The following is a 57,671-nucleotide window of genomic DNA, read 5'->3' as shown; positions in this document are numbered from 1 at the left end:
GACGGCAACCGCCTGATCCAGAGCATGATCGACAAGAACGCCTTCGGCCTGAAAGACGCAGGTTTCAAGGTGGTCGAGTCCAGCGAGGCCGGCATGCTGTCGCAGGTGGATCGTGCGACCCGCCGCGACACCGACGTGGTCTTCCTGGGCTGGGAGCCGCACCCGATGAACAAGCGCTTCAAGATGAAGTACCTGACCGGTGGCGATGAGTTCTTCGGCCCCAACTTCGGTCAGGCGACCATCTACACCAACACGCGCAAGGGCTACACCCAGGAATGCAGCAACGTAGGCCAGTTGCTCAAGAACCTGTCGTTCACACTGGACATGGAAAGCACGCTGATGGGCAACGTTCTGGAAGACAAGATGAAGCCGGATGCGGCCGCTAAGGCGTGGATCAAGAAGAACCCTCAAGTGCTCGACACCTGGCTTGCCGGTGTGACCACTGTTGACGGCAAACCGGGGCTGGAGGCTGCCAAGGCCAAGCTGACCCAGTAAGCCGGCGGCAGGCGGGCATGTCCCGCCTGTTGCTTTCATTTTTCTCCGCAAGCGGACAATCACTATCATGCTGACTGATCATAAAATCCCTCTGGGCGAGTACATCGCGGCGTTCGTCGACTGGCTGACGCGTAACGGCGCCGACTACTTCGATGCGATTGCCTCGACACTGGAAATGATGATCCACGGGCTGACCTTCGCCCTCACCTGGTTCAACCCGTTCGTACTGATTGGCCTGATCGCTGCACTCGCACACTTTATCCAGCGCAAATGGGGCCTGACGGTGTTCGTTATCCTCTCGTTCCTGCTGATCCTGAACCTGCATTACTGGCAGGAAACCATGGAAACCCTGGCGCAGGTGCTGTTCGCCACGATGGTCTGTGTCGTGATCGGCGTGCCGCTGGGCATCATTGCCGCGCACAAGCCGATGTTCTACACCGTCATCCGCCCGCTGCTCGACCTGATGCAGACGGTGCCCACTTTCGTTTATCTGATTCCGACGCTGACGCTGTTCGGTCTGGGCGTGGTGCCCGGTCTGATTTCGACGGTGGTGTTCGCCATCGCCGCGCCGATCCGCCTGACGTACCTGGGTATCCGCGACGTGCCGCAGGAACTGCTCGACGCGGGCAAGGCATTCGGCTCCTCGCGCCGCCAGTTGCTGACACGAATCGAACTGCCCTACGCCATGCCAAGCATCGCGGCCGGTATCACCCAGTGCATCATGCTGTCGCTGTCGATGGTGGTGATTGCGGCGCTGGTCGGTGCCGACGGTCTGGGCAAACCTGTGGTCAACGCATTGAACACCGCTGATATCGCCCTGGGCTTCGAAGCCGGTCTGGCGATCGTACTGCTGGCCATCATGCTCGACCGCATCTGCAAACAACCCGAAGGCAAGGTAGGGTCCGACGCATGAGTATCATCAAATTCGACAAGGTAGACGTCATCTTCTCCAGGGACCCGCGTGAGGCCCTGAAGCTGCTGGACGAAGGCCTGACGCGTGACCAGATCCTCAAGAAAACCGGGCAGATCGTAGGGGTGGAAAACGCCACTCTGGAAATCGAGAAAGGCGAAATCTGCGTACTGATGGGCCTGTCCGGCTCCGGCAAATCCAGCCTGCTGCGCTGCATCAACGGTCTGAATACCGTGAGCCGCGGCTCGCTGTTCGTCGAGCATGAAGGCTCGCAGATCAATATTGCCAGTTGCTCGGCGGCAGAGCTGAAGATGATGCGCACCAAGCGCATCGCCATGGTCTTTCAGAAGTTCGCCCTGATGCCTTGGCTGACGGTACGTGAAAACATCAGTTTCGGTTTGGAAATGCAGGGTCGCCCTGAGAAGGAACGACGCAAGCTGGTGGACGAGAAGCTGGAACTGGTCGGCCTGACGCAATGGCGCAACAAGAAGCCGGACGAGCTTTCCGGTGGCATGCAGCAACGCGTGGGCCTGGCCCGTGCGCTGGCCATGGACGCGGACATCCTGCTGATGGACGAACCGTTCTCGGCGCTCGACCCGTTGATCCGCCAAGGTCTGCAGGACGAACTGCTGGCGCTGCAAAGCAAGCTGAGCAAGACCATTGTGTTCGTCAGCCATGACCTGGATGAGGCGCTGAAACTGGGCAGCCGCATCGCGATCATGAAAGACGGCCGCATCGTTCAGTACAGCGTGCCGGAGCAGATCGTGCTCAACCCGGCGGATGAATACGTGCGCACCTTCGTCGCGCATACCAATCCGCTGAACGTGCTGTGCGGCCGCAGCCTGATGCGCACGGTGGACCAGTGCACCCGAGTCAACGGCTCGGTATGCCTGGATCCGGGTGGTGATTCCTGGCTGGATCTGGCCGACGGCAATGTCATCAAAGGCGCACGTCAGGGCACCGGCACGCTGGACCTGCAGAACTGGACCCCGGGCCAGGACGTCAACACCCTCGACCGCCGCCCGACCCTCGTGCACTCCAACATCGGCATGCGCGACGCCTTGCAGATCCGCTACCAGACCGGCAACAAACTGGTGCTGCAGGATGGCAATCAGGTCGTCGGCATCCTTGGCGATACCGAGCTGTATCACGCGCTGCTGGGCAAGAATCACGGCTGAACGATCAGCGATCTCCAGCACACCGATCGTGCCCATGCTCCGCGCTCAGCGTTATACATAAATCCTCCTGGAGGAATACGATGTTGATCGTTCCCACGCTCTGCGTGGGAATGCCTCCCAGGACGCTCCGCGTCCGCTCTCGAATGTGGCGCAGATGCGCGCCCAGGCTCCAGCGTTTCCACGTCATGCGCTCGGCTCACTTAATCCGCAATCTGTGCCATTTGTGACGCGGAGCGTCACGGGAGGCATGCCCACGCGGAGCGATGGGCACGATCAGTGGACACGCCTGTCATTTTTTATTGATTGATCGTTCAATTAAAAATCTTTAGACTGTGCCAGCCATTTCGGTATAACGATCACTTCAGCCACTCGGGAGAATCGCGTTTATGCCAAAGGTCGGCATGCAACCCATCCGCCGCCAACAGTTGATCCAGGCCACGCTTACCGCGGTCGATCAGGTCGGCATGGGCGACGCCAGTATTGCGTTGATCGCCCGTCTTGCAGGCGTTTCGAACGGCATCATCAGTCACTACTTTCAGGACAAGAACGGCCTGATCGCAGCCACCATGCGCCATCTGATGAATGCACTGATACAGACCGTCAGGGACCGCCGTCAGGCCCTGACCGACGACAGCCCGCGTGCGCATCTGCAAGTGATCATCGAAGGCAACTTCGACGCCAGCCAGGTCAACGGCCCGGCCATGAAAACCTGGCTCGCCTTCTGGGCAACCAGCATGCATCACCCGTCGCTGCACCGTTTGCAGCGCATCAACGACCATCGTCTGTATTCGAACCTGTGTTGTCAGTTCCGCCGCGCGTTGCCGCTGGAACAGGCACGCAATGCGGCCCGCGGGCTCGCAGCCCTGATTGATGGGCTGTGGCTGAGAGGCGCGCTGTCAGGCGATGCATTCGACACCGAGCAAGCGCAACGGATCGCTTACGAATACATGGATTTTCAATTGGCGAAATCGGCGAACTGAGCGCTTTCGAAGCGCCATCACCGAACGACTGAAACGCCGTGTTGCCCAATGTTTCCGGCACACAGAATCAGTCATCGCCTCCCCCACTGAATTTGCGAGGACTTTATGGCCCGTTTTGAATTGCAAAAACTCTACATCGACGGCGGTTATGTCGATGCCAGCAACACCGAGACCTTCGACTCCATCAACCCGGCGAACGGCGAAGTACTGGCCAAGATCCAGCGCGCCAGCAAGGAAGATGTCGAGCGCGCCGTGGTCGCCGCCGAAAAGGGCCAGAAAATCTGGGCCGCCATGACCCCAGTCGAGCGTTCGCGCATCCTGCGTCGTGCCGTGGACATCCTGCGTGAGCGCAACGATGAACTGGCCGCTCTGGAAACCCTGGACACCGGCAAGGCCATCTCGGAAACCCGTTACGTCGACATCGTCACCGGCGCTGACGTGCTGGAATATTACGCAGGTCTGGTGCCCGCCATCGAAGGCGAACAGATCCCGCTGCGCGACTCCTCCTTTGTCTACACCCGCCGCGAGCCGCTGGGTGTGGTGGCCGGGATCGGCGCGTGGAACTACCCGATCCAGATCGCCCTGTGGAAATCCGCACCGGCGCTGGCGGCAGGCAACGCGATGATCTTCAAGCCAAGTGAAGTCACCTCGCTGACCACCTTGAAACTGGCTGAAATCTACACCGAAGCGGGCGTCCCGAATGGCGTGTTCAACGTGCTGACCGGCAGCGGCCGTGAAGTCGGCACCTGGATCACCGAGCACCCGCGCATCGAGAAAGTCTCCTTTACCGGCGGCACCGACACCGGCAAGAAAGTCATGGCCAGTGCCTCGAGCTCGTCGCTCAAGGAAGTGACCATGGAGCTGGGCGGCAAGTCGCCGCTGATCGTGTTCGACGACGCCGATCTGGATCGTGCTGCCGACATCGCCATGATGGCCAACTTCTACAGCTCGGGTCAGGTCTGCACCAACGGCACCCGCGTGTTCGTGCCGAACGCACTGAAAGCCGAGTTCGAAGCAAAGATCCTCGAGCGCGTGAAGCGTATTCGTGCCGGTAACCCGGAAGACGAAAACATCAACTTCGGCCCGCTGGTCAGCTTCGAGCATATGGAAAGCGTGCTGGGCTACATCGCCAAGGGCAAGGAACAGGGCGCACGCCTGCTGTGTGGCGGCGAGCGGCTGACTGGCGGTGAGTTCGCCAAAGGCGCCTATGTCGCGCCGACCGTGTTCACCGACTGCACCGACGAGATGACCATCGTGCGCGAAGAGATCTTCGGCCCGGTGATGAGCATCCTCGGCTACGACACCGAAGACGAAGTGGTCCGTCGCGCCAACGACACCGATTTCGGCCTGGCAGCCGGCATCGTGACCCGCGACCTCAACCGCGCACACCGTGTGATCCATCTGCTGGAAGCCGGTATCTGCTGGATCAACGCCTGGGGCGAGTCGGCAGCGCAAATGCCGGTCGGCGGTTACAAGCAGTCGGGCGTGGGCCGTGAAAACGGTATCAGCTCGCTGGCCCAGTACACCCGGATCAAGTCGGTACAGATCGAGCTGGGTGACTACGCGTCGGTTTTCTGAGGTTCGTTGAGTTGAATTTCGTCTGAGGCGAGGCCTTCGCGAGCGAGCTCGTGAATGGCCCGCCTCAAGTAGCGCACTGGCATGGGGTGCCAGGGGTCGAGCCACAAGCTGCTTGACCCGCGCTGATTTGCATTTGCCCCACCTACCTTGAAGAGGGCGCATTTATGTCCCGGGAATTCGATTACATCATCATTGGTGCCGGTTCGGCCGGTAATACTCTGGCAGCCCGTCTGACCGAAGACGAAGGCGTCACCGTTCTGCTGCTGGAAGCCGGCGGCCCGGACTATCGTCTGGACTTCCGTACCCAGATGCCTGCCGCACTGGCGTTCCCGCTGCAGGGCCGCCGCTACAACTGGGCCTACGAGACCGAGCCAGAGCCGCACATGAACAACCGCCGTATGGAATGCGGTCGCGGCAAGGGCCTTGGCGGCTCGTCGTTGATCAACGGCATGTGCTACATCCGTGGCAACGCAATGGACTATGACGGCTGGGCGAAAGAACCGGGTCTGGAAGACTGGAGCTACCTCGATTGCCTGCCGTATTTCCGCAAGGCAGAGACCCGCGACATCGGCGCCAACGATTATCACGGCGGCGAAGGTCCGGTCAGTGTGACCACGCCCAAGGCAGGCAACAACCCGTTGTTCCATGCCATGGTCGAGGCCGGTGTACAGGCTGGTTATCCGCGCACCGATGACCTGAACGGCTATCAGCAGGAAGGCTTCGGTCCGATGGACCGTACCGTGACGCCCAAGGGCCGTCGCGCCAGCACGGCGCGCGGCTATCTGGACGAAGCGAAAAAGCGCTCGACGCTGAACATCGTCACTCACGCGCTGACTGACCGCATCCTGTTCGAAGGCAAGCGTGCCGTCGGCGTCGCATATCTGGTCGGCGACAGCGACACCCGCCATGAAGCTCGTGCACGCAAGGAAGTCCTGCTGTGCGGTGGCGCGATTGCCTCGCCGCAGATCCTGCAACGCTCCGGCGTCGGCCCTGCCGAATTGCTGAACAAGCTGGACATTCCAGTGGTTCACGACCTGCCGGGCGTCGGCCAGAACCTTCAGGATCACCTGGAGATGTACCTGCAGTACGCCTGCACTCAGCCGGTGTCGCTCTACCCTTCCCTGATGTGGTGGAACCAGCCTGCAATTGGTGCGGAGTGGATGTTCCTCGGCACCGGCATCGGCGCCAGCAACCAGTTCGAAGCCGGTGGTTTCATCCGTTCGAGCGAAGCGTTCGAGTGGCCGAACATTCAGTATCACTTCCTGCCGGTAGCCATTAACTACAACGGTACGAAGGGTGTGCAGGAGCATGGTTTCCAGGCACACGTCGGTTCGATGCGTTCGCCAAGCCGTGGCCGTGTGCACGTCAAGTCCAAGGACCCCCGCGAGTACCCGAGCATCCTGTTCAATTACATGGCGTCCGATCAGGACTGGCAGGAATTTCGCGACGGCATCCGCCTGACCCGCGAAATCATGCAGCAGCCTGCGCTGGATCCGTACCGTGGCCGCGAAATCAGCCCGGGTATTGATGTGCAGTCGGACGAGGCGCTGGACCAGTTCGTGCGTGAACACGCCGAGACGGCCTATCACCCTTCGTGCTCCTGCAAGATGGGCACCGACGAAATGGCCGTGGTCGATGGCCAGGGCCGTGTGCATGGCATGCAGAGCCTGCGTGTGGTGGATGCGTCGATCATGCCGATCATCACAACCGGCAACCTGAACGCCCCCACGATCATGATCGCCGAGAAAATCGCCGACAAGATCCGCGGCCGCCAGCCCCTGCCGCGCAGCACTGCAGACTACTTCGTGGCGGGCGACAAGCCAGCACGTGGCAAGCCGCTGCGCGAAATCAGCCATCAGGCCTGAACCACTGATGATCGTGCTCCGCGTCGTACTCAAGACCGGACGCAGAGCGTCCTGAGAGGCGTTAGGGAACGATCTTCTGACCGTTCATGATAGTGCCCATGCTCCGCGTGGGCATGCAGCCCGGGACGCTCCGCGTCCCATTCGGGAACAGACGCAGAGCTCCACACCAGGATCACGCAAGCGTCTATCTCAACCCAACGGGTGCAGCACGGCCCGTCCTCGGGTTAATCTCAGTCTTCAAGGCAATCGGTCCACAAGACCGTCCGGACTTCACCGACCGCCCTCAAGAAGGAGCTTGTCTGCATGTTCGATTTCTCCGCTCAGCTCAAGCAGCGGTTTGCTGCCCTCAAGAGCGATGCACAATTCTTTTCCGTGCGTTATGTCCGTCGAAACGGCCAGCGTCTGTCTGTGCGCAAGAACGTGGCCGAGCCGCCTTCGCTGTTCACCGATGAAGGCGCGATGCTGACGGTTCGCCTCAATGGCGTTGAAACCTACGCCGCGACCCATGACATATCTCAGAACGGCCTGCAGGCTGCCCTGCATCAGGCCGAGGCCATGGCCCGCCGTCTGGCGCCGCATGCGCTGCTGGACCTGAGTGCACAACCCGTGTCCACCGCAAAGGCCGACTACTTCTCGCCAAACTTCAACCAGGCGTTCCCGCCGCTGAGCGACTGCATCGGTCTGCTGATGAGCGAGTCCACGGCCGTCCCGAAAGACGAACGGTTGGTCAACTGGCAGGCCGAGTTGGGGCTGGAGACCGTCGAGCAGATCTACTTCAACACCGCCGGTGCCGAGCTGCGCCAGGCGCAGCGCTTTGTCTTTCCGGGCATGAGCGTCACGGCCTACGACGGAAGCGACAGCCAGACCCGCAGCCTGGGCGGTCAGAATTTCGGCCAGCAGGGCGGCGTTGAAGTGCTGAGCAACTGCGGTTTGATCGGCGCGGCAGCGACAGTCGCCGATCAGGCGTTGCAGTTGATTCTGGCCCCCAACACACCGTCCGGCCCGCGCGACCTACTGTTGATGCCGGACCAGATGGTGCTGCAGATTCACGAGTCCATCGGCCACCCGCTGGAGCTGGACCGGATCCTGGGCGATGAGCGCAATTACGCAGGCACCAGCTTCGTCAAAATGTCGGACTTCGGCACCCTGCAGTACGGCTCCAACCTGCTCAACGTGACGTTCGACCCGGACATCCCCGAGCAGCTCGCCAGTTACGGCCATGACGACGAAGGCACGGCGGCCAGCAAGCAATTCCTGATCCGCGACGGCCTGCTGCAACGCCCGCTGGGTGGCGCACTGTCGCAATACCGCAGCGGCCTGGACGGCGTGGCCAACAGCCGCGCCAGCAACTGGAACCGTCCGCCCATCGATCGCATGGCCAACCTGAACATCGAGCCGGGCGATCAATCGATGGACAGCCTGATCGGCAACATCGAGCACGGCATTCTGATGTCGAGCAACCGTTCGTGGTCCATCGACGACGCGCGCAACAAATTCCAGTTCGGCTGCGAATGGGGCCAATTGATCGAGAACGGCGAACTCAAGAGCGTGGTGAAGAACCCCAACTATCGGGCGATCTCTGCACGCTTCTGGAAAAGCCTCAGCGCCGTGGGCGATGCCAGCACCTTCAAAGTGCTGGGCACGCCAAACTGCGGCAAGGGTGAGCCTAACCAGGTGATCCGGGTCGGCCACGCGACGCCCGCGTGTGTCTTCAGCCAGGTGGATGTGTTTGGAGGAGATGCCTGATGGCTCAGCAACAGCAATTCGAAGCACTGGTCGCCTTGCTCAAGGCGGCCATCCGCCCGACCGAACAGTTCACCCTGGCCTATGACGCCGAGGCGTCGGACTTCATCCGCTTCAACCACGGCCAGGTGCGCCAGGCAGGGCAAGTGCAGCAAGCCATTTTGAGCTTGAAGCTGATCGATGACGGCCGCCACGCCAATCTGGAAGTCACGTTGTCCGGCGATACAGACACCGATGCGCAACGTTTGACCGATGCTCTGCAGCAACTGCGCGAAACGCTGCCACTGCTGTCGAAGGACCCGTATCTGTTGCCCAACACGCAGCCGTGGCAGAGCAATAACGTTCAGGAAAATCCGCTGCCTGACAGCGGGCAGGTCGTGGAACGGATCAGCGAACTGGCTCAAGGGCTGGATCTGGTCGGTTTCTACGCCTCAGGCCCGCTGTACCGAGGGTTCGCCAGTTCATGGGGTGCGCTGGGCTGGCATCAGGCCAACAGCTTCAACTTCGACTGGAGCCTGTTTCACGAAAACGGTCAGGCCGTGAAAGCCAACTATGCCGGTCACGACTGGGACAACGAGGCGTTCACGCGCCGCTTCGAGCAGGCCCGCGAGCAGCTGGATTATCTGAGTCGCCCGCTGCATACCCTCGAACCCGGACAGTACCGCGCCTATCTCGCTCCGGCGGCGCTGGACGAAGTCATCGGCATGCTGAGCTGGGGCGGGTTTTCCGCGCAGGCGATTGCCAGCAAGCGCAGCCCGTTGCAGCGCCTGTACAACGGCGACGCGCAGTTCAGTCCCTTGGTCAGCATCGAGGAGAAGGTCAGCGGTTCTTTGTCGCCTGCGTTCTCCCGTGAGGGCTATCCGCGCAAGGATCTGACCCTCGTCGCGGGCGGCAAGGCGGGCGAGCAACTGGTGGATTCCAGCAGCGCCGCCGAATACGACTTGCAGGCCAACGGTGCCGACTACGGCGAATGGCCCAGCGCCCTGGCCATTGCCGGCGGTTCGCTGGAGCTGGATCAGGTGCTGCAAAAGCTGGGCACCGGGCTGTACATCAGCAACCTCTGGTACCTGAATTTTTCCGATCAGGCTGCAGGCCGTCTGACCGGCATGACGCGTTTTGCGACCTTCTGGGTCGAGGATGGCAAAATCGTCGCGCCGGTCAGCACCATGCGTTTCGACGACAGTGCTTACAGCCTGCTGGGCAGCGCACTGGAAGATCTGACGCATGAAAGGGAACTCATTCTGCAATCGAGCACCTACAGTCAGCGCCAGACAGGATCCATTCAATTGCCGGGTGCTTTGATCAGCCGACTGACCCTCACGTTGTAAAAAGGAGCTTATGGCCAACTCTGCCACGCACGTCATGGACGACAAGACCCTGCGCTGGATGCCCTGGGTCATCGCCATCGCGTTCTTCATGCAAAGCCTGGACGGCACGATTCTCAACACTGCCCTGCCGTCCATGGCCAACTCACTGGCCGAAGATCCACTGCGCATGCAGTCGGTGGTCATCGCCTACATGCTGACCATTGCGCTGCTGATCCCGGCGTCGGGCTGGATTGCCGACCGATTCGGGATCAAGCGGATCTTCTTCAGCGCCATCCTGCTGTTCAGCTTCGGATCGCTGTTGTGTGCGCTGTCCAACTCGCTGAGCATGCTGGTGGGTGCGCGGGTGATCCAGGGGCTGGGCGGCGCGCTGATGGTGCCCATCGGGCGGCTGATCGTGCTGCGGGTTTACCCACGCTCGGAGCTGGTAAGGATCATGGGGTTCATCACGGTGCCGGGGCTCATCGGTCCGTTGCTCGGTCCGACGATGGGCGGCTGGATGGTCGAATACCTGAGCTGGCACTGGATCTTCCTGCTGAACATTCCGGTCGGAATCATCGGCTGCTATGCGGTCAAGCACTTCATTCCAGACATTCCCGGCGGCGGTCGCACCCGCTTCGACGGGGTCGGGTTCATGCTGTTCGGCGCGGCCATGGTGCTGATCACTATTGCCTTGGAAGGTCTGGGCGAATTGCACCTGCCGCACATGCGCGTGGTGCTGTTGCTGTTCGCCGGCATGGGCTGTCTGGCGGCGTACTGGCTGCGGGCCGGGCATATCGACGCGCCGCTGTTCGCGCCCTCCCTGTTTCGTACGCGCACGTTCGCGGTCGGCATCATGGGCAACCTGTTCGCGCGACTCGGCAGCGGCGCACTGCCGTTTCTGGTGCCGTTGCTGCTTCAGGTCGCACTGGGCTACTCGCCGTCCGAGGCGGGCATGAGCATGCTGCCGCTGGCCGCTGCCGGGATGTTCGCCAAGACCGTGGCGCGCTGGCTGATCGAGCACCTGGGCTATCGCACCCTTCTGACCAGCAACACGCTGCTGCTGGGCTTGCTGCTGGCGAGTTTCGCACTGGTCGAGGTGGACACGCCTTACTGGGTGTTGCTGGTGCATCTGGGGCTTCTGGGCGCGGTGAACTCGCTGCAATTCACAGCGATGAACACCGTGACCCTGATCGATCTGGATGACGCCAGCGCCGCCAGCGGCAACAGCCTGCTATCGGTGGTGGCGCAACTGGCGCTGAGCCTGGGGGTGGCGAGCGCTGCCGCCTTGCTGGGCGGATTCAGTGACGAGGTGGCGACAGGCGAAGTCAGCGACGTGCTGGGCGCGTTCCACATGACCTTCCTGAGCGTCGGCATCCTGGCGATGTTCGCGGCGGGGATCTTCCTGCAACTGCCTGCTAACGAGGGGCGCAAGAAGGTGGTGTGAGTGGATCCGCGCCGCGTCCTGAGAGGCGTTACCACGCAGAGCGCTTGGCGTTATACACAAGTCCGCCTCAACACTGATCGTGCCCATCGCTCCGCGTGGGCATGCATCCCGTGACGCTCCGCGTCACAAATGGCACAGATTGCGGATTCAGTGAGCCGAGCGCATGACGTGGATAACGCTGGAGCTTGTCCGTGCATCTGCGCCACATTCAAGAGCGGACGCGGAGCGTCCTGGGAGGCATTCCCACGCGGAGCGTAGGAACGATCAGCGTGATCTCAAGCACGCCGATCATGCCCATGCTTGTGCTCAGCGTTATACCCGAGTCTTGCCACGACCACGGACGGTGGGAACGATCATCACCGGGCACTGAACAGCACGCCAATAAGCCATTTATCGACATCGCCATCTGAGCCGCCCCCCGGACCTGATACACTGCGCGACATTTTTGTTTTGCAGGTCCATCGTCGTGACAAACACCGCTTTCAATACTCTGCCTCTGTCCGCTGCCATGCTGGCTAACCTGGAGTCGCTTGGTTATGCCGAAATGACACCGATTCAGGCGCAGAGCCTGCCGGTGATCCTCAAGGGCATGGACCTGATCGCTCAGGCCAAGACCGGTAGCGGCAAGACCGCCGCCTTCGGCATCGGGCTGCTGAACCCGATCAACCCGCGCTTCTTCGGCTGTCAGGCACTGGTCATGTGCCCGACCCGCGAGCTGGCCGATCAGGTGGCCAAGGAAATCCGTCGTCTGGCGCGTTCGGAAGACAACATCAAGGTGCTGACCCTGTGTGGCGGCGTGTCGTTCGGCCCGCAGATCGGTTCGCTGGAGCACGGCGCGCACATCATCGTCGGCACGCCGGGCCGCATCCAGCAGCACTTGCGCAAAGGCTCACTGGTGCTGGACGGCCTGAACACGCTGATCCTCGATGAAGCCGACCGCATGCTGGACATGGGTTTCTACGACGCCATCGCCGACATCATCGAACAGACCCCACAGCGTCGTCAGACGCTGTTGTTCTCGGCCACCTACCCGGTCGGGATCAAGCAGCTGTCCTCGAAGTTCATGCGCGACCCGCAAACCGTGAAGGTCGAGGCGCTGCACGCTGACAGCCAGATTGAGCAGATTTTCTACGAAATCTCCCCCGAGCAGCGTCTGGAAGCGGTGGTCAAGGTGCTGGGTCATTTCCGCCCGACCTCCTGCGTCGCGTTCTGCTTCACCAAGCAGCAGGTTCAGGAAGTCGTTGATCACCTGACCGCCAAGGGCATGTCCGCCGTCGGCCTGCACGGCGATCTGGAGCAGCGCGACCGTGATCAGGTGCTGGCGATGTTCGCCAACCGCAGCACCTCGGTGCTGGTCGCAACGGACGTGGCGGCACGCGGTCTGGACATCGATGCGCTGGACATGGTGGTCAACGTCGAACTGGCACGCGATTCGGAAATCCATATCCACCGCGTAGGCCGGACCGGTCGTGCAGGCGAGAAAGGCATCGCGGTCAGCCTCGTGGCGCCGTCGGAAAGCCAGCGCGCCCGTGCCATCGAAGAGCTGCAGAAAGCACCCTTGAACTGGCAGCAATACGACCAGCTGAGCATCAAGGAAGGCGGCAAGCTGCTGCCCGCCATGACCACGCTGTGCATCGGCTCGGGTCGCAAGGACAAACTGCGTCCAGGCGACATCCTCGGCGCGCTGACAGGCGAAGCCGGCATTCCGGGCACCCAGGTCGGCAAGATCGCGATCTTCGATTTCCAGGCCTATGTGGCGGTCGAGCGCAGCATGGCCAAACAGGCGCTGGAGCGCCTGAACAACGGCAAGATCAAAGGCAAGTCGCTGCGCGTACGGATTCTGTAACCTTTACCGACGATGATCGTGCCCACGGCAAGCGTGGGCACGCAGCCCGTGACGCTCTGCGTCATTTCAAGAAGCGGACGCGCAGCGTCCATGCAGGCGATTCCCGAGGACCATGCTGTGCCCGTTACTGACGTTGTAATCATCGGCGCTGGCGCCGCAGGTTTGATGTGTGCGTTTACCGCTGCCAGTCGCGGGCGCAAGGTGATGCTGATTGATCACGCCAACAAACCCGGCAAGAAGATCCTCATGTCCGGTGGCGGGCGCTGCAACTTCACTAACCTGTACACCGAGCCTGCCAACTTCCTCTCGCAGAATGCGCACTTCTGCAAGTCGGCGCTGGCACGCTATACCCAGTGGGATTTCATCGAGATGGTCGCCAGACATGGCGTGCCCTATCACGAGAAAAAGCTCGGCCAACTTTTCTGCGACAACAAGTCCAGCGACATTCTGGAAATGCTGCTGGAGGAATGCCGACAGGCAGGTGCCAGCCTGCACATGGACACCTCGGTGCAGCAGATCGAAAAGACCGATTCGGGCTACCGTCTGCAAACCACGCTCGGCACGCTGGATTGCCAATCACTGGTGATCGCCACCGGCGGGCTGTCGATTCCGACACTGGGCGCGACCGGCTTCGGCTATCAGGTCGGCAAGCAATTCGGTCACACGCTGCTGCCGACGCGCGCAGGCCTCGTGCCGTTCACCATCACCGATCAGCTCAAGGCGCTGTGCACCGAGTTGTCGGGCACCTCGGTGGATTGTCTGGTGAGCTGCAACGACACCAGCTTCCGCGAGAACATTCTGTTCACCCATCGCGGCCTCAGTGGTCCGGCAATTCTGCAGATTTCGTCGTTCTGGCAGCCCGGCGATACCGTGGAAATCAACCTGCTGCCCGATCACGACGTGCCAGCCTGGCTGGCGCAGCAACAGGCCGAACGCCCCAACAGTGAGCTGAAAACACTGCTGGGCGAGATCTTCACCAAGAAGATGGCCAACCTGATCGCCGAGCACTGGTTCGTCTCCAAACCGATGAAGCAGTACACCCACGCCGAACTTGCCGACATCGCCGAGAAACTGGCGAGCTGGCAGGTCATTCCGGCGGGGACCGAAGGTTACCGCACCGCCGAGGTCACGCTGGGTGGGATCGACACACGTGAAGTGTCTTCCAAGACCATGGAGTCGCTGAAATCGCCCGGCCTGTATTTTGTCGGCGAAGTGCTGGACGTCAGCGGCCACCTGGGCGGCTTCAATTTCCAATGGGCGTGGGCATCGGCCTACGCTGCAGCGCAATACGTGTGACGCAACACTGAATGCCGGTATAAATTTTGCGAGTCGGATGTACAGCCAGCCGTTTGGTCTGTACATATCCTCCTGCAGGATCGATTAATTGAGCACAAGGCCTTCAGCTAATTCATGGCATCGAAATCGCTTCGTCATACGTTCCGCCGTTTGTGGGCGCTGGATAAATTCAGTTATAGCGTTCGAGTCTTCATTGCCCTGACCGGCAGCATGGCGCTGTGCTGGTATCAGAACGAAATGGGTCTGCTGATCCCGCTGTTCCTGGGGATTATCGCCAGCGCCCTGGCCGAGACCGACGACAGCTGGCAGGGCCGCCTCAACGCGCTGGCCGTGACGCTGGTGTGTTTCAGCATTGCCGCCCTCGCCGTCGAATTACTGTTCCCCTACCCATGGCTGTTCGTCTGCTCGCTGGCGCTGGCCAGCTTCTGCCTGACCATGCTCGGCGCGCTGGGCGAACGCTACGGCGCGATTGCCTATGGCACACTGATTCTGTCGGTCTATACCATGATCGGCGTGGATCAGCGCGGCGGTGAGGTACTGGATTTCTGGCATGAACCGATGCTGCTGGTCGCCGGTGCCGCGTGGTACGGCCTGCTGTCGGTGGTGTGGCAGATGCTGTTTTCCAACCAGCCCGTGCAGCAGGCGCTTGCCCGCCTGTTTCGCGAACTGGGGCAGTACCTGAAGCTCAAATCGACGCTGTTCGAGCCCATCCGTACCCTGAACGTGGAAGCCCGGCGTCTTGAACTGGCGCAGCAGAATGGCAAGGTGGTCGCCGCACTGAACGCGACCAAGGAAATCATTCTGCACCGGGTCGGCAGCGGTCGGCCCGGCTCGAAAGTCAGCCGCTACCTGAAGCTGTATTTCATCGCTCAGGACATCCATGAGCGCGCCAGCTCGTCGCACTACCCCTACAACTCCTTGACCGACGCGTTTTTCCACAGCGACGTGCTGTTCCGCTGCCAGCGCCTGCTGCGCCAGCAAGGCAGTGCGTGCCAGGCGCTGTCGGAATCCATCCAGTTGCGTCAGCCGTTCGTCTACGACCCCAATTTTGCCGAGGCCATGGAAGACCTGCACGCCTCACTCGAACACCTGCGCATCCAGAGCAACCCGGCCTGGCGAGGACTGTTGCGCTCGTTGCGCGCCCTGGCCGCCAACCTCACCACCCTGGACCGGTTGATCAGCGACGCCAGCAACCCGGATGCCTTGGCCGACGCGACCGACAGCAGTCTGTTGGACCGCTCGCCGCGCAACCTGAAGGATGTCTGGACGCGCCTGCGCCTGCAGATGACCCCGACTTCGCTGCTGTTTCGACACGCACTGCGCCTGCCACTGGCCCTGACGATCGGCTACGCGATGGTGCATCTGATTCACCCTTCGCAGGGCTACTGGATCATTCTGACCACGGTCTTCGTCTGCCAGCCAAGCTACGGCGCGACCCGGCGCAAACTCGGGCAGCGGATCATCGGCACGGCCATCGGCCTGACCGTCGGTTGGGTGTTGTTCGATCTGGTCACCAGCCCGATTCTGCAATCGATGTGCGCAGTGCTGGCCGGCGTGGTGTTCTTCGTCAACCGGACCACGCGCTACACGCTGTCGACGGCAGCGATCACGGTCATGGTGCTGTTCTGCTTCAATCAGGTGGGCGACGGCTACGGCCTTTTCCTGCCACGCCTGTTCGATACGCTGCTGGGCAGCCTGATCGCAGGCCTTGCCGTGTTCCTGTTCCTGCCGGACTGGCAGGGACGACGCCTGAACAAGGTGCTGGCCAATACCCTGACATGCAACAGTACCTACCTGCGTCAGATCATGCAGCAGTACGCCAAGGGCAAGAGCGACGATCTCGCGTACCGACTGGCACGGCGTAACGCCCACAACGCCGATGCAGCGCTGTCGACGACGCTGGCCAACATGCTCATGGAACCGGGACACTTCCGCAAGGAAGCCGACGTCGGATTCCGTTTTCTGGTGCTGTCGCACACGCTATTGAGCTATCTGTCAGGCCTGGGTGCGCACCGGGATACACAGTTGCCCAGCGATGTTCACGAACACTTGATTGACGGTGCAGGTGCCAGACTGGCCGCCAGCATCGACGAAATTGCCCGCGGTCTCGCCGAGAAACAAAGCGTCGCCGTGCAGAGCGATGAAGAAGAGGCGTTGGCCGCGCAGCTTGAGCAGATCCCGGAAGAGATGGATGAAAGCCAGCGACTGGTGCAGACCCAGCTCGCGTTGATCTGTCGCCAGCTCGCACCACTGCGCACCCTCGCTGCTCACTTGATCAAAGCGCCGCAGGCTGTCCCAGACCATGCCGTCTGAACAGCTCGTCGTAACTGCCGTCAGCTTTCATGGCGGCAATTTCCCGGTCGAAATCCGCAACGATTTCGGCATGCCTGGGGTTCTTCAGGCTGACCAGAATATGCAGGCCGTTCTCGCTCACTGAGCCGGGCAGAAATTCTACCCTGTCACGTACGTCCTCTGCTTCCAGCGACAGGTTGTAGCGGGCCACGTATTCGTCCTCAATCGCCAGGTCCACACGCTCGGCCGCCAGCATGCGAATCGCCATGGAGAAACTCTGCACCGGTATCTTTTGCAGAAGCGAGTCGTTGTCGAACTCAGGCGAGTAGGCATAGCCGCGTACGATGGCGATCATGTAGGCATGCAGTTGCTGATGAGTCTGCGGCGCGATGGGCGAATCCTTGCGCTTGAGCAGGCGTATGCGATTGACCAGATAAGGCTGGGAAAACTGCCCGATCAAATTTCTGTCCTCGCTGAACCAGGCATTCACCAGCACATCCTGACGCCCCTCGCTCAGGGCCAGCAGGGCTCTTGCCCAAGGCACCTGCTGATACTCGACCGTGTAACCGGCACGCTTGAGTGCGGTGCTGACAATGTCGGTCGCAAGCCCGCCATTTTGCAGCAGGGCGTCGGTGAAAGGTGGCCATGGGTCGGCAACGATGCGCAGTCTTTCGGCAGCGCCCGCTGATGCCATCGCCAACACCACCAGCAACCCCAACACTTGAAGCAGGTACGGCATGCTTTGATTCCTGAAAGGACGGCTTGCCGGGTCAAGACCTGACTACGGCGAGTCCACCCTTTATAAGGATGACTCTGAGCCTGAGTGAAGACCCAAAACAGTCATTAAACAAGTCAAAAGCGGGCAGCGACGCTCACTTCGTCGCGGCGCAGGATCAGCGTGTCTGCAGGCAATCAGGCGGGCCGCTGTTGCGATGCCCCCGGGAACGATATTCATCTCAGTGTCAGCGTTTATTGGGAATGACGCCAGATGCGTTTAGACTTCGCTTCTGGTTTCTCTGCGAGTCGGCAACATGTCTATCAAATGGATCTGCAAACACCACACCGAGCTGAACGTACAGCAGCTTTACGCCGTGCTGAAACTGCGCGCCGAGGTGTTCGTGGTGGAACAGCAATGTGTGTACCTGGACGTCGACGGACAGGACCTGACAGGTGACACCTGCCACCTGATGGCATGGCAGGAAGACCAACTGGTCGCGTACCTGCGCTTGCTCGACCCCATCCAGCAGGGCGGCGACGTGACCATCGGCCGAGTGGTCACGGCACCCTCGATTCGCAGCAAAGGCATCGGCCACGAACTGATGGTTCAGGCACTGGAACACGCCGAACGCAAATGGCCCGACCAGCCCATCTACCTGTCGGCGCAGGCGCACCTGCAGGGCTACTACAGCCGTTATGGCTTCGACCCGGTGGGCGAGGTCTATCTCGAAGACGACATCCCGCACATCGGCATGCGTCGGGATCTGGAGTGAGGGCAGTTGGTCTGCGTCGGTTACAAATCTGGCGATCCAGTGAGACAGCGGCACTGCCGTACTTTTTTGCGCGATAGTGCGGACACCGCCGATTCCGACGTGGGTGAAGGCTGAGTCCTGGCGCTGATTCGGGGGGCAATCGGCATGGATGCCGATTGAGCTGCACTGGGCCATGGATGGCCCATTTGCAGCGACCCCCGAATCAGTGTCAGGACGAAGGAATCCCGGCGAAGCCGGGGCCGGAACCGGAGCGAAGGACTTTGGCTACTTTGGTCCCTCAAAGTAGCGCGCCGTAAGGGCGCAAAGGTGACCTGAGCCGGGCGCTCGGCTCACTGAATCCACAGTCTGTGCCATGTGTGACGCGGAGCGTCACGGGAGGCATGCCCACGCGGAGCGATGGGCACGATCAGTGTTGAGGCGGACCTGTGTATCACGCTGAGCGCTCTGGTTGTAACGATCATCAACGCACGCCTCTTTACGGATAACCCAAAACCGCCTTGATCGTGGTCAGGTGATGGGTGATCCAGTCGCGGTCGATGGCGCCCCAGTCGATGATGCGGTATCGCCCGGTAAGGTTGCGGGCACCGTCCTGTTGTTCGAACTCGCACTGAATGTCCAGATCGGCCAAAGCGGCGATGGTGTCCTGGGCGGTGCGGCGAGGCATGCCGGTGACTTTCTCCAGTTCCGGGACGCTGCTGGCGAGCTGGCAGTCGATCAGGTACGCCACGTACAGGCGGCGGTAGAAACTGCTTTTGGTCTTGCTGACCTCCATCGTCGTATCCTTCAATGCATTGTTCAGGTGATCGATCCAGAGACGGATTGCAGGTCGCGGTACGTCAGGTAGACGCGCAAATCGAATTCCAGCTGGTGGTAACCGGGCAGCATGTGTTCACACAACTTGTAGAACGCCTTGTTGTGATCCGACTCACGAAAGTGCGCCAGCTCATGCACCACGATCATTTGCAGAAATTCAGGTGGCGCTTCCTTGAACAGCGACGCCACGCGAATCTCGTTCTTGGCCTTGAGCTTGCCGCCCTGCACTCTTGAAATTTTAGTATGCAAGCCAAGCGCTCGATGGGTCAGGTCAAGACGATTATCGAATAGGACCTTGTCGATACTGGGCGCATTGCGCAGATGATCCTGCTTCAACGCCAGCGCGTAGGCATACAGGGCCTTGTCGCTCTGCACCTGATGACGCGCCGGGTAACGTTGCTGCAGGTAGTCGGCAAGCCGTCCCTGCGCAATCAATTGATGCACTTGATCCTGCAGCGCCTGAGGGTAGGCCTGCAGGTATTTGAGTGGAACGTGACTGGTCATGACGTCGGGGCACGGTGTGAAAGACGCCAGTCTACCGCAATCAGCCCCGTTTCAAGCCTGGCACCTCGAACTGTGCCGGGAAGTGCAGCGCTTCCTCCGCCAGCATCGGATGGGCGACGAAAAAGCCCTGTACGACCTGACAGCCACTGTCGGCCAGCCACTGGTACTGCTCCTGTGTCTCGACGCCTTCGGCAATGATCAGCATGTCGAGATTGCGGGACAGATCAATGATGCTTCGCGCCATCGCAGCCTCTCTCGGCGAGCCCAGAATGTTGGCCACGAAATGCCGGTCAAGCTTCAGGGTGTCCAGTTGCAGGTTGCGCAGATGCGACAGCGAGCACTCGCCGACGCCGAAATCGTCAAGTGCGATGCGCACTCCGATGTCATGCAACTCCGCCAATTGCTTGTGGCTGTGAGAGAGGTTGTGCACCAGCGAGCTTTCGGTGATTTCCACCTCCAGCTGTCCCGGCTTGAGGCCGAAGCGGTCCATGGCACGCTTGAGCTCCGACACCAGATTGGGCATGCAGAACTGCGTGGGGCTGACACAGACGCTCAGCACCACATCGGACGCAAACACGCCAGCCCAGGCCTGCCGCTGCTCGGCGCCCTGATCGAAGATCCAACTGCCCAGCTTGTTGATCAGCCGGGTTTCTTCCAGCAACGGGATGAACAAGGCTGGCGGTACGTCCCCCACCGCAGGGTGCTGCCAGCGCAGCAGCGCCTCAAAGCCACGCAATCTGCCGTCCGCCACATGAATTTGAGGCTGGTAAACGACCGAGAAATCCTTGCCGTCGATGGCCGTGCGTACGCTTTCTTCCAGCATCAGTCGCGAACGGGCACGGCCGTTCATGTTGTGGTCATAGAATCGGTACTGCTGGCGCCCTGCTCGCTTGGCCTCGTACATGGCGATATCCGCAGCGCGCAGCAATCCGTCGAGGTTGGCGCCGCAATCGGGATACGTGGCAATACCCACGCTGGCCCCCATGCTGATCTCCACACCGTCGATGTGCCGGCGACCCGAGACGCGCTCGATGAGTTTTTCCGCAATCTTTGCTGCCTGCTCGGGGTAGTCGAGCCCGTCGATCACCACCGTGAACTCGTCACCGCCGATACGCGCCAGAACGTCATAGGGGCGCATGCTTTCTTTCAGTTGCTCGGCCACCCAGAGCAGAATCTCGTCGCCCGCATCGTGGCCCAGCGCGTCATTGATCTGCTTGAAGCCATCGAGGTCCATGTACAGCACCACGAGGCATTTGCCGACCTGATCATTGCGCCCGAGCATGCCTTCGACAGCCTGATAGAAACCGCGGCGATTGAGCAGCCCGGTCAGGGCATCGGTGACCGCCTGCTTTTCCAGCTGCTGATACAGATCGCGCACCACCGACATATCGAGAACGGTCAGGACCATGGCTTTCTGCTCGGCAGGCAATGCCGCACAGGACAACGCGACCGGCAACTGGCGCCCCTCGGTCGTTCTCAGAACGGCGTCGTGCACGCGATAGGTGTCGGCCCTTCGATAGTGCTTGTAGAAACCCGAGTCCAGCCAGCCTGCTACCTGCGGCTCCTGGATGTAATCCAATACTCGCGTGCCACACAGCTGCTCGACAGTGGCGTTGAGCAGCGAGCAGATGGCCGGGTTGGCGAAGCTGATCACGCCCTGTTCATCCACGACCAGAATGCCTTCGGCCACATTGGCCAGCACCGAGGCATTGAACGCCCGTGCCGATTCCAGCTCCTGCGACAGCGCCTGCAATGCACGACGATTGCGCTGCTGTTCGAGCAGGGTCTGGACCTTGGGCTTGAGTATGTTCGGATCGAAGGGTTTGAACAGGTAGTCCGTCGCGCCGCTGGCGTAACCCTTCTGTACCGCATCCTTGCTCTGCTCGTTGGCGGTGAGAAAAATGATGGGCGTAAGACGGGTACGCTGACTTCCACGCATGAGACGGGCCACTTCAAAGCCGTCCATGTCTGGCATCTGCACATCCAGTAACACCAGATCCACCTCCTGCTCCAGCAGAATGGTGAGGGCCTCCAGGCCCGAGCTGGCCGTGACGATATGCCAGTCTGTCCTTTGCAGGACAGCGCACATCGTTACCAGATTTTCCGGATAGTCATCTACAACCAGTAACACTGAGGAGCCATCGGCTGGCCCGAATTGCGCGCGATCCATGCTGCTTCTCTATCTGTGGTACGACGCCTGAAGCTCAGGAAGACCGTCATACATATGAAATCAACTCTAGCCGCGTCTTGGAAAAAGCAGAAGCTAGCCAGCTGTTTGCCATCATCAAACATACAATTACCCGACTAACGGTCATTTCCTGTAGGCCTTACCCACACTGCCCTGTAGGAAAAGTGACAGCACTTTGACGTCATTCGACCGGCAATTTTGCGTTAACAAATTGTCCTACAACCCGTATAAAGCCACGCTGCAACCCTCTGGCCAGAGGCTTTCCTTGCTGGCAAACAGATATATTCGGATGGACCAAAATGATAGATCTTGCGACGTGGCAACTCAGTATTCCGATAGGCTCTCCGCCCAAGACCATTGAGACCTCACAATTGGTAAAGGGTTACGACGGCAAGTACTTCGAATCCACCTCCAAGTCGATTTTCTTCTGGGCGCCTGTTACGGGTGCCAAAACCGAAAACGCCAAATACGCACGCAGCGAACTTCGTGAAACCTGGCCTGACGGCACCTTGCGTAACTGGATGTACGGGGATGCGGATAATTTCCTGAATGCCACGCTGGAAGTGGATCAGGTGCCATCGTCCGGGAAGATCGTTATCGGTCAGATACACGCATACGAAAGCACCGAGCCGATGCTCAAGGTCGAGTACCAATATAAGGAGCAGGACAAGGCGGGAGATATCGTGGTCAAGGTGCGCAAACGCTTCGACGACGACAAGAGCAAGGTCTACAAGATTGCCGAAGGTGTGCCACTCAACGAGAAATTCAAATACATCATTCACCTGAGCCCCGGCGGCCAGCTGAGCGTCAGCGCACGGGACGTAAACTGGAACACGCAGATCAGCTCAAGCTGGCGAGACAAGCCGCTTTACTTCAAAGCGGGCGTCTACACTCAGGATCACACCGGTTACAGCAGCGAAGGCGGCAAGGCCACGTTCTATAACCTGGACATCGATCACAACAAGACCTGAGCGACACGCACCTGCGCAAACAAAAAGCGGCCCGCACTCACCAGAGCACGGGCCGTTCTTTTTTAACGCCGAATGTTGCGGATCAGCGATTGGCCTGGAAGTCCTTCTCGGCCGCCAGGAAACGCGCCTGCATCGACTCCGAAGCGCCCTTGCCGATCAGGCTGAACAGCACAATGGCAATGCTGGCGAAGATGAAGCCAGGAACGATTTCGTAAAGGCCCATGGTGCTGAACTGCTTCCAGAGCACCACGGTAGCGGCACCGACGATCACACCCGCCAGCGCGCCGTTGCGGGTCATGCCTTTCCACAGTACCGAAATCAGCACCACCGGACCGAATGCTGCACCAAAGCCTGCCCACGCATAGCTCACCAGACCCAGCACACGGTTTTCCGGGTTGGCAGCCAACAGAATGGCGATGATCGCGATCAGCAGCACCATGCCACGGCCGACCCAGACCAGCTCCAGCTGGGAAGCGCCTTTGCGCAGATACGCTTTATAGAAGTCTTCGGTCAACGCACTGGAGCACACCAGCAACTGGCAGCTCAGCGTGCTCATGACCGCCGCAAGAATCGCCGACAGCAACACGCCTGCAACCCACGGATTGAACAGCAGCTTGGCCAGTTCGATGAACACCCGCTCAGGGTTTTCAGTGACAGGACCTGCAACGTCCGGGTTCGCGGAGAAGTACGCGATACCGAAGAAACCGACCGCCACCGTGCCGCCCAGGCAGAGGATCATCCACGCCATCGAGATACGGCGGGCCTTGGCAATCGACTTGACCGAATCTGCCGCCATGAAGCGCGCCAGAATGTGCGGCTGACCGAAGTAACCCAGGCCCCAGGCCAGCAACGAAATGATGCCGATAAAGGTGGTGTTCTTGAACATGTCGAAGCTGGTCGGATCCTTCGCTTCGATGGCCAGGAAAGTGGTGTCCACCCCGCCAGTCGCCAGTAGCACAATGATCGGCGTCAGGATCAACGCGAAGATCATCAACGTGGCCTGAACGGTATCAGTCCAGCTCACGGCCAGGAAACCGCCGACGAAGGTGTAGGCAATGGTCGCGGCCGCACCGGCCCACAGGGCGGTTTCGTAGGACATGCCAAAAGTGCTTTCGAACAGTCGTGCACCCGCGACGATGCCAGAGGCGCAGTAGATAGTGAAGAACACCAGAATCACGACAGCCGAGATGATACGTAGCACGCCGCTGTTGTCTTCGAAACGGCTGCTGAAATAGTCCGGCAGGGTCAGGGCGTCACCGTTGTGCTCGGTCTGTACACGCAGACGACCGGCCACGAACAGCCAGTTCAGGTAGGCACCGACGATCAGGCCAATGGCAATCCAGCTTTCCGACAGGCCCGACATGTAGATGGCGCCCGGCAAGCCCATCAGCAGCCAGCCGCTCATGTCCGAAGCACCGGCCGACAAGGCGGTTACCACACTGCCGAGGCTGCGTCCGCCAAGAATGTAATCGGAGAGATTGTTGGTAGAGCGATAGGCCATGAGGCCGATCAGGACCATTGCCGCGATATAGATCACAAACGTGATCAAGGTAGGGTTGCTGACACTCATGAGTTCTGCCTTGGCATTGTTTTTATGTTGGCACCTGATGACCAAGGGGATGACAACTGAAACTCAGCCCACCCATGCCCTTGCACCCGACACCGCGCTGAATGTCCATTTCATGGAAATGAACACTCAATGACTACGGTTGCACCGTGGGAACGAATCCTATTAAACAACTTGAATAAGGTGCAACCACTTTCAACAGGCAAGTTGCACCTGCTCTCGAAAACCTGTTTTTCAGGCTTCAGCGCCCTATTTTGGGGCGACAAACCGGCGTCGATCAAATAAATCCGCCCTACGAAAGAGCAACTCACTGTTTTTGATCATAAACCTGTAACACCGGCGTGAAATATTCTGAAAAAAAGGTTGCACCCGGTTGCACCTCATACCAGTGCGAGGCTAATCTGCGCCAAAGCCGATGCCACGTTCGTAGTGGCTACAATGAGGACAATACATGGCCACCACCACTCTGGGCGTCAAGCTGGACGACCCGACCCGCGAGCGATTGAAAGCAGCCGCCCACTCCATCGACCGGACCCCGCACTGGTTGATCAAGCAGGCGATCTTCAATTACCTGGAAAAGCTGGAGAGTGGTGCAACCCTGCTGGAACTCAACGGTTCGGCGAGTAAGGACAGCGATGACCGTGGCGAGCTGGCCGACGACGCCGGGCTGCAATGCTTCCTGGATTTTGCCGAAAGCATCCAGCCGCAGTCCGTCCTGCGTGCCGCCATCACCTCCGCTTACCGTCGCCCCGAACCTGAAGTAGTGCCCATGCTGCTCGAGCAGGCGCGCCTGCCTGTGCCCATGGCAGAAGCCGCCAACAAGCTCGCCGCCTCCATCGCTGAAAAGCTGCGCAACCAGAAGAGTGCTGGCGGCCGTGCCGGTATCGTTCAGGGCCTGCTGCAGGAATTCTCCCTGTCTTCGCAGGAAGGCGTCGCGCTGATGTGTCTGGCCGAAGCGCTGCTGCGCATTCCGGACAAGGGCACCCGCGATGCGCTGATTCGCGACAAGATCAGCAACGGCAACTGGCAGCCACACTTGGGCAACAGCCCGTCGTTGTTCGTCAATGCCGCCACCTGGGGCCTGTTGTTGACCGGCAAGCTGGTCGCCACGCACAACGAGACAGGCCTGACGTCATCGTTGAGCCGCATCATCGGCAAGAGCGGCGAACCCATGATCCGCAAGGGCGTGGATATGGCAATGCGCCTGATGGGCGAGCAGTTCGTCACCGGCGAAACCATCGGTGAAGCCTTGGCCAACGCCAGCCGCTTCGAGGCCAAGGGCTTCCGTTATTCCTACGACATGCTGGGCGAAGCCGCGCTGACCGAACACGACGCGCAGAAGTATCTTGCGTCCTACGAGCAGGCCATCCACTCCATCGGCAAGGCCTCCCACGGTCGCGGCATTTATGAAGGCCCGGGCATCTCCATCAAGCTGTCGGCGCTGCACCCTCGCTACAGCCGCGCCCAATACGAGCGCGTGATGGAAGAGCTGTACCCGCGCCTGCTGTCGCTGACTCTCCTGGCCAAGCAATACGACATCGGCCTGAACATCGACGCTGAAGAAGCCGATCGTCTGGAGCTGTCGCTGGACCTGCTCGAACGCCTGTGCTTCGAGCCGCAACTGACTGGCTGGAACGGCATCGGTTTCGTGATCCAGGCGTACCAGAAACGCTGCCCGTACGTGATCGACTATGTCATTGACCTGGCCCGACGCAGCCGTCATCGCCTGATGATTCGTTTGGTGAAAGGCGCTTATTGGGACAGCGAGATCAAGCGCGCTCAGGTCGAAGGCCTGGAAGGCTATCCGGTCTACACCCGCAAGGTGTACACCGATGTGTCCTACATCGCCTGCGCCCGCAAGCTGTTGGCGGCACCCGAAGTCATCTACCCGCAGTTCGCCACGCATAACGCGCACACCCTGGCCGCCATCTACCAGATTGCCGGCCAGAACTACTACCCCGGCCAGTACGAGTTCCAGTGCCTGCACGGTATGGGCGAGCCACTTTACGAGCAGGTTGTAGGCAAGGTCGCCGATGGCAAGCTGAACCGTCCGTGCCGTGTGTACGCACCGGTCGGCACCCATGAAACGCTGCTGGCTTATCTGGTGCGTCGCCTGCTGGAAAACGGCGCCAACACGTCATTCGTCAACCGTATCGCCGACCACACCATTTCCATTCAGGAACTGGTGGCCGATCCGGTCAACCAGATCGAACGCATGGCGACGCAGGAAGGTGGTTTCGGCCTGCCGCACCCGCGCATCCCGCTGCCACGCGACCTGTACGGCAGCGAACGCGCCAACTCCAGCGGCATCGACATGGCCAACGAACACCGTCTGGCGTCGCTGTCTTCGGCCTTGCTGGCCACTGCACACAATGATTGGAAGGCCGCGCCGATGCTCGGCTGCCCGGCCAGCGAAGGCGTCGCCAACGCGGCACTGAATCCGTCCGATCTGCGTGACGTGGTGGGCCATGTTCAGGAAGCCACCGTTCAGGATGTCGACAACGCCATCCAATGCGCCCTGAGCGCCGGTCCGATCTGGCAGGCCACGCCGCCCGCCGAGCGCGCCGCCATACTGGAGCGTGCCGCCGACCTGATGGAAGGCGAGATCCAGCCGCTGATGGGCCTGCTGGTCCGCGAAGCCGGCAAGACCTTCGCCAACGCCATTGCCGAAGTACGCGAAGCCGTGGACTTCCTGCGGTATTACGCCGTGCAGGCACGTAATGATTTCACCAATGACGCCCATCGCCCGCTGGGACCTGTGGTCTGCATCAGCCCGTGGAATTTCCCGCTGGCGATTTTCAGCGGTCAGGTGGCTGCTGCATTGGCCGCAGGCAACCCTGTGCTGGCCAAACCTGCCGAGCAGACGCCACTGATCGCCGCGCAGGCCGTGCGCCTGCTGCTGGAAGCCGGTATTCCTGAAGGCGTGGTGCAACTGCTGCCGGGTCGTGGCGAAACCGTCGGTGCCGGGCTGGTAGGTGACGAGCGCGTCAAAGGCGTGATGTTCACTGGCTCCACCGAAGTCGCCCGTCTGCTGCAACGCAATGTGGCCGGCCGTCTGGATTCGCAGGGTCGTCCGGTGCCGCTGATCGCCGAGACCGGCGGCCAGAACGCGATGATAGTCGACTCCTCGGCGCTGACCGAACAGGTGGTGATCGACGTCGTCTCCTCGGCCTTCGACAGCGCCGGTCAACGCTGCTCGGCACTGCGCGTGCTCTGCCTGCAGGAAGATTCCGCCGACCGCGTCATCGAAATGCTCAAAGGTGCGATGGCCGAAAGCCGTTTGGGTAACCCTGAGCGTCTGTCCGTGGACATCGGACCGGTGATCGACGCCGAAGCCAAGTCCGGCATCGAGAAACACATCCAGGCCATGCGCGACAAAGGCCGCACCGTGTATCAGGTGGCCATTGCCAACAGCGCCGAACTCAAGCGCGGCACCTACGTGATGCCGACGCTGATCGAGCTGGAAAGCTTCGACGAACTGCAACGCGAGATCTTTGGTCCCGTGCTGCACGTGGTGCGCTACAAGCGCAAGGAACTGGACCAGTTGATCGCCCAGATCAACGCTTCCGGTTATGGCCTGACGCTGGGCGTGCACACCCGCATCGACGAGACCATCGCCAAGGTGATCGACAACGTCCATGCCGGTAACGTCTACGTAAACCGCAATATCGTCGGTGCCGTTGTAGGCGTTCAGCCATTTGGCGGCGAAGGCCTGTCCGGCACCGGTCCGAAAGCCGGTGGTCCGCTGTACCTGTACCGCCTGCTGTCGACCCGTCCTCAGGACGCCATCGAGAAATCGTTCGTGCGCGGCGACGCGCTGTCGGCCCCGGATCTGCGTCTGCGCGAAGCGATGAGCAAGCCGTTGCAGGCACTGAAAAGCTGGGCGACGAGCCATCAGAATGCTGCACTGGATGTGTTGTGCAGCCAGTACGCCGAGCAGTCGCAAAGCGGCATCACTCGTCAACTGGCCGGCCCGACCGGCGAGCGCAACAGCTACGCAATCCTGCCGCGCGAGCACGTGCTGTGCCTGGCGGATGACGAAACCGATCTGTTGACCCAGCTGGCAGCAGTGCTGGCGGTGGGCAGCTCGGCCGTCTGGCCGGAAAACGAAGTCAGCAAACCGCTTCGCGCCCGTCTGCCGAAAGAGGTTCAGGCACGCATCAAGCTGGTGCCTGACTGGACCAAGGACGAAGTGATCATCGACGCGGTCCTGCACCACGGCGACTCGGACCAGTTGCGCGCCATCTGCAAGCAAATCGCCCAACGCAGCGGTGCCATTGTCGGCGTCAACGGCCTGTCCCACGGCGAGACCAACATTCCCCTGGAACGCCTGGTGATCGAACGTGCGTTGAGCGTCAACACCGCAGCGGCGGGGGGTAATGCGAGTTTGATGACCATCGGCTGATTGACCATTGGCGCCCACACACTGATCGTGCCCATCGCTCCGCGTGGGCATGCATTCCACGACGCTCTGCGCCACGTTCGAGAGCGGACGCGGAGCGTCCTGGGCGGCGTTACCACGCAGAGCATGGGAACGATCATCGTCGCTCATCCACACACCGATCGTGCCCCCGCTCCGCGCTCATCGTTATACATAATTCCTCTTGGAGGAATACGATAATGATCGTTCCTACGCTCCGCGTGGGAATGCCTCCCAGGACGCTCCGCGTGGGAATGCCTCCCAGGACGCTCCGCGTCCGCTCTTGAATGTGGCGCAGATGCATCGCCAAGCTTCAGCGTTATCCACGTCATGCGCTCGGCTCACTGAATCCGCAATCTGTGCCATTTGCGACGCAGAGCGTCACACTCAGGCAGACGCCACGATACCCACTGCCCACTGACCCTCATCACCCGCATCAATCTTGCTACCCCCTCCCCGTTCAGCGGCCTAGACTGGGGCGACATCCAGTCAAGGTGCGTTGCCATGTCCGAGTCGCTGCTCAGTTCCCGTAATCTGGCTTTCGAGTTGTATGAAGTGCTGGATGCCGAAGCCCTGATCCGCCGCGAGCGCTTTGCCGAGCATTCTCGCGAGACGTTTGATGCGGCGATTGGCACGGCGCGGACCATTGCCGAGAAGTACTTCGCACCGCACAACCGCAAGGCTGACGAAAACGAGCCGCGCTACGAGAATGGTGCCGCGGTGCTGATCCCGGAGGTCAAGCCTGCGGTGGATGCCTTTCTGGAAGCGGGTTTTCTGAATGCTGCACGCGATTTCGAGGCGGGCGGGATGCAGTTGCCGACATTGCTGTCGCAAGCCTGTTTCGCTCACTTCCAGGCCGCCAACGCCGGGACCACGGCCTACCCGTTCCTGACCATGGGCGCGGCTAATCTGATCGAAAGCTTCGGCAGTGACGAGCAGAAGCAGCGTTTCCTGCAACCGATGATCGAGGGCCGATTCTTCGGCACCATGGCGTTGACCGAGCCTCACGCAGGCTCTTCCCTGTCCGACATCCGCACCCGAGCCGAACCCGCCGCAGACGGTTCCTATCGGCTGCGCGGCAACAAGATTTTCATTTCGGGTGGCGATCACAACCTGTCGGAAAACATCGTGCACATGGTGCTGGCCAAGCTGCCGGATGCGCCGGGCGGGGTCAAAGGCATCTCGCTGTTCATCGTGCCCAAGTTTCTGGTCAACGACGACGGCAGCCTCGGCAAGCGCAACGACGTGCTGCTGGCCGGGCTGTTTCACAAGATGGGCTGGAAAGGAACCACCTCCACTGCGCTCAACTTCGGCGATAACGGTGAGTGCGTCGGCTATCTGGTCGGCAAGCCGCATCACGGCCTGAGCTACATGTTCCAGATGATGAACGAAGCGCGAATCGGCGTCGGCATGGGCGCAGTCATGCTCGGTTACGCAGGCTATCTGTACTCGCTCGATTACGCCCGCGAACGGCCGCAAGGTCGTCTGCCGGATAACAAAAGCCCGGACAGCGCACCCGTGTCGATCATCCAGCACACCGACGTGCGGCGCATGCTGCTGACTCAAAAAGCCTATGTGGAAGGCGCTTTCGACCTGGGCCTGTACGCGGCCCGTCTGTTCGACGACGCCCAGACCGGCGAGACCGAGCAGATCCGCCAGCAAGCCCACGAGCTGCTTGATCTACTGACCCCCATCGTCAAATCCTGGCCGTCTGAGTTCTGCCTCAAGGCCAACGAGCTGGCAATCCAGATTCTCGGTGGCCACGGTTATACCCGCGAATACCCGGTTGAGCAGCATTACCGGGACAACCGCTTGAACCCGATCCATGAAGGCACCCACGGCATTCAGTCGCTGGACCTGCTGGGCCGCAAGCTGGCGCAGAACGGCGGTGCAGGTCTGAAGCAACTGGTCAGGCTGATTGCCGATACTGCACAACGCGCCAGCACCCACAGTCAGCTCGATCATCTGCGTCAGCCGCTGGAGCAACTGGTAACGGCGTTACAAGGCGTGACCGTCGGCCTGCTGACCGATCTGGCACAAGGCAAGGTCAACGTCGCGCTGGCCAACTCGGCGCTGTACCTCAAGGCGTTCGGGCACACCGTGATTGGCTGGCGCTGGCTGGAACAGGCCATTCGTGCCGAAGAGGGATTAAGCAGAGGCAACGCGGCCGACGTTGATTTCTACAAAGGCAAGTTACAGGCAGCGCGGTACTTCCTGACCTGGGAAGTACCGGCCTGTCATCACGAATTGGCAATCCTGCAGGCCCGCGATGACGTGTGCCTGTCGATGCAGAACGAGTGGTTCTGATTCGGCGTCACACGGATGCGCATCACGACGCACCTTATCCCTGTGGCGGAAAGAAGGTATCCACCAGTACTTTCGCATCCTCACCCAGCTTCGCGGCGTAAGCTTCGCGACTGAAAAGCTCTCCGGTGCGCAGGTCGTAGGCAGGGCCTGTGACCTGTTCCACCGGCACCTGCCTGAGTTGCACGTTCATGAAACGGTAGTCGGCGCCTGCGACTTCTTCGACGCGGCTTATCTCGAAATAATTGCCCGGCAGAAACAGGGATTCGACTTCGCTGGGGCTGTTGGAGAACGGGCTGATCGGTGTTGCGGTCAGGTACTCCTTGGCAGGCAGCTCGAAGACCACGGACGTGTCATCGAAGGTGATCTCGCCCTCGTGAAGCGTGGATACCACGCCGCCCTGGCTGCTGGCGAAGACGCGTGCGATGTAAGGGTTTTCACTGAACGAGGTGAGGTCGGTATTGACCAGCACGTCTCCGACCTTGAATGTTCCCTTTCGAAAAACCTCGCCTGAAGTGCCGCGTTCGCCACTGCCGCCGCGATACAGCGGCACATCGTTGTTGTGCTCGATCTCGCCAATGTCCTCTACCAGTTTCTCCAGCTCCTCGACCTGACTTGTACCGTCAGGCACGCCGGTGCGAAGGAACTGGTTGTAAGCGTCATCGTCTTCGGTATACCGGGTGATCGCCCCGCCGTAGTAATCGTCGTCCGCCGTCTTGAAGACCCGATGCTTGTCACGCCATGCGTCGAATACGACGTCCTCACCCTCGGAGTCGGAAACCACTTCCTCTTCAGAATCCATCTCATAGATGTCCATCAGATCCCTTTGACGCTGGTTACCGACGACCGAAAGGCGCTGCTCCTCTGCCAGGTTGAACTGCATGTGGGCATCCCAGAAGGGTGACGAGGCCGTGGTGTAGGGCTTGGAACCTTCCACGGGTGGATTGCCGCCCCGCAGCACAGGTTTACGGAGCAACTCCCATTCGCCCAGCTCATTGCGCCGCACCGGACGAGCGCCATTGAAGGCGTAGGGATTCTCCGGATCGACGATGGCCCAGGTCTTGAAGTCGTCCAGATAGCGCACCCGATAGGGAAACCCTTCCAGAGTGATCCAGGTCTGGCCATTTCCCAAAACATGAACGCCCCGGGCATGCTCTTCAACAGCCACCGGCACGTCTTCCAGCACTTCATTGCCTTCAAGACCGGCCAGCGCAGCCGCTGGATCCTGCGGTACTGGCGCAAGCTCGGCGGTACGACCGATGCTCGCCAACAGCGGCAGATTGAACAGCAGGTACACCGAATTGATGATCGCGCCATGCACGCCGGACTTGCGCAACTGCGCGGTGCGCCCATTGACGGCCTGATCGATATTCAGGCCGACGCTCGCGATACCTGCGCCCACCAGACTCAACGCGATCGGCCACGCCAGCGACGACACACCGCCCGCCAGCCGAATGAATGCCCCCAAGTAGCCGATCCACATCTGCTTGCGCAAGCCGGCGCTGCTGGTCAGTTGATGGTGAATATCCTCGTTCATCTCCTTGTGCGCCACGTCACGCAGATGCTCGAACGCAGGCCCGGAGCTCGCCGGGACGTGGAGTCCGATCACTTTTTGATCAACTGACCACGGTTTCACGACAAGCTTGGTGAGCCTTGCGCCCAGCGCGGTCTGCTGCTGTTCTTCACGAATGAAGTGCGACACCAGAGTTGCCCTGTCGCCAGGTTGGGCGATCTGCGTTTGCAGCCACTGATAAAGCGCCTGCTCATTGGCAAACCGCTGGAACGCCGGTTCAGCGCCAGCCGTATAGAGAATCTGCCGTCCATCGGCGTTGCTGATCAGCAGCATGTCCCTCGATGCATGACCGGCAAGCTCGAACACCTGAAGGGAGAAACCTGAGGTGAATGCCTTGTCCTGCTGCACCGTCGCCCATGCATCAACGGTGTCGCGGCTGCCGTTGACAGCCATGAGCACGGTCTCGAAGTCATCGGTCTGCAGCTGCTTCCTGCTGACCGCAAGACCTGCCGAAGACAACAGGCTTATCCTGGCGAAGGTACAGAAATCCTGACCATGATCGCGCCAGAATGCATTGGCCTTGCGCTTGCAGTCAGCGGCGAAATCCTGCGCCCAGAAATTCTTCAGCACATCACTGGGCAGGATCGGCACTTCGTTGTGCTCGTTGTAAAACCGCTCGCCGGGCCCTGCGTGATAGAAGCCGCTGTAAGTGTTCAGCTCGTCGGCGGCAACGTTGTCACTGGCGCTGAAGCGATGCATCACCAGCTCAATCAGCGTGACGGATTCGGAGGGTGGACCGACATGCTCCCATCCGGAAAACGTGCGACCACTGTTGTCTGCATTCGTGAATCGATGCCAGTACACGTTGCACGGGTCGAGTACCTTGTCGGTATGCCGGGCAATGATTGTGCGTGCAACCTGAAAGGCCAGACTGTAAAGATCCGGATAGGCGCCCATGAGAGAGACTGCACGGGCTTTAAACGCCTTGTCCGTCCAGACATCGACAGCAGTTTTTGCCATCCGGGTTTTGTGAGTTGTTGAGTGCATGACGTCCTGTCTTTGCTCTTGAGGAAAGCCATGCACTTAATCAGTTTGTGGGGCACCGTTCGGGGTAATTATTTACGTTGGAGGCCGGATATCGTCATGACGGTGCAGGCACAGCCTGTGGATAAAACACCTCGAGGAGCGGTTTGCCTGCCGCACCCAGCCGGGCGGCATAGCGCTCACGGCTGAACGGCTCACCCGTGCGCATGTCCAGCAGCTTGCGTCCGGCCTCAGGCGCAGACACTTCGCTGATGCGCACCCTCATGAATCGATAGAATGCGCCCTGCACCTCATCAAGTTGCTCGATCCGAAAGTAGCGACCGGGCAGGAAGACAGATTCGGCCTCTCCGGGGCTGGACGAAAAGGGCGCGATGGGCGTTGCGCTCAGGTACTGTCTGGCAGGCAGCTCAAAGACTACCGACGTGTCATCAAAGCTGACCGGTGCCGAGATGGATATGGCATTGGTGCCCGCCTGGCTGCTGGCAAACGTCCTGGCCTGGTACGGGTTTTCACTGAACGAGGTGATATCGGTATTGGTCAGCACATCACCGACCCTGACCTGCCCGCCTCTGAAGAACTGACCTGACGTGCCTCGCTCACCACTTCCGCCGCGATAAAGCGTGACGTCGTTATTGAAACCCAGCGTCCTGACATCCTCGACAAAGCGTTTGATGTCCTCCACCTGCTCGGCAATATCGATCATGCCTGTCGACGGGTCGCCTTCAAAAACCTCTCCTGTGCGCAGGTACTGATTGTAGATTGCGCCATTATCGGTGTAACGACGAATGCTCTGCGCATGGAACGTCGCATCATGGGTCTTGAACACCCGGTGCTTTGCGCCCCATGGATCGATGTGCACGTCTTCACCCTCGGAATCGGAAACCACCTCTTCCTCCGGCTCCATCCGAAAGATCTCCATGACCGCTTCCTGACGCGCGATGGCCACCTCGGCCAAACTCTTTTCGTCGTAAACGTTGATCAGCATGTAGTGATCCCAGAACGCTGAACCCGTCGTGCCATAAGGATGCGAGACGGGCTGCGCGTCTGCAGCCGAAGGCACGTCCTGAGGGGAGCCGCCTGACAGGCCCGGTCTTGCGAGCGGTTGCCACTCGCCGTGCTCATCAAGTACCACCAAGGGGCCGGCAGAAAAGGCAAAGGGGTTATGCGGATCAATCACCTGCCAGCACCCCAACGACTCATCAAAGCGCACGCGATAAAACAATCCGCTCAGCCTGATCCACGTCTCACCGTGAAACAGTTGGTAGATGCCCCGCAGCCTTCCTTCGGCGGCCATGGGCATGGTGCCTTCGAGCGTCAACTGGTTGCCGTTCAGACTGGCGAGCGTGTCTGCGAGCGACGCAGCTGCAGGCGTGTCGCTCAAACCCTCGGCGGCACGACTCAGACCCGTCAACAGCGGCAGGTTGAACGCCAGATACAGCGCACTGCAGATGGAGCCCAGCACCCCGGCCTTGCGCTGGGCTGACGTTTGGCCGAGCACCGCCTGATCAATATTCAGCCCCAGGTTAAAGGCACTCGCCCCGACCACTGCCAGGGCGACTGGCCAGCCCAACAGCGCGAGGTTGCCACCGACCCGCAGAAAGGCGTCGAGATAGCCCATCCACAGTCGCTTGCGCAATTGGACATTACTGGTCAGCAGAACATGAGCGTCAGCGGTCATTTCGTCTTTCGCAATGTCGCGCAGTATTTCGAAAGGATCGCCGGGGATGGCCGCTTCGTGTTGATTGATCAGCCCGGGCCCCGTCTGCCCATCGTGAGCGAGCAGGCTGTCGATGCATCGATCGAACGCAGCGCCAGACGCTTGCTCGGCTGAAGGGCGGATGAAATGGCTGCGCATTTCGCTTCGAGTCTCGGCAGCGGCGAAACGCGCCTTGAGCCAGTCGAAGAGCTCTCGCTGCCCGGCAAATCGGTGAAAGGGGTGACTGTTGCCGGGTATATAGAGGATCTGCGCACCGTGCTCATCGACCATGCGCAGCATGTCCCGAGCCTTGAAACCGCCGACATCCAGCCAGTGGAAAGCTGCCCTGGCACCGGATTGCAGGGCAGCACCGAGGGACGTCAGGGTCGGCGTGTCGCTGTTTTCACCCAGAATCAGACTGATCAACCACTCGAAGTCAGCCGCTGAAATCTGTCTGCTGCTAACGCAGCGCCCTGCCGCCGCAAGAAAATCGGCCTTGGCCAAAAGGCAGAATGTCTGCCCGTGGTTATTCCAGAACTGTTCCCGTTTGCGCCGGTAACCGGTGCTGAAATCCAGCGCCCAGAAGTCATTCAACACGTCCTGAGCGAGTAACCGCACCTCGTTGGTTTCATTGAACCTGCCGTGGTCTGCGTTTACGGTATAAAAACCGCCATAAGACGAAAGCTCGTCGCTGGCAACCTGATCCTGCGGGCTGAAGCGGCGAATCACGAGGTCGACTATCGTCATCGACTCGACCGGCGTGCCGACGTGCTCCCAGCCGGTAAACGTGCGAGGGCTGCTGACGGCAGTGCTGAACCGGTGCCAATAGACCTTGTCGGGGTCCAGCCACTTGCCCGTTCGCTTGCAGATGATGGCCTGCGCCGCTCGCCGCGCCATGTCGTACAGGTCGGGATAGTCGGTCACGTATTCGTGGGCTTTTTTTCGAAGCTGTTGCTGGTCTGCAAGGTGTAACCGTGTTGTTTCAGAAGTCATGGCTTCCTGTTCCTTCAGGGATGGAAGCCATACGTGATCAGATCCAGAGGGCGGATCGACCCTAAATAGTTACGACATGAATAAAGCAGACGCACCGGTAGCGGCACGGACATCGGTACGCTGTGTATTAATCCGCAAAACTTTGACAGTCAGCCATTTCAACAGGTTAGAATCCCTTGGCATGCGGACTGCATGGTCAGTTTTCGCTCTCAACGTTTTTGATTCGTTTTCTATGGAGTACCGCCCTTGGATGCAGTAACCATCAACAGCCTGTTCCTGATCGGCGCGTTGCTGGTAACGGCGAGCATTCTGGTCAGCTCCCTTTCCTCACGCCTCGGCATTCCGATTCTGGTCATCATCCTCGCGGTAGGCATGGTGGCGGGTGTCGACGGCGGCGGCATCATCTTCGACAACTATGCAACGGCCTATCTGGTCGGCAACCTCGCACTGGCCGTCATCCTGCTCGACGGCGGCCTGCGAACCCGGGTGGCGAGTTTCCGGGTGGCGCTTTGGCCGGCCCTGTCGCTGGCCACGGTTGGCGTATTAATCACCACGGTGCTGACTGGCATGGTCGCGGCCTGGCTGTTCAACCTGAACATGATCCAGGGCCTGCTGATCGGCGCCATTGTCGGCTCGACCGACGCTGCTGCGGTGTTCTCGCTGCTGGGCGGCAAAGGCCTGAACGAGCGGGTCACGGCCACGCTGGAAATCGAGTCCGGCAGCAACGACCCGATGGCGGTATTCCTGACCGTGACCCTGATCGGCATGCTTGCCAGCGGCCAGACCGGTTTGCACTGGGGCCTGCTGGGGCATTTGATTCAGGAATTCGGTATCGGCGGCATCATTGGTCTGGGCGGTGGCTGGATCATGCTGCAACTGGTCAATCGCATCAATCTGGCAGCCGGCCTGTACCCGATTCTGGTGATCGCAGGCGGTCTGGCGATCTTTGCCCTGACCAACGCCATTCACGGCAGCGGCTTCCTGGCGGTCTACCTGTGCGGTCTGGTGCTGGGCAACCGCCCGATTCGCAGTCGCCACGGCATTCTGCACATGCTCGACGGCATGGCCTGGCTGGCGCAGATCGGCATGTTTCTGGTGCTGGGTCTGCTGGTTACACCTCACGACCTGCTGCCTATCGCCGTTCCGGCGCTGGGTCTGGCGCTGTGGATGATTCTGGTGGCGCGACCCTTGTCGGTCATGGTCGGCCTGCTGCCGTTCAAGGCGTTTCATGGTCGCGAAAAAGCGTTCATCGCCTGGGTCGGCCTGCGTGGTGCGGTACCGATCATTCTGGCGGTGTTCCCGTTGATGGCCGGTTTGCCCAATGCCCAACTCTACTTCAACCTCGCCTTCTTCATCGTGCTGGTCTCGCTGCTGCTGCAAGGCACCAGCCTGCCGTGGATGGCAAAACTGCTGAAAGTGACAGTTCCGCCTGATCCTGCACCTATCTCCCGCGCCGCCCTTGAAGTCCACGCGACCAGCGAGTGGGAGCTGTTCGTCTATCGCCTGGGTGCAGAGAAATGGTGTATCGGCGCGGCGCTGCGTGAATTGAAGATGCCCGAAGGCACCCGTATCGCGGCCCTGTTCCGCGGCCAGCAACTGCTTCACCCGTCCGGCAGTACCACGCTGGAAGTCGGCGATCTGCTCTGCGTGATCGGCCACGAGCATGACCTGTCCGCACTGGGCAAACTGTTCAGCCAGGCTCCGCAACGTGGCCTGGACCTGCGTTTCTTCGGCGACTTCGTGCTCGAAGGTGATGCGCAGTTGGGCGATGTGGCAGCGCTCTACGGCTTGAAACTCGACGGCATCGACCCCGGAATGCCGCTCAGCCAGTTCATCGTGCAGAAGAATCGCGGCGAGCCGATTGTGGGCGACCAGATCGAATGGAATGGAACTATTTGGACAGTTGCCGTCATGGACGGGAACAAGATCCAGAAAGTGGGCGTCAAATTCCCCGAAGGAAGCCGCCCGGGTCCCGGATTGTTCCTTTAAACTGCCTACCCACACGTACCATCACGCGACCGGTGTCTATGTTTTCCCTGCGCTCTTTTTGTGCTGCCGCACTGTTTACGCTTAGTCTTTCCACCTTCCCCGCCCTTGCTGCCGACCCGCCCACCAGTCAGGCCGTGCAGCAAAGTCTGGACAAGATCGCTGACCGCAAACTGCCGGACGCCGACCAGAAAGCGCTGCAACAGGTGCTCGAGCAAACCCTGGCGTTCCTGGCCAGCAAGCAGGACAGCGAGCAGAAGCTGACCGCACTCAAGCAGCAACTCAATCAGGCGCCCAAACAGACCGTCGAGAACCAGCGTGAGCTGAGTCGCCTGAAGGAAAGCAAAATCGTACCGATTGCACAGCGCTACGGCGGCCTTGATGTGCCGCAGCTGGAGCAGATGCTCAGCCAGCGCAGCACCCAGCAGAGCGATCTGCAGAAAGAACTCAATGACGCCAACAGCCTGAGCATTACCGCCCAGACCCGCCCTGAGCGTGCCCAGGCGGAAATCAGCGCCAACCAGAACCGCATCCAGCAGATCAATGCGATCCTCAAGCTGGGCAAGGACAACGGCAAGGCCCTCAGCACCGATCAGCGCAACCTGCTCAACGCCGAGCTGGCGTCGATCAATGCCCTGAACCTGTTGCGCCGTCAGGAACTGGCCGGCAACAGCCAGTTGCAAGACCTGGGCAACAGCCAGCATGACTTGCTCACCGAGAAGGTTACGCGTCAGGAACAGGAAATCCAGGACCTGCAGACCCTGATCAACGACAAGCGTCGTGCCCAGTCGCAGAAAACCGTGGCCGACCTGTCCCTTGAAGCCCAGAAGTCCGGTGGCAGCAGCCTGCTGGCGACCGAAAGCGCCTACAACCTGCAGCTGTCCGACTACCTGCTGCGCGGCACCGACCGCCTCAACGAACTGACCCAGCAGAACCTCAAGACCAAGCAGCAACTGGACAACCTGACCCAGACCGATCAGGCGCTGAGCGAGCAGATCAACGTCCTCAGCGGCAGCCTGTTGTTGTCCAAGATTCTCTACAAACAGAAACAGTCGTTGCCGCATCTGGAGCTGGACAAGGGGCTGGCAGACGAAATCGCCAACATTCGTCTGTATCAGTTCGAAATCAACCAGAAACGCGAGCAGATGAGCACGCCAACGGCGTATGTCGAAAAACTGCTCACCACGCAGCCACCGGAAAACGTAACGCCGCAGTTGCGCCGGACGTTGCTGGACCTGGCAATCACCCGCAGCGATTTGCTTGAGCGCCTGAACCGTGAACTCAGTGCGCTGCTCAACGAATCCATCACCCTGCAACTGAACCAGAAACAGCTGACCAGCACCGCCATCGGCCTGCGCTCCACGCTGGACGAGCAGATGTTCTGGATTCCCAGCAACAAGCCGCTGGACATCGAGTGGTTCCAGAACATCTGGCCGCGCCTTGAAAAACAGGTCGCCACCCTGCCCTGGACGTCCAGCCTCAGCGAACTGTCGGATGGCCTGACGCAGCGTCCTCTGCTGTTCCTGCCGCTGCTGTTGCTGATCGGTGTGCTGACCTGGCGACGCAAGGCGCTGTATCAGCGTCTGAACCGCCTGCACGCCGACATCGGCCACTTCAAGCGTGACAGCCAATGGAAAACCCCGCTGGCCTTGCTGATCAACGTGCTGCTGGCCATGCCTGTCGCCTTGGGCCTGGCCCTGTGCGGCTATGCACTGCAGATCGATGCGCGCGGGCAGAACGCCAATCTCGGCGAAGCGCTGCTGCAGATCGCTTTGGCCTGGCTGGTGTTCTACACCGCCTATCGCGTACTTGCGCCATCGGGCGTTGCGCAACTGCATTTCCGCTGGGAAACGGCTCAGGTCGAATTCCTGCGTGGCTGGGTCCGTCGCCTCGGGCTGGTGGTACTGGCGCTGGTCGCCGTTGTAGCGGTCGCCGAACATCAGCCTGCCGCCCTGGCCGACGACGTGCTGGGGATTGGCGTGGTACTCACCTGCTACGCACTGATGGCATGGCTGCTGGGACGCCTGCTGGTTTCAAGCCCGACCCACCACAACGCGTCGCTGTTTCGCAAAGCCGTGGGCATGGCGTTTACCGCACTGCCCGTCGCCCTGTTCGTGGCGGTTTGCTTCGGCTACTACTACACCGCACTCAAGCTCAGCGACCGACTGATCGACACGCTGTACCTGCTCATGCTTTGGCTGGTGGTGGAAGCCACCTTCGTGCGCGGTCTGGGTGTGGCGGCACGCCGTCTGGCCTACCAGCGCGCTCTGGCCAAACGTCAGGCTGCTCGCGAAAACGGCGACAGCGATACACCGGTCGAAGAACCCAAATTGGACATCGAACAGGTCAACCAGCAATCGCTGCGTCTGATTCGTCTGGCCTTGCTGGGCGGCTTCATCGGCGCGCTGTATCTGGTCTGGGCCGACCTGATCACGGTATTCGCCTACCTCGACAACATCACCCTCTACGAGTACACCAGCGGCACCGGTGCCAACATGAGCATGGTGCCAATCAGCCTGGGCGATTTCATCGGCGCGGTGGTGATCATCGCCATCACCTTTGTGCTCGCGGGTAACTTGCCCGGTCTGCTGGAAGTGCTGGTGCTGTCACGCCTGAATCTGGCGCAGGGCAGTGCCTATGCGACGACGACACTGTTGTCCTACGCCATCGCCGGGATCGGTTTCGTCACCACGCTCTCGACCCTCGGCGTGAGCTGGGACAAGTTGCAGTGGCTGGTGGCAGCGCTGTCGGTCGGCCTCGGCTTCGGCATGCAGGAGATCTTCGCCAACTTCATCTCCGGCATCATGATCCTGTTCGAACGTCCGGTGCGGATCGGCGACACCATCACCATCGGCAATCTGTCGGGTACGGTCAGCAAGATCCGTATTCGTGCCACGACCATCACCGACTTCGACCGCAAGGACATCATCGTCCCGAACAAGACGTTCATCACCGGCCAGCTCATCAACTGGTCGCTGACCGACACCATCACCCGCGTGACCCTCAAGCTCGGCGTGGACTACGGCTCGGACCTGGAGCTGGTTCGCGACCTGCTGTTGCAGGCGGCCCGTGAGAACCCTCGGGTCCTGAAAGAGCCGGAACCGATCGTCTACTTCCTGAATTTCGGCGAAAGCACGCTGGACCACGAACTGCGCATGCACGTTCGCGATCTGGGCGACCGCAACCCGGTGCTGGACGAGATCAACCGGTTCATCAACCGCGAGTTCAAGAAGCAGAAAATCAACATCTCGTTCCGCCAGATGGAGATCTACCTCAAGAACACCCAGGGCAAGGAATACAAGATGGTGCCCGTGGACGCCGAGGAAAAGACCGTGCTGCCGACCGAGAAGGCCACACCGCCGGTCAACACCAAAGTGGCGCCCGCCACCAAGGATGCGCCAGAACCGCCTGAACTCAGGCTCGACTGATCGGGTCAACCCCAGCAGAATGCCCTCACATTTTGCTGGAGATGGCCTGTGAAAGCCCTCGACGAACTCGTCTTCGACAACCGCTTCGCCCGCCTGGGCGATGCGTTCTCCACCTCAGTCCTGCCTGAACCCATCGCCGAACCGCGTCTTGTGGTCGCCAGCAAGGCCGCACTGTCCTTGCTGGACCTTGAGGCGAGCCAGGCCGAAACGTCTCTATTTGCGGAAATCTTTGCCGGACACAAGCTCTGGCAGGAAGCCGAGCCGCGGGCGATGGTCTATTCCGGCCATCAGTTCGGTTCGTACAACCCGCGCCTGGGCGATGGGCGTGGGCTGTTGCTGGGCGAGGTCTACAACGATGCAGGCGAGCACTGGGACCTGCACCTTAAAGGCGCCGGACAGACGCCGTATTCGCGTATGGGCGATGGTCGCGCGGTGCTGCGCTCTTCGATCCGCGAATTTCTGGCCTCCGAAGCCCTGCATGCGCTGGGCATTCCCAGCAGCCGCGCCGCCTGTGTGATCGGCTCCAGCACGCCCGTCTGGCGGGAAACCGAGGAACGCGCCGCGACGGTCCTGCGTCTTGCTCACAGCCATGTGCGCTTCGGCAGTCTTGAATACTTCTACTACACCAAGCAGCCGGAGCAGTTGAAGCAACTGGCCGAGCATGTACTGACGATGCACTACCCGCAGTGCCAGGAACAGCCCGAGCCGTATCTGGCGATGTTCCGGGAAATCGTCGAGCGCAACGCCGAACTGATCGCCAAATGGCAGGCCTATGGTTTCTGCCATGGCGTGATGAACACCGACAACATGTCGATTCTGGGCATCACTTTTGACTTCGGGCCGTTCGCGTTTCTGGACGATTTCGATCAGCACTTCATCTGCAACCATTCTGATCACGAAGGCCGCTACTCCTTCAGCAATCAGGTGCCCATTGCGCAATGGAACCTCAGCGCACTGGCCCAGGCCCTGACGCCATTCATCAGCGTGGACGCGTTGCGCGAAACCATTGGTCTGTTCCTGCCGCTGTATCAGGCGCACTACAGAGACCTGATGCGCCGTCGCCTCGGCCTGACTCAAGCCAACGAGCAGGACGACGAACAGGACGACATACTGATCAGCCGCCTGCTGCAACTGATGCAGAACAGTAGCGTCGATTACACGCTGTTCTTCCGTAGACTGGGCGATGCACCGGCAGCCGAAGCCTTACGTGTTCTGCGTGACGACTTCGTCGACATCAAGGGCTTCGACAGCTGGGGGGAGACCTATCTGGCGCGCATCGCCCAGGAAGAAAGCACCTCGGAAGACGAACGCAAAACCCGCATGCACGCAGTCAATCCGCTCTACATCCTGCGCAACTACCTTGCACAAAACGCGATTCAAGCCGCCGAACAAGGCGACTACGAAGAAGTCCGCCGCCTGCACGAAGTGCTCTGCAACCCCTTCACCGAACAACCCGACATGGACCGCTACGCCCAGCGCCCACCGGACTGGGGCAAGCATCTTGAGATCAGCTGTTCGTCGTGATCCGCGCAAATCGCAAGAAGTGACGCGGAGCGTCACGGGATGCATGCCCACGCGCGATGGGCACGATCAATATCGGGAATGATCGTTCCTACGCTCCGCGTGGGAATGCCGCCCAGGACGCTCCGCGTCCGCTTTCAGCAGCGCGAAAGACCTTCGACCTAGCTGGGTCAGCAAAAGCGCTCTGTTCTTCGTCGGCCGTTCGGCGGTAGCATCAAACCAGCCGTTAAGTCCTAGTACGAAAGCGTGTATGCGAGCATGCTTGTCTTTCCTATGCAAGACGATATGGCATCAGAGATATAGACACATCTTCCGTGCGACGGGCTGCATTGGCAAGTGAGATGGCCCGCAACTAAAATTATAGTTCAAGGCTGCTTGCAATGAATGCGGACGCATGCCTCGCACAATAAGCTGACATATCAATATAAGATCATGGAAATTCTGACGTACATCACACAGCAGGAGCAATACATCATGGATGATAAAATCAACGGTAAAGCAGTCGTTATAGACATGGGCAGCGCCATAACAAAAATAGGCTTTGTCGGTGAGAAGACACCACGGGCCATGATCCCTACTGTTATAGGAAAACCTAAATCTGGCGCAAACCAGACGACTGTATACGTGGGTGAAGAAGCAATTACCAAGAGAGAAAGTTTAAATCTCAGCTACCCGATGTCGCTCGGCCTTGTAACCGAGTGGGATGACTTCGAAAAATTCATCCATCATGCATTTAATGACATTTTGAAAATCAGTCTAGAAAATCACCCAACACTATTAACGGAGCTTCCGCTTAACCCAAAAGCCAACCGAGAAAAAATGACTCAAGTCATGTTTGAGACATTCAACTGCCCCGCCTTTTACACCTCGAGCAATGCAGTCCTCAGCCTATATGCAACCGGAAGAACAACCGGTTTCGTTCTGGACGTGGGCGACAGCGTCATTTGTGCAGCGCCAATTTACGAAGGATATGTGTTGCCTCATGCGACGCTTAAACTCAATACCGGTGGACGCCACCTAACTGAAACATTGGCAGAGCGCTTATCAAAATCATCACTTGACTCAATCGCGTTGAATGAACGTATCTCAGTAGCCCGATACTTCAAGGAAAAGTTAAGTTGTGCCGCACTGACCGCTGACAGAGTTGCCCAAACAGGGGTTGGTCTTTTTGAAAAAACATACAGCTTGCCAGACCATGAAGACATATTCGTAGCAAAGGACTTTCATTGTGCGGAAGCTTTATTTCGGCCTTCTCTCGCCGGCAAAGGCTCAGGCGGCATCCAAAACCTCATCCACCAAAGCATTACCAAGTGCGACGCAGATATCCAAAAGGATCTGTGGAGCAATATTGTGCTGAGTGGCGGCTCAGCAGCTTTTGAGAAGCTGGGTAACAGGTTGCAAACGGAACTTTCAGCGCTAGTACCCACTACAACAGAAGTCAAGGTTACTGCGCCAATTGAATGTACGTACTTAAGCTGGCTCGGAGGATCCGTATTGACAGACAACCCCACCTTTCAGGAAATGTGGATTACCAGGCATGAGTATGACGAAAGCGGCCCAAGCATTGTCCATAGAAAGTGCTTTTGATAGGGTTTGAAAACCCTGCTCGACCGCTTGGCACAGAACGTTATAAAGGCCGCACGCCTTCACGGCGTGCTTTGTACCTGACAACCCGACATGGACCGCTACGCCCAGCGCCCACCAGACGGGGGCAAGCATCTGGAAATCAGCTGTTCGTCGTGATCCGCACAAGGTGCAAGAAGTGACGCGGAGCGTCATGGGCGGCATGCCCTCGCGGAGTGAAGTGGGAACGATCAGTGTTGGGGCGGACTTGTGTGTAACGATGAGCGCGGAGCAAGGGCACGATCAATATCGAGTAATGATCGTTCCTACGCTCCGCGTGGGAATGCCGCCCAGGACACTCTGCGTCCGCTTTCAGCCGCGCGAAGATGGATTGGCAAGCCCCGCATCGACCAGCCATTGCTCCAGCCCTTCCAGATCGGGAATACGGGCGACGGTGTCACCGACCTGCACCGCTGCCAGTTCCAGCTCGGTAAGGGGCACGTCGACGTAGCTCAACTGGCTGTCGACCTTGCAGGAGCGCGGAATGCCCTGGGTCAGCAGGGCAATGAACCGGACGTCGTGGCGGGCGCCGAGCGCGTTGAGTACGACGATGCGGGCACGGCCGCCGACCCGGGTGCGCCCCCCACAGGCGGCTTCGAAACTGAGCAGCGGCAAGGTCAGTTCACGCCAGCTGATAGGCCCCAGGTACCACTCGGGCGCGCCCGGCTCGGCGCTGCAGTCCTGATAGTCGATGAGTTCTGCAACGGCCACATTGGGCAGCAACAGGTGGCGGTCGCTCAAGGGCAACAGCAGGCCGGTGAGACTGGTCAGACGGCTGGTCTGGAACGTACTTTCAGACATTAACCTGACTCCAATAGGCGATGCTGTCCAGCAACACGCTCTCTTGATACGGCTTGCTCAGGTACTCGTTGACGCCAATCGCCATGGCGCGGTCGCGGTGTTTCTGGCCGGAGCGTGAGGTGATCATGATGATCGGCAAATCCTTGAGCTGCTCGTCGTGACGGATCTGACTGGCCACTTCGAAGCCGTCCATGCGCGGCATCTCGATGTCCAGCAGCATGATGTCCGGGGTGTGTTCCTGAAGCAGGCTCATGGCGTCGACACCGTCCTTCGCCGTGAGCACGTGCATGCCGTGGCGTTCCAGCAGTCGGCCGGTCACCTTGCGTACCGTGACCGAGTCGTCCACCACCATGACCAGCAGCGGCCTGGCCTGTTCGATCTCATGGAATGTCTGCACCGGTCCGTCAGTTGCCGGTCTGTGCAGGCGTCCCTGCAAGGTACGAATCTGCGCCATCAGGTCGAGAATCAGCACCACACGACCATCGCCCAGAATGGTTGCGCCGGAAATGCCCTGAACCCTGGCGAATTGCGGGCCGAGGTTCTTGACCACGATTTCCCGCGAGCCGGCCAGCGCATCGACCTGCACGGCCACCCACTGGTCCTGCAGATGCACAAGCAGCACCGGCAGCGGCTCGAGCTGGCCGACAAGGCGTGGCGGGCTGTTGTCGATCAGTTCACCCAGATAGCGCAATTCATAGCTGCGTCCGCCGTACTGATAGCGCGGCGGGCTGGTCTGGTAGCAGGTGTCCAGTTCATTGGGCATGACCCGCACGATGCCATCGACGGTGTTCAGCGGCACGGCGTACTGTTCTTCGCCGCAGGTGACCATCAGCGCGCGATTGACCGAGACCGAGAATGGCAGGCGAATCCTGAAGCGAGTGCCCTTGCCCGGCGTCGAGTCGATCACCATCGATCCGCCCAATTGCTTGACCTCGGCGTGCACCACGTCCATGCCCACGCCACGTCCGGAAATCTGCGTGATGATTTCCGTCGTGGAGAATCCGGCCTGCAGGATGAACGGCAGAACCTCGTGATCGGCCAGATCGGCATCGGGGTGGATCATGCCGCGCTTGATCGCCTTGCGTCGCACAGCGGCCAGATCGACACCCGACCCGTCATCGCTGAGCTCGATCAGGATGTCGCCGCCCTCGTGCATCAGCTCCAGCGTGATCAGCCCCTGCTCGGGCTTGCCCGCGGCGAGACGCCGTTCAGTGCTTTCCAGCCCGTGATCGACCGCGTTGCGCAGCATGTGCTCAAGCGGCGCGACCATCCGTTCCAGCACATTACGGTCCATCTCGCCGTCGGCGTTGGCCACCTCGAACTGCACCTTCTTGTTCAACTGAGTCGCAACCTGCCGCACGACACGTCGCAAACGCGGGACCATGCGCTCGAAAGGCACCATGCGCGTACGCATCAGGCCTTCCTGCAATTGAGTGTTGACCCGTGCCTGCTGCGACAACAGCATTTCGGCGTCACGCGTGCGTGCGCCGAGGGTTTCCTTGAGGTCCATCAGGTCGGATGCCGACTCGAACAGCGCGCGGGACAGCTGCTGCAACTGGGAGTGGCGGTCCATTTCCAGGGGATCGAATTCTTCGTAGCCAAGGCGTTCGGCCTGCACCTGCTCGCGGCTGAGGATGCGACCCTGAGTTTCCATGTCCAGACGTCGCAACTGATCGCGCATCCGCTCGATGGTCGTTTCCATCTCCACCAGCGCGACCTGAGCGTCGAGCATCTGCTGTTCGATGCGCCCCCGAAAGATCGAGGTCTCGCCCGCCAGGTTGACCAGATTCTCCAGCTGCTCGGCCGGCACCTTGATCGTCTCCGGCACGTTGCGCTCGGACTCGGCATCCACTGCGGCCGCTGGTGCAGCCACGGGTTCCGGCTCGCGCGCGTTCACCAGCGGCAGCCGCTGTCCGGGCTCCTGACTGGCGAGGTTCTGAATGTTTTGAATCAGGAGAGTCGCATCCGGCAGCGGTTTTTCGGTCCGCACGGCATCGAGCATGTCGGCCAGCACGTCATGGCCGCTCTGCAGCAGGCTCATCATCAGCGGATCAGCCTGCATGACACCTGACGACAACCCTTCATAGAGGGTTTCGAGCTCATGGGCGAGGTCACCGATGGGGGCGATCTCGACCATGCGCGCCCCGCCCTTCAGCGTATGCAGATCACGCAGCAGGTTCTCGACTTCCAGGGTGTTCTGCGGGTCAGCCTGCCAGCGCGACAGGGATGCGCCGGAGCTTTCCAGCAAGTCGAAACCTTCTTCGAGGAAGATTTCCAGCAGTTCGGTATCGCGTTCCTGCGGCTCATCAATGTGTTTCGTTGGCACAACCGGCTCGGGCTCGCTGGCCTCACCGTTACGACACTGAATCAACGCGTCGATCAGCGGCGCCGGGGCGCTGAGCGCTTCCTGCCGAAACAACTGTTCCAGCATGATCGCCAATTCGTCGTGGCTCTTGAGAAGCAGTTCGGCCAGTTGCGGCGAATGGTTGAAGCGCCGGTCGATCAGCCCCTCGTAAAGGTTCTCCAGCTCATGGGCCAGATCGCCCACTTCGGCGACTTCTGCCATTCGCGCACCGCCTTTCAGGGTGTGCAGATCGCGCTGCAACGAAGACAGCGGCAACGGGTTTTCCGGCTCGTCCAGCCAGCGCTGCAGGGCTTGCCCTGCACTGTCGAGGATATCGACGGCTTCCTCGAGAAATATTTCGACAATTTCGTCGTCCAGACTCGCCGCTTCGGATTGCGGAGCCTCGCTGGCCATCTGTGCGGTGGCAGCATTGAGTTCAGTGACACTCAGCGTGCGGTGCCCATCGCTCTTGATCAGCCCGGTCGCGGAAGGGTCAAGCGCCTGTTCGAGCAGTTCATGCAAGGCCCGCACGCATTCGGGACGCGGGTCGACGTCCTGCCCGGCCGCGACCTGATCGAGCATATTGATCAGCGCTTCGTGAGCCCGCTCGGCATCGTCGAAGAACTGATCGCTGACCGCCAGACTGCTTTCTTCCACTGCCCCATACAGATCGAGCAAGGCTTCACACAGCTCATCGACCTGTGGCAGATCAGCCAGATGCGCGCCATGACCCAAGGTGGTCAGCTCATCGAGCAGCGCACTGAGCTCCTGTCGCTCGCCGGGATGTTCACGCCAGCGTCGCAACAGGTTTTCCGCATCCAGCACGATGTCCATGCCTTCGGCGAGGAAGCTGGCAATCAGCTTGGGATTGCGCTTGATACGCAGGCCGTTGTCCGACTCTCGCAGGGCAGCGGTCAGACGGTCATTGAGCAGCGCGCAGGCGGCCTCGATCAGGGCAGGCGCACCGGGAATCGGTGCCAGCGGCTGGCTGTCCAGTTGCTCCAGCCCCTTGCGCAACAGCGGCTCGGCGCTGCGCAGCAGACGGATTTCGGGCATGCCGATGGCGATCAGGTTGGCTTTGTACTCGCGCACCAGTTGATCCAGCGGGCTGGCCAGTTCGGCTATCGGCAAAACGCCCGCCATGTGTGCGCTGCCCTTGAGGGTATGCAAGGCACGCAACAGGCTGTCGCTGATCGAGGGCGACGATGACTGTTCGGCGCTTTCAAGGAAGCGATCCAGCGTGCCCAGGTGCCCGAGGGCTTCCTGACGGAATATCTCCAGCAATTGCGGATCGATGACTTCGACATTGGGCTCGTTCGGCTGCACCGGCAGCGCAGGCGGCTCCAAGCCGTTGGCCAATGCATGAGCGCGGGCCGCGAGCAGGTCGACATCGTCGCGCTGACGCTGCGCCCCTTCGGCATAATCCTTGATGACCAGTGGCAGCAACGCCAGCACATCCGTCAACAACTGCTGGACGTCGAGCGCTGGCGGCACGTCGCCCTCCAGCACCCGGTTCAGCAGGTTTTCCACCGCCCAGGCCAGTTCGCTCAGAATCAGCGCCCGCACCATCCGACCGCTGCCCTTCAAGGTGTGAAAGGCACGGCGTACTTCGGTCAGCGCGACCACATCCCACTGATCGCCCTTGCCCAGCGAAGCGAACCAGCGAGGCAGGTACTCGCGCAGCGCGTCCAGTACTTCGTCAGCCTCCTCCAGAAACACTTCACGCAGTTCATCGTCTACGGCGTCTTCACCGACGGGCGGTGGCAGCAGGCTGGTGGGCGCATTACGGGCCGGCGGATTGACGGCCGAGACCGGTCTGGCCAGCACTTGAGCAATGGTCTGCGTCGGGCTGACCAGCGCCTTGCGGTCGTCCAGCGCCAGCAGTTCGTCCTGGGTGATGACTTCGTCGAGCAGCGGCACTTCCAGAGAGTCCGGCGCTGGCGTGTAGCCCAACCGGGCCAGACTCTGCTGCGCCATGTCGAGGATCTGGTCGCCAGGCGCTTCATGGTCTTCGCCCATGCGTTCCAGGTAGTACTCGACGCAGCTGATGGTGTCGGCCAGAGAGTCGAGCTGCATCGCGCCGGGACGCGTCTTGTCCACCAGCAGGTGTTCCTGAATGTATTCGTTGCACGCCGCCAGCAGACTGGCCGCCCGCGCCAGCGGAATCATCGCCAGCGCGCCGCGCACCTGGACCAGCAAGGCGCACAGCGGGTCAAGGCGCTGGCGGTCCCACTCACTGTCGATGTACTCCAGAATCACGTCCTTGGCCTGCTGCAGCACTACACGCGCTTCGCGAATCACCAACTGGTGGATCTGGGTCAGGTCGGTGGTCGGCAGACGGCTGTCTTCACGGCTGTCCTGCTCGGTACTGCCCGCCATGCCGGCCAGGGTCGACTCGACATACAGCAAGGCACCCGCCACGTCCATCAACGCCGCATCACTGGGCTCGCGCTGCCCATGCGCCATGCCCTGCACCACCGCAAGCTGGTCGATGATGACCTTGCGCGGCTGGCCGAAACCGAGCACCGCCAGGGTGTCAGCGATCTGCCGCAACGGCGGCAGCAAAGGGTTCAGCTCGCTGACGTGCTCCCGGTCGCCGCGCACGAACACATCCAGCCGTTCCTTGACCCGCACCAGCCCTTCACACAAGGCCACGATGACCGAACGCATGGCGTCACGGTCCGGCCCGGCCATGCGGGCGCGTTCTTCGTTGACCACGTCGTTGCCGGGCAGCGCATCGGCGAGCGCGTACTGATCCTTGAGATCAAGCATCTTCGGCGCAAGGCTGTCGGACTTGGCGATGTAGAACAGCAGACTTTTCAGCAGTTCTTCGGGCGCAGGCTGGTTAATACCTTCGATGCCCTGCTCGGCCAGTCGCTTGAGTTCCTTGTCGGCATCCTTGAGCAGGCTGCGCAGTGCCGGGCTGTTGGCGAAGTTGCCGTTGAGCATGGTCTCGACCAGTGCCGTGGCGATTCGCCAGAGCGGCCCCAGTGGCGCATCTTCACAAAGCTGTTCCAGACGGGCGAATACCTTGGCCATGTAACCGAGTTGCGTCTTGACGCCCTGCTCGCGCATCAGGCCCGCCAAAGCGGCCTGCAGGGTCTGACGCAACTTGCGCAACAGGTTGGGCAGATCGGATGTATTACGCCGGGCCAGTTCTTCCTCGTCCAATGCGGGAACAACGACCAGTTGCGGAGCGAACAGGCTGGTTTCCGACAGCAGGCTTTCGCCACGGGCGCTGCGCAAGTCGTTGAGCAGCGGCAGGACCACCAAAGGCAGATCCCGGCGCGCCGAATGAATGCGCTCCAGGTACACCGGCAACTGGGTCATGGCCTGAATCAGCAACTGCTCGGACTCGATCGGATGGCTGACGCGTTTCTGCTGCACGGCCAGTACCAACTGCTCGATTTCCTCGGCCAGCAGCGCTGCGCCGTAGAATTCGATCATCTGCAGGCTGCCATGCACCTGATGCACAAGGTTCAGGCACTCGGCTATCGCGGCCTCGTCCGCAGGGTTTTCGATGAATTCGTCCAGTGCATGACGTGCCTGCGTGAGCGTCTCGGCGATCTCGCCCTTGAGCCACTCCAGCGCCACATAGTCGTGACGATCAGCCATGACAGTTACCGCCCTTTACCCGGTCCAGATCGTTCATTGAGTGAACATCATCCGATTTTTTTCGATGGCGGCAAGGTGAAACCCGACACCGAACGACGCATTTCGCTGGCCATCTTCGCCAGGTTGCCAATGCTCTCGGCGGTTGCCGCGGTGCCCGAGGTGGTCTGTGAGGTGGTCTGCTGGATCACGCTCATGGTCTGGGAAATCTGTCCGGCCGACTCGGCCTGTTGCCGCGCGGCATCGGTGATACTTTCGATCAGCTCGGCCAACACTCTGGACACGCCTTCGATCTCTTCGAGCGCGACGCCTGCATCCTGCGCCAGCCGCGCGCCACGCACCACTTCGCTGGTGGTCTGCTCCATGGAGATGACCGCCTCGTTGGTGTCGTTCTGGATCGCCCGCACCAACGTCTCGATCTGTTTGGTGGCCGAAGACGAACGCTCGGCGAGCCGCTGGACTTCGTCGGCAACCACGGCAAAGCCGCGCCCGGCATCACCCGCCATGGACGCCTGAATGGCCGCATTGAGGGCTAGAATGTTGGTCTGATCGGCAATGTCATCGATCAGGCTGACAATGTCGCCGATTTCCTGCGAAGACTCACCCAGACGCTTGATGCGTTTGGACGTGTCCTGAATCTGCTCACGAATGTTGTCCATGCCGCGAATGGTGTTGTGCACCACCTCGTTGCCCTTGTTGGCGATGGTCACCGAACGCTCGGCCACCGATGAGGATTCCGAGGCATTGGCCGACACCTGATCGATGGACGCCGCCATGTCGTTGATCGAAGTCGAGGCCGCGCTGATCTGCAACGCCTGATGCCGGGAAGCTGCGGACAACTGCATGGCCGTGGCCTGGGTTTCGGCGACCGCCGAGGCCACCTGCTCTGCCGTGAGGTTGATGGTGACCACCAGTTCACGCAACTGGTCGATGGAGTAATTGATCGAGTCGGCGATGGCACCGGTGAAGTCTTCGGTTACCGAGGCGGTGACGGTCAGATCGCCATCGGCCAGATTTTCGATTTCATCGAGCAGGCGCATGATCGCGTTCTGGTTGCGCTCGCTCTTCTGTGCAGTTTCACGCAACTGGCGGTTGGTTTCGCGAACCATCACCAGCGCAATCAGGATGATCGACATCAGCGCCAGCAGGCCCAGCACGTAGCCGCCCACGGTGTTGACGGTGCGTCGGTTGGCCAGATTTTCCAGACTGTTGGCCAGCACCGAGGTCTCGTCCAGCAGGGTCTGCGAGGTATTGAAGATGTTGCCCGACGCTTCCCGCACGCGATACAGCTCCGGCGAGGTTTCCAGGATTTCGTCCACCGAGCCGGATACGAATTCGAACAGCTCGGCAATTTCGGCCAGCCGCGCCCGCGCATCCCGGTCTTCGACTTGGGCAATGCGCATGGTCGCGTTGCCTTCCAGCATCCCGTTGAGAACACGCCCGAACTGGCTGGCGTCACGGCCAAAGGCATCTGCCGCCTGCACGGCGGTTTCATCACCCGCAAGTACCGTGTTGACCGATCCCAGAATCCGCTCGGCCAACAAGGCCTGACGCTGGGCGACCACAACCTGCGCGGCAGGCGCTTTGCTCTGCAGAAGAATCTCGACAACCTTTTCGTATTCGGCCTGCAACTGCGGAATGGTCTCGGCGAGGGTTGCAGCCACCTGATGCAGCGACAGCACGGTCTGCTCGCTGGCCAGAATCACGTCGGTGTTCTTGCGCAGCGCCTCCCAATCGTTCTGCACGTTGCGCAGTTCGTCGCGGATCGATGACGGTGCGGCGGGCAGGCTGGTGTTGGGATCGCCTTTTCTCAGGTAGCCCCAACGCAGGTCGAAGTCGTTGCGCGCATCGGCCAGCAGCTTGAAGGCCTGGGCCTTGCCTGCAGCCGCTTCGGTAGCATTTTTCGCGATGCGCTGGGACAACACGCGCAGCTCTCCGGCATGCCCGATGTACTGCTTGTCGTAGTTCGACTGAGTATTGAGGTAAGCGAAGTTGGCGAACAGCAACATGATGAACACGATGAGCGCGAAGAACAGCACGACAATCTGCGTACGGCTGCGTGCGCCTTCCAGTGACCTGCCTGTCTTACTCATTTAAATCAGGCCCCCGCCTGGACCAACTGCGATTCGTGACACAAAACCGGTCCGCCCATGGCGAGCCGCTGCGACCTTCTAGAACGCCACATCCACAAACTCCGCAGACTGCACCAGCGCCCACGGACTGAACACCAGCCAGGCCTGTTCACGAATGAACTGCCCGCGCAGAAACGGCAACAGACGCGGATCCAGTGTGCCCTGCGCTTCGGAAATCAGGCTCAACTGACTGAAATGCTGCATGCCGAAGACCTCGTCCACCAGCAGACCGGCGAACGCGTCCTGATGTTCAACCACCAGCACCCGGCGCTGCTTGCGCACAGGCGACAGCTCCTGACCGAAGAATCCGCACAGGTCGGTGAGTGGCAACAGTCGTCCGCGAAGATTGGCGATGCCCACGATCCAGGGTTTGACCCCATGCAAGGCGGCGTGTCGTGGCTCGTGCAGGATTTCGGCGATCTCGCCAATGGGCGCCACGAAACGCTGCTCGCCCATTCTGAACCCGATACCGACCCAGTCCTGCTGATGGGCTTCCTGCAAAGGCAGGCCAGCCGCCAGCGACCGACAGCGCCGGTCGATGTCCAGAAGCATTTCAAAGGCTGTGCGTGGCTCGGCCATGGCGATTCCGGCAGTCAGCCGGCCAGCACCGCGTTCAGGGTTTTCATCAGGGTGTCTTCATCCACCGGCTTGGTCAGGTAATCGCGTGCACCCTGGCGCTTGCCCCAGACCTTGTCGGTTTCCTGATCCTTGGTGGTGATCATGATCACCGGAATCATGGCGGTGTCGGCGTCCTTGGTCAGCTGACGCGTGGCCTGGAAGCCGTTGAGCCCCGGCATCACGATGTCCATGAGCACGGCGTCGGGTTTTTCCTGACGGGCCAGGGCCACGCCGTCCGCGCCGTTTTCAGCCTTGAGCACCTCATGGCCATGCTTTTCCAGCATGCCGGTGAGTTTGTACATTTCAGTCGGCGAGTCATCGACGATCAATATTCGAGCCATGGGTGTTCCCCGTCAGGTTGCGAGCACGCGTTCAATGGGCGCGGGCGTCACGGTATGTGTTGTTCTACTGCAACGAAGCTCGGCACATGGGCCTTGATCGCGCTGAGCAGTTCTTCCTTGCTGAATGGCTTGGTCAGAAACTGATCCGACCCCACAGCCCGCCCTCTGGCCTTGTCGAACAGCCCGTCCTTGGAGGACAGCATAATGACAGGCGTGGACTTGAACGCTCGATTGTTCTTGATCAGGGCACAGGTCTGATAGCCATCCAGACGCGGCATCATGATATCGACGAATATGATGCGCGGGTGGTTATCGGCAATCTTGGCCAGCGCATCGAAACCGTCGATGGCCGTGATGACTTCACAGCCGACGTTTCTCAGCAGCGTTTCGGCGGTACGGCGAATGGTCTTCGAGTCATCGATGACCATGACTTTCAAGGCTGTGGGGTGCTGTTCCATATCTGCTCTTCCATCGCCGCAGCGAATTTTTGCGTGTACTGCAAAGCACTGGGAGCCTGATGGTATGGCTTCACTGATCCGGAAGGATCGTAGACTAGGTGTGAGGCCTTTTTAGCACACTCCTCCCTCTCAATCCATAAACTGCGCCGCCCCTTGACCGGGAGCACTCGGAGCGCCACCCTGACGCCAATTTCACGGCCGTACCGGCCCTTATCGATCAGAGGATATTGCCCATGAGCGTTCGCCTAGGGATTGTCATGGACCCCATTGAGCGCATCTCCTATAAAAAGGACAGTTCGCTCGCCATGCTGCTGGCTGCACAGGCGCGTGGCTGGGAGCTGTTCTATATGGAGCAGAAGGATCTGTACCAGAACGCAGGTCAGGCCCGTGCGCGCATGAAGCCGCTCAAGGTGTTCGCCGATCCGGGCAAATGGTTCGAATTCGAGGCTGAAGTCGACGCAGGCCTGGACGATCTGGACGTGATCCTGATGCGCAAGGATCCGCCATTCGACATGGAGTTTGTCTACGCGACTTACCTGCTGGAGCAGGCCGAGCGCGCTGGCGTGCTGGTGGTCAACAAGCCGCAGAGCCTGCGTGACTGCAACGAGAAGCTGTTTGCCACGCTGTTCCCGCAATGCACCCCGCCGACGCTGGTCAGCCGCCGCGCCGACATCATCCGCGAGTTCGCCGAACAGCACGGCGACGTGATCCTCAAGCCGCTGGACGGCATGGGCGGCGCGTCGATCTTCCGCCATCGTGCGGGCGATCCGAACCTGTCGGTCATTCTGGAAACCCTGACGGCCCACGGCACCCAGCAAATCATGGCGCAGGGTTATCTGCCCGCGATAAAGGATGGCGACAAACGCATCCTGATGGTCGATGGCGAACCTGTTCCTTATTGCCTGGCGCGTATTCCGGCAGCCGGCGAAACCCGTGGCAACCTCGCCGCTGGCGGCCGTGGCGAAGCGCGTCCGCTGAGCGAAAAGGACCGCTGGATCGCCGAACAGATCGGCCCGACCCTGCGCGAGAAAGGTCTGCTGTTCGTGGGCCTGGACGTGATCGGTGAGCACCTGACCGAAATCAACGTGACCAGCCCGACCTGCATTCGCGAAATCGACAACGCTTTCGGCACTGACATCGGCGGCCTGTTGATGGATGCGATCGAGAAGAAGCTGCAGGCGCGTGCTGCATGATTATCGGGTTTACTTTGAAATGATCCCGAATTGTGGGAAGCCCGCTGCGAAGTCTTTGACGTAGCGGGGCCTTCCACATCGAGGACTGCCGGGCATACCGGGCATTGAACGCCCTTCGTCCGATCCGGACCGGAGCTTCAAGCCACATTGCGTTATCATGCGTCACCTGTAACACGACACGGACTTTGACATGCAGGCTGACGAGATGCTGAACCGCTCATGACATCGATGGCCAGAAACGACCTTCCCCTGGAACTCGCCAACGTCGGCGTGCGTCCGGCTGATCGTCTGGGCTTCACCATGATGATCGCGGCGTTGATCCATCTGGCGATCATTCTCGGCGTGGGCTTTACCTACGTGAAGCCGGAGCAGATCTCGCAGACCCTGGAAATCACCCTCGCCACCTTCAAGAGCGAAGAAAAGCCCAAACAGGCTGACTTCCTCGCTCAGGACGACCAGCAGGGCAGCGGTACGCTGGACAAGGCTGAAACGCTCAAGACCACCGAAGTCGCGCCCTACCAGGACACCAAGGTCAACAAGGTCACGCCGCCCCCGGCCAGCAAGCCGGTGGTCAAGCAGGAAGCGCCCAAGACTGCGGTCGCCACCACGGCACCCAGCCCTCAGAAAACCGTCGCCAAGCGCGAAGAGGTCAAACCCGATCCAGCGGTCAAGGCCGCGCCGACCTTCGACAGCGCCGAACTGAGCAACGAAATCGCCAGCCTTGAAGCCGAACTGTCCGCCGAACAGCAGTTGTACGCCAAACGCCCGAAGATCCATCGCCTGAACGCGGCTTCGACCATGCGCGACAAGGGCGCCTGGTACAAGGATGACTGGCGCAAGAAAGTCGAGCGAGTCGGCAACCTCAACTACCCTGAAGAAGCTCGCCGCAAGCAGATCTACGGAAACCTGCGGCTACTGGTCTCGATCAATCGCGACGGTTCGCTGTACGAAGTGCTGGTGCTCGAATCTTCCGGACAGCCGCTGCTGGATCAGGCAGCGCAGCGAATCGTGAGGCTTGCAGCACCATTTGCGCCGTTCACCGGCGATCTGGCTGACATCGATCGACTCGAGATCATTCGCACCTGGAAATTCGCCCGCGGGGACAAGCTTTCCAGCAACTGATGCTTTTTTGCCAATACTGCCAGCGCACGCACATCTGACAGTTGTCAGGCACGCG

At 60.3% G+C, this 57,671-nt stretch carries 35 protein-coding genes (1 of these 35 cut by a window edge); 22 read left to right on the top strand and 13 right to left on the bottom strand.

From position 1 onward, the window contains the following. The 12 genes from AC0IXS_RS17285 to yccS all read left to right on the top strand — a co-directional run. Positions 1–495: the 3' portion of a choline ABC transporter substrate-binding protein gene (locus tag AC0IXS_RS17285; protein ID WP_004888068.1), read on the top strand. The gene continues 453 nt to the left of window position 1, outside the view; only the last 495 of its 948 coding nucleotides appear in the window; its start codon lies beyond the left edge, outside the window; the stop codon is at positions 493–495. Between the two features lie 64 nt (positions 496–559). Next, positions 560–1,408, top strand: a complete 849-nt coding sequence (choW, locus tag AC0IXS_RS17280) for a choline ABC transporter permease subunit (RefSeq protein WP_170968957.1) — start codon at positions 560–562, stop codon at positions 1,406–1,408. Continuing rightward, positions 1,405–2,583, top strand: a complete 1,179-nt coding sequence (gene choV, locus AC0IXS_RS17275; RefSeq protein ID WP_004888073.1) for a choline ABC transporter ATP-binding protein — start codon at positions 1,405–1,407, stop codon at positions 2,581–2,583. Before choW ends, choV begins: the two co-directional genes overlap by 4 nt. 386 nt (positions 2,584–2,969) lie before the next feature. Continuing rightward, positions 2,970–3,563: a transcriptional regulator BetI gene (betI, locus tag AC0IXS_RS17270; RefSeq protein ID WP_004888075.1), complete on the top strand. Its 594-nt coding sequence runs from the start codon at positions 2,970–2,972 to the stop codon at positions 3,561–3,563. Between the two features lie 105 nt (positions 3,564–3,668). After that, positions 3,669–5,141 carry a betaine-aldehyde dehydrogenase gene (gene betB, locus AC0IXS_RS17265; RefSeq protein ID WP_057407968.1) on the top strand — a complete coding sequence of 491 codons (1,473 nt, stop codon included), beginning with the start codon at positions 3,669–3,671 and terminating at the stop codon, positions 5,139–5,141. 164 nt (positions 5,142–5,305) lie between these two features. Next, positions 5,306–7,006 carry a choline dehydrogenase gene (betA, locus tag AC0IXS_RS17260; protein ID WP_471825261.1) on the top strand — a complete coding sequence of 567 codons (1,701 nt, stop codon included), beginning with the start codon at positions 5,306–5,308 and terminating at the stop codon, positions 7,004–7,006. 303 nt (positions 7,007–7,309) lie between these two features. Continuing rightward, entirely contained in the window at positions 7,310–8,752 is a 1,443-nt protein-coding gene (locus AC0IXS_RS17255; RefSeq protein WP_057407970.1) for a TldD/PmbA family protein, read from the top strand. Continuing rightward, a complete protein-coding gene (locus AC0IXS_RS17250) occupies positions 8,752–10,077 on the top strand; it encodes a TldD/PmbA family protein (RefSeq protein WP_057407971.1) in 1,326 nt (441 codons plus the stop codon). Before AC0IXS_RS17255 ends, AC0IXS_RS17250 begins: the two co-directional genes overlap by 1 nt. Before the next feature lie 10 nt (positions 10,078–10,087). Further along, positions 10,088–11,500 carry a multidrug transporter subunit MdtD gene (gene mdtD, locus AC0IXS_RS17245; protein ID WP_057407972.1) on the top strand — a complete coding sequence of 471 codons (1,413 nt, stop codon included), beginning with the start codon at positions 10,088–10,090 and terminating at the stop codon, positions 11,498–11,500. A 508-nt stretch (positions 11,501–12,008) separates the two neighbouring features. Continuing rightward, positions 12,009–13,346 carry an ATP-dependent RNA helicase DbpA gene (gene dbpA, locus AC0IXS_RS17240; RefSeq protein WP_341540398.1) on the top strand — a complete coding sequence of 446 codons (1,338 nt, stop codon included), beginning with the start codon at positions 12,009–12,011 and terminating at the stop codon, positions 13,344–13,346. Between the two features lie 117 nt (positions 13,347–13,463). Further along, positions 13,464–14,642, top strand: a complete 1,179-nt coding sequence (locus tag AC0IXS_RS17235) for a BaiN/RdsA family NAD(P)/FAD-dependent oxidoreductase (protein ID WP_471825259.1) — start codon at positions 13,464–13,466, stop codon at positions 14,640–14,642. A gap of 114 nt (positions 14,643–14,756) precedes the next feature. Then, complete coding sequence (gene yccS / locus AC0IXS_RS17230; protein WP_122668020.1) at positions 14,757–16,955, top strand: YccS family putative transporter; 2,199 nt, start codon at positions 14,757–14,759, stop codon at positions 16,953–16,955. Here yccS and AC0IXS_RS17225 read toward each other — a convergent pair. Beyond that, the gene (locus tag AC0IXS_RS17225; RefSeq protein ID WP_137202527.1) at positions 16,918–17,673 is read right to left on the bottom strand and encodes a substrate-binding periplasmic protein; all 756 of its coding nucleotides are present in this window, start codon (positions 17,671–17,673) and stop codon (positions 16,918–16,920) included. The genes yccS and AC0IXS_RS17225 overlap by 38 nt on opposite strands. A gap of 292 nt (positions 17,674–17,965) precedes the next feature. Here AC0IXS_RS17225 and AC0IXS_RS17220 point away from each other — a divergent pair, with 292 nt between their 5' ends. Next, entirely contained in the window at positions 17,966–18,424 is a 459-nt protein-coding gene (locus AC0IXS_RS17220; protein ID WP_057409789.1) for a GNAT family N-acetyltransferase, read from the top strand. A 475-nt stretch (positions 18,425–18,899) separates the two neighbouring features. On the opposite strand, the gene AC0IXS_RS17215 is transcribed toward AC0IXS_RS17220, so the two are convergent. Genes AC0IXS_RS17215 through AC0IXS_RS17205 form a run of 3 tightly spaced genes read right to left on the bottom strand, consistent with a single transcriptional unit; the run spans position 18,900 to position 21,911 of the window. Beyond that, on the bottom strand, positions 18,900–19,196 hold the full coding sequence (locus AC0IXS_RS17215; RefSeq protein ID WP_025993562.1) for a winged helix-turn-helix domain-containing protein: 297 nt from the start codon (positions 19,194–19,196) through the stop codon (positions 18,900–18,902). 23 nt (positions 19,197–19,219) lie between these two features. After that, positions 19,220–19,741 carry a YgjP-like metallopeptidase domain-containing protein gene (locus AC0IXS_RS17210; protein WP_122668022.1) on the bottom strand — a complete coding sequence of 174 codons (522 nt, stop codon included), beginning with the start codon at positions 19,739–19,741 and terminating at the stop codon, positions 19,220–19,222. Between the two features lie 40 nt (positions 19,742–19,781). Next, positions 19,782–21,911 (bottom strand): two-component system response regulator, encoded by a 2,130-nt coding sequence (locus AC0IXS_RS17205; RefSeq protein WP_122668023.1) that lies wholly within the window; start codon positions 21,909–21,911, stop codon positions 19,782–19,784. Between the two features lie 317 nt (positions 21,912–22,228). Here AC0IXS_RS17205 and AC0IXS_RS17200 point away from each other — a divergent pair, with 317 nt between their 5' ends. Next, complete coding sequence (locus AC0IXS_RS17200) at positions 22,229–22,900, top strand: polysaccharide lyase family 7 protein (protein WP_057409791.1); 672 nt, start codon at positions 22,229–22,231, stop codon at positions 22,898–22,900. An 82-nt stretch (positions 22,901–22,982) separates the two neighbouring features. On the opposite strand, the gene putP is transcribed toward AC0IXS_RS17200, so the two are convergent. Further along, positions 22,983–24,470 (bottom strand): sodium/proline symporter PutP, encoded by a 1,488-nt coding sequence (gene putP, locus AC0IXS_RS17195; protein ID WP_122586940.1) that lies wholly within the window; start codon positions 24,468–24,470, stop codon positions 22,983–22,985. Positions 24,471–24,918: 448 nt separating this feature from the next. On the opposite strand from putP, the gene putA reads away from it, so the two are divergent. Both putA and AC0IXS_RS17185 read left to right on the top strand, forming a co-directional pair. Next, positions 24,919–28,872, top strand: a complete 3,954-nt coding sequence (gene putA / locus AC0IXS_RS17190; protein ID WP_471825255.1) for a trifunctional transcriptional regulator/proline dehydrogenase/L-glutamate gamma-semialdehyde dehydrogenase — start codon at positions 24,919–24,921, stop codon at positions 28,870–28,872. A gap of 519 nt (positions 28,873–29,391) precedes the next feature. Further along, entirely contained in the window at positions 29,392–31,194 is a 1,803-nt protein-coding gene (locus tag AC0IXS_RS17185) for an acyl-CoA dehydrogenase (RefSeq protein ID WP_137202526.1), read from the top strand. Positions 31,195–31,228: 34 nt separating this feature from the next. Here the strand turns inward: AC0IXS_RS17185 and AC0IXS_RS17180 are convergent, their stop codons facing one another. After that, positions 31,229–33,724 (bottom strand): dermonecrotic toxin domain-containing protein, encoded by a 2,496-nt coding sequence (locus AC0IXS_RS17180; RefSeq protein WP_471825253.1) that lies wholly within the window; start codon positions 33,722–33,724, stop codon positions 31,229–31,231. Between the two features lie 121 nt (positions 33,725–33,845). Then, a complete protein-coding gene (locus tag AC0IXS_RS17175) occupies positions 33,846–36,437 on the bottom strand; it encodes a dermonecrotic toxin domain-containing protein (RefSeq protein ID WP_471825251.1) in 2,592 nt (863 codons plus the stop codon). Between the two features lie 246 nt (positions 36,438–36,683). On the opposite strand from AC0IXS_RS17175, the gene AC0IXS_RS17170 reads away from it, so the two are divergent. The 4 genes from AC0IXS_RS17170 (at position 36,684) to AC0IXS_RS17155 (ending at position 44,959) form a co-directional block, all read left to right on the top strand. Next, the gene (locus AC0IXS_RS17170; RefSeq protein ID WP_057409796.1) at positions 36,684–38,426 is read left to right on the top strand and encodes a potassium/proton antiporter; all 1,743 of its coding nucleotides are present in this window, start codon (positions 36,684–36,686) and stop codon (positions 38,424–38,426) included. Between the two features lie 38 nt (positions 38,427–38,464). Further along, positions 38,465–41,851 (top strand): mechanosensitive channel MscK, encoded by a 3,387-nt coding sequence (mscK, locus tag AC0IXS_RS17165; protein WP_057409797.1) that lies wholly within the window; start codon positions 38,465–38,467, stop codon positions 41,849–41,851. Positions 41,852–41,899: 48 nt separating this feature from the next. Further along, positions 41,900–43,375, top strand: coding sequence for a protein adenylyltransferase SelO (gene selO / locus AC0IXS_RS17160; protein WP_057409798.1), 1,476 nt, complete (start codon positions 41,900–41,902; stop codon positions 43,373–43,375). 471 nt (positions 43,376–43,846) lie between these two features. Continuing rightward, positions 43,847–44,959 carry an actin family protein gene (locus AC0IXS_RS17155; RefSeq protein WP_122668032.1) on the top strand — a complete coding sequence of 371 codons (1,113 nt, stop codon included), beginning with the start codon at positions 43,847–43,849 and terminating at the stop codon, positions 44,957–44,959. 348 nt (positions 44,960–45,307) lie between these two features. Here AC0IXS_RS17155 and AC0IXS_RS17150 read toward each other — a convergent pair whose 3' ends face one another. The 6 genes from AC0IXS_RS17150 to pilG all read right to left on the bottom strand — a co-directional run bounded on the left by AC0IXS_RS17150 (position 45,308) and on the right by pilG (position 55,301). Further along, positions 45,308–45,796, bottom strand: a complete 489-nt coding sequence (locus AC0IXS_RS17150) for a chemotaxis protein CheW (RefSeq protein WP_122421595.1) — start codon at positions 45,794–45,796, stop codon at positions 45,308–45,310. Then, positions 45,789–51,755, bottom strand: coding sequence for a hybrid sensor histidine kinase/response regulator (locus AC0IXS_RS17145; protein ID WP_471825248.1), 5,967 nt, complete (start codon positions 51,753–51,755; stop codon positions 45,789–45,791). Before AC0IXS_RS17145 ends, AC0IXS_RS17150 begins: the two co-directional genes overlap by 8 nt. A gap of 47 nt (positions 51,756–51,802) precedes the next feature. Continuing rightward, positions 51,803–53,845 (bottom strand): methyl-accepting chemotaxis protein, encoded by a 2,043-nt coding sequence (locus tag AC0IXS_RS17140; protein ID WP_122425821.1) that lies wholly within the window; start codon positions 53,843–53,845, stop codon positions 51,803–51,805. 78 nt (positions 53,846–53,923) lie between these two features. Beyond that, positions 53,924–54,463 carry a chemotaxis protein CheW gene (locus AC0IXS_RS17135; RefSeq protein WP_025993546.1) on the bottom strand — a complete coding sequence of 180 codons (540 nt, stop codon included), beginning with the start codon at positions 54,461–54,463 and terminating at the stop codon, positions 53,924–53,926. Positions 54,464–54,477: 14 nt separating this feature from the next. Next, positions 54,478–54,843 (bottom strand): twitching motility response regulator PilH, encoded by a 366-nt coding sequence (gene pilH / locus AC0IXS_RS17130; RefSeq protein ID WP_004884368.1) that lies wholly within the window; start codon positions 54,841–54,843, stop codon positions 54,478–54,480. Between the two features lie 47 nt (positions 54,844–54,890). After that, positions 54,891–55,301 carry a twitching motility response regulator PilG gene (gene pilG, locus AC0IXS_RS17125; protein ID WP_004884369.1) on the bottom strand — a complete coding sequence of 137 codons (411 nt, stop codon included), beginning with the start codon at positions 55,299–55,301 and terminating at the stop codon, positions 54,891–54,893. A gap of 233 nt (positions 55,302–55,534) precedes the next feature. Between pilG and gshB the strand changes: the two genes are divergently transcribed. Both gshB and AC0IXS_RS17115 read left to right on the top strand, forming a co-directional pair. Beyond that, positions 55,535–56,494: a glutathione synthase gene (gene gshB, locus AC0IXS_RS17120; RefSeq protein ID WP_471825244.1), complete on the top strand. Its 960-nt coding sequence runs from the start codon at positions 55,535–55,537 to the stop codon at positions 56,492–56,494. A 219-nt stretch (positions 56,495–56,713) separates the two neighbouring features. After that, positions 56,714–57,616 (top strand): energy transducer TonB, encoded by a 903-nt coding sequence (locus AC0IXS_RS17115; protein ID WP_004884371.1) that lies wholly within the window; start codon positions 56,714–56,716, stop codon positions 57,614–57,616. Positions 57,617–57,671: the final 55 nt, after the last annotated feature.

This window comes from Pseudomonas sp. AC016 (genome assembly GCF_979253365.1).
Note: the sequence above shows the minus strand (reverse complement) of the source record. Positions and strands in the feature narration are given on the sequence as shown.

What these genes read in the sequence shown, in the direction of transcription:
- AC0IXS_RS17200 (WP_057409791.1), top strand. Translation starts at nt 22,229, where the DNA reads ATGATAGATCTTGCGACGTGGCAACTCAGTATTCCGATAGGCTCTCCG.
- AC0IXS_RS17205 (WP_122668023.1), bottom strand. Translation starts at nt 21,911, where the DNA reads ATGGATCGCGCGCAATTCGGGCCAGCCGATGGCTCCTCAGTGTTACTG.
- putA (WP_471825255.1), top strand. Translation starts at nt 24,919, where the DNA reads ATGGCCACCACCACTCTGGGCGTCAAGCTGGACGACCCGACCCGCGAG.
- AC0IXS_RS17220 (WP_057409789.1), top strand. Translation starts at nt 17,966, where the DNA reads ATGTCTATCAAATGGATCTGCAAACACCACACCGAGCTGAACGTACAG.
- AC0IXS_RS17225 (WP_137202527.1), bottom strand. Translation starts at nt 17,673, where the DNA reads ATGCCGTACCTGCTTCAAGTGTTGGGGTTGCTGGTGGTGTTGGCGATG.
- AC0IXS_RS17145 (WP_471825248.1), bottom strand. Translation starts at nt 51,755, where the DNA reads ATGGCTGATCGTCACGACTATGTGGCGCTGGAGTGGCTCAAGGGCGAG.
- AC0IXS_RS17140 (WP_122425821.1), bottom strand. Translation starts at nt 53,845, where the DNA reads ATGAGTAAGACAGGCAGGTCACTGGAAGGCGCACGCAGCCGTACGCAG.
- mdtD (WP_057407972.1), top strand. Translation starts at nt 10,088, where the DNA reads ATGGCCAACTCTGCCACGCACGTCATGGACGACAAGACCCTGCGCTGG.
- betA (WP_471825261.1), top strand. Translation starts at nt 5,306, where the DNA reads ATGTCCCGGGAATTCGATTACATCATCATTGGTGCCGGTTCGGCCGGT.
- putP (WP_122586940.1), bottom strand. Translation starts at nt 24,470, where the DNA reads ATGAGTGTCAGCAACCCTACCTTGATCACGTTTGTGATCTATATCGCG.
- mscK (WP_057409797.1), top strand. Translation starts at nt 38,465, where the DNA reads ATGTTTTCCCTGCGCTCTTTTTGTGCTGCCGCACTGTTTACGCTTAGT.
- AC0IXS_RS17115 (WP_004884371.1), top strand. Translation starts at nt 56,714, where the DNA reads ATGACATCGATGGCCAGAAACGACCTTCCCCTGGAACTCGCCAACGTC.
- betB (WP_057407968.1), top strand. Translation starts at nt 3,669, where the DNA reads ATGGCCCGTTTTGAATTGCAAAAACTCTACATCGACGGCGGTTATGTC.
- AC0IXS_RS17215 (WP_025993562.1), bottom strand. Translation starts at nt 19,196, where the DNA reads ATGGAGGTCAGCAAGACCAAAAGCAGTTTCTACCGCCGCCTGTACGTG.
- AC0IXS_RS17150 (WP_122421595.1), bottom strand. Translation starts at nt 45,796, where the DNA reads ATGTCTGAAAGTACGTTCCAGACCAGCCGTCTGACCAGTCTCACCGGC.
- AC0IXS_RS17210 (WP_122668022.1), bottom strand. Translation starts at nt 19,741, where the DNA reads ATGACCAGTCACGTTCCACTCAAATACCTGCAGGCCTACCCTCAGGCG.
- AC0IXS_RS17250 (WP_057407971.1), top strand. Translation starts at nt 8,752, where the DNA reads ATGGCTCAGCAACAGCAATTCGAAGCACTGGTCGCCTTGCTCAAGGCG.
- yccS (WP_122668020.1), top strand. Translation starts at nt 14,757, where the DNA reads ATGGCATCGAAATCGCTTCGTCATACGTTCCGCCGTTTGTGGGCGCTG.
- pilH (WP_004884368.1), bottom strand. Translation starts at nt 54,843, where the DNA reads ATGGCTCGAATATTGATCGTCGATGACTCGCCGACTGAAATGTACAAA.
- choV (WP_004888073.1), top strand. Translation starts at nt 1,405, where the DNA reads ATGAGTATCATCAAATTCGACAAGGTAGACGTCATCTTCTCCAGGGAC.
- gshB (WP_471825244.1), top strand. Translation starts at nt 55,535, where the DNA reads ATGAGCGTTCGCCTAGGGATTGTCATGGACCCCATTGAGCGCATCTCC.
- AC0IXS_RS17185 (WP_137202526.1), top strand. Translation starts at nt 29,392, where the DNA reads ATGTCCGAGTCGCTGCTCAGTTCCCGTAATCTGGCTTTCGAGTTGTAT.
- dbpA (WP_341540398.1), top strand. Translation starts at nt 12,009, where the DNA reads ATGCTGGCTAACCTGGAGTCGCTTGGTTATGCCGAAATGACACCGATT.
- AC0IXS_RS17135 (WP_025993546.1), bottom strand. Translation starts at nt 54,463, where the DNA reads ATGGCCGAGCCACGCACAGCCTTTGAAATGCTTCTGGACATCGACCGG.
- AC0IXS_RS17180 (WP_471825253.1), bottom strand. Translation starts at nt 33,724, where the DNA reads ATGGCAAAAACTGCTGTCGATGTCTGGACGGACAAGGCGTTTAAAGCC.
- AC0IXS_RS17155 (WP_122668032.1), top strand. Translation starts at nt 43,847, where the DNA reads ATGGATGATAAAATCAACGGTAAAGCAGTCGTTATAGACATGGGCAGC.
- AC0IXS_RS17175 (WP_471825251.1), bottom strand. Translation starts at nt 36,437, where the DNA reads ATGACTTCTGAAACAACACGGTTACACCTTGCAGACCAGCAACAGCTT.
- AC0IXS_RS17255 (WP_057407970.1), top strand. Translation starts at nt 7,310, where the DNA reads ATGTTCGATTTCTCCGCTCAGCTCAAGCAGCGGTTTGCTGCCCTCAAG.
- betI (WP_004888075.1), top strand. Translation starts at nt 2,970, where the DNA reads ATGCCAAAGGTCGGCATGCAACCCATCCGCCGCCAACAGTTGATCCAG.
- pilG (WP_004884369.1), bottom strand. Translation starts at nt 55,301, where the DNA reads ATGGAACAGCACCCCACAGCCTTGAAAGTCATGGTCATCGATGACTCG.